Source organism: Sulfuricaulis sp. (assembly GCF_041499725.1).
Lineage (GTDB): Bacteria > Pseudomonadota > Gammaproteobacteria > Acidiferrobacterales > Sulfurifustaceae > Sulfuricaulis.
Map to the genome: position 1 here is coordinate 1 of NZ_JBGQKW010000003.1, position 56,039 is coordinate 56,039.

57 protein-coding genes and 3 pseudogenes (1 of these 60 running past the window's edge) are annotated in these 56,039 nt (G+C 57.7%); 31 read left to right on the plus strand and 29 right to left on the minus strand.

The features are described from left to right. The 3 genes from ACC569_RS01015 to ACC569_RS01025 form a co-directional block, all read left to right on the plus strand. Positions 1 to 252 (plus strand): nucleotidyltransferase family protein (locus tag ACC569_RS01015; RefSeq protein ID WP_372521625.1); only part of this gene is annotated, 252 nt, incomplete at its 5' end. Continuing rightward, complete coding sequence (locus ACC569_RS01020; protein WP_372521626.1) at positions 249 to 596, plus strand: DUF86 domain-containing protein; 348 nt, start codon at positions 249 to 251, stop codon at positions 594 to 596. The genes ACC569_RS01015 and ACC569_RS01020, both read left to right, overlap by 4 nt. A gap of 400 nt (positions 597 to 996) precedes the next feature. Next, a complete protein-coding gene (locus tag ACC569_RS01025; protein ID WP_372521627.1) occupies positions 997 to 1,998 on the plus strand; it encodes a Fic family protein in 1,002 nt (333 codons plus the stop codon). 442 nt (positions 1,999 to 2,440) lie between these two features. Here the strand turns inward: ACC569_RS01025 and ACC569_RS01030 are convergent, their stop codons facing one another. Further along, positions 2,441 to 2,800: a hypothetical protein gene (locus ACC569_RS01030; protein WP_372521628.1), complete on the minus strand. Its 360-nt coding sequence runs from the start codon at positions 2,798 to 2,800 to the stop codon at positions 2,441 to 2,443. A 367-nt stretch (positions 2,801 to 3,167) separates the two neighbouring features. Between ACC569_RS01030 and ACC569_RS01035 the strand changes: the two genes are divergently transcribed. The 3 genes from ACC569_RS01035 to ACC569_RS01045 all read left to right on the plus strand — a co-directional run bounded on the left by ACC569_RS01035 (position 3,168) and on the right by ACC569_RS01045 (position 4,677). Continuing rightward, entirely contained in the window at positions 3,168 to 3,761 is a 594-nt protein-coding gene (locus tag ACC569_RS01035; RefSeq protein ID WP_372521630.1) for a plasmid pRiA4b ORF-3 family protein, read from the plus strand. 141 nt (positions 3,762 to 3,902) lie between these two features. Further along, entirely contained in the window at positions 3,903 to 4,187 is a 285-nt protein-coding gene (locus ACC569_RS01040; RefSeq protein ID WP_372521631.1) for a DUF1778 domain-containing protein, read from the plus strand. After that, complete coding sequence (locus tag ACC569_RS01045; protein WP_372521632.1) at positions 4,174 to 4,677, plus strand: GNAT family N-acetyltransferase; 504 nt, start codon at positions 4,174 to 4,176, stop codon at positions 4,675 to 4,677. Before ACC569_RS01040 ends, ACC569_RS01045 begins: the two co-directional genes overlap by 14 nt. A gap of 113 nt (positions 4,678 to 4,790) precedes the next feature. Here the strand turns inward: ACC569_RS01045 and ACC569_RS01050 are convergent, their stop codons facing one another. Beyond that, positions 4,791 to 5,060, minus strand: a complete 270-nt coding sequence (locus tag ACC569_RS01050; RefSeq protein ID WP_372521633.1) for a BrnA antitoxin family protein — start codon at positions 5,058 to 5,060, stop codon at positions 4,791 to 4,793. A gap of 293 nt (positions 5,061 to 5,353) precedes the next feature. Here ACC569_RS01050 and ACC569_RS01055 point away from each other — a divergent pair, with 293 nt between their 5' ends. Together ACC569_RS01055 and ACC569_RS01060 are read left to right on the plus strand one after the other, a co-directional pair. Next, positions 5,354 to 6,769, plus strand: coding sequence for an AsmA family protein (locus ACC569_RS01055; RefSeq protein ID WP_372521634.1), 1,416 nt, complete (start codon positions 5,354 to 5,356; stop codon positions 6,767 to 6,769). A 210-nt stretch (positions 6,770 to 6,979) separates the two neighbouring features. Continuing rightward, positions 6,980 to 7,576 (plus strand): alternative oxidase, encoded by a 597-nt coding sequence (locus ACC569_RS01060; protein ID WP_372521635.1) that lies wholly within the window; start codon positions 6,980 to 6,982, stop codon positions 7,574 to 7,576. A gap of 148 nt (positions 7,577 to 7,724) precedes the next feature. On the opposite strand, the gene ACC569_RS01065 is transcribed toward ACC569_RS01060, so the two are convergent. The 4 genes from ACC569_RS01065 to ACC569_RS01080 all read right to left on the minus strand — a co-directional run bounded on the left by ACC569_RS01065 (position 7,725) and on the right by ACC569_RS01080 (position 8,980). Beyond that, complete coding sequence (locus ACC569_RS01065; protein WP_372521636.1) at positions 7,725 to 8,129, minus strand: PA2779 family protein; 405 nt, start codon at positions 8,127 to 8,129, stop codon at positions 7,725 to 7,727. 54 nt (positions 8,130 to 8,183) lie between these two features. Continuing rightward, on the minus strand, positions 8,184 to 8,357 hold the full coding sequence (locus ACC569_RS01070; protein ID WP_372521637.1) for a DUF1328 domain-containing protein: 174 nt from the start codon (positions 8,355 to 8,357) through the stop codon (positions 8,184 to 8,186). 86 nt (positions 8,358 to 8,443) lie between these two features. After that, positions 8,444 to 8,662 carry a CsbD family protein gene (locus ACC569_RS01075; RefSeq protein WP_372521638.1) on the minus strand — a complete coding sequence of 73 codons (219 nt, stop codon included), beginning with the start codon at positions 8,660 to 8,662 and terminating at the stop codon, positions 8,444 to 8,446. 18 nt (positions 8,663 to 8,680) lie between these two features. Further along, positions 8,681 to 8,980, minus strand: coding sequence for a BON domain-containing protein (locus ACC569_RS01080; protein ID WP_372521639.1), 300 nt, complete (start codon positions 8,978 to 8,980; stop codon positions 8,681 to 8,683). A 141-nt stretch (positions 8,981 to 9,121) separates the two neighbouring features. On the opposite strand from ACC569_RS01080, the gene ACC569_RS01085 reads away from it, so the two are divergent. Next, entirely contained in the window at positions 9,122 to 9,418 is a 297-nt protein-coding gene (locus ACC569_RS01085; protein WP_372521640.1) for a hypothetical protein, read from the plus strand. Between the two features lie 9 nt (positions 9,419 to 9,427). On the opposite strand, the gene ACC569_RS01090 is transcribed toward ACC569_RS01085, so the two are convergent. The 7 genes and pseudogenes from ACC569_RS01090 to ACC569_RS01120 all read right to left on the minus strand — a co-directional run bounded on the left by ACC569_RS01090 (position 9,428) and on the right by ACC569_RS01120 (position 25,039). Further along, positions 9,428 to 10,231: a Crp/Fnr family transcriptional regulator gene (locus tag ACC569_RS01090; RefSeq protein WP_372521641.1), complete on the minus strand. Its 804-nt coding sequence runs from the start codon at positions 10,229 to 10,231 to the stop codon at positions 9,428 to 9,430. A gap of 24 nt (positions 10,232 to 10,255) precedes the next feature. Then, positions 10,256 to 11,077 (minus strand): response regulator, encoded by an 822-nt coding sequence (locus ACC569_RS01095; RefSeq protein WP_372521642.1) that lies wholly within the window; start codon positions 11,075 to 11,077, stop codon positions 10,256 to 10,258. Next, on the minus strand, positions 11,077 to 12,789 hold the full coding sequence (locus tag ACC569_RS01100; protein WP_372521643.1) for an ATP-binding protein: 1,713 nt from the start codon (positions 12,787 to 12,789) through the stop codon (positions 11,077 to 11,079). Before ACC569_RS01100 ends, ACC569_RS01095 begins: the two co-directional genes overlap by 1 nt. A gap of 251 nt (positions 12,790 to 13,040) precedes the next feature. Beyond that, a pseudogene (locus ACC569_RS01105) lies at positions 13,041 to 13,357 on the minus strand (Crp/Fnr family transcriptional regulator); the annotation flags it as partial. Between the two features lie 202 nt (positions 13,358 to 13,559). After that, the gene (locus tag ACC569_RS01110; protein WP_372521644.1) at positions 13,560 to 14,876 is read right to left on the minus strand and encodes a cation:proton antiporter; all 1,317 of its coding nucleotides are present in this window, start codon (positions 14,874 to 14,876) and stop codon (positions 13,560 to 13,562) included. 245 nt (positions 14,877 to 15,121) lie between these two features. Then, positions 15,122 to 23,860 carry a GH36-type glycosyl hydrolase domain-containing protein gene (locus ACC569_RS01115; RefSeq protein ID WP_372521645.1) on the minus strand — a complete coding sequence of 2,913 codons (8,739 nt, stop codon included), beginning with the start codon at positions 23,858 to 23,860 and terminating at the stop codon, positions 15,122 to 15,124. A 264-nt stretch (positions 23,861 to 24,124) separates the two neighbouring features. Further along, on the minus strand, positions 24,125 to 25,039 hold the full coding sequence (locus ACC569_RS01120; protein WP_372521646.1) for a diguanylate cyclase domain-containing protein: 915 nt from the start codon (positions 25,037 to 25,039) through the stop codon (positions 24,125 to 24,127). Positions 25,040 to 25,400: 361 nt separating this feature from the next. On the opposite strand from ACC569_RS01120, the gene ACC569_RS01125 reads away from it, so the two are divergent. Further along, a complete protein-coding gene (locus ACC569_RS01125) occupies positions 25,401 to 26,135 on the plus strand; it encodes a Crp/Fnr family transcriptional regulator (RefSeq protein WP_372521647.1) in 735 nt (244 codons plus the stop codon). Between the two features lie 62 nt (positions 26,136 to 26,197). On the opposite strand, the gene cls is transcribed toward ACC569_RS01125, so the two are convergent. Beyond that, the gene (gene cls / locus ACC569_RS01130; protein ID WP_372521648.1) at positions 26,198 to 27,568 is read right to left on the minus strand and encodes a cardiolipin synthase; all 1,371 of its coding nucleotides are present in this window, start codon (positions 27,566 to 27,568) and stop codon (positions 26,198 to 26,200) included. A gap of 338 nt (positions 27,569 to 27,906) precedes the next feature. On the opposite strand from cls, the gene ACC569_RS01135 reads away from it, so the two are divergent. From ACC569_RS01135 to ACC569_RS01160, 6 genes are all read left to right on the plus strand, one after another. Continuing rightward, positions 27,907 to 28,170 carry a CsbD family protein gene (locus tag ACC569_RS01135; RefSeq protein ID WP_372521650.1) on the plus strand — a complete coding sequence of 88 codons (264 nt, stop codon included), beginning with the start codon at positions 27,907 to 27,909 and terminating at the stop codon, positions 28,168 to 28,170. A 287-nt stretch (positions 28,171 to 28,457) separates the two neighbouring features. After that, complete coding sequence (locus tag ACC569_RS01140) at positions 28,458 to 28,613, plus strand: DUF3096 domain-containing protein (RefSeq protein WP_372521651.1); 156 nt, start codon at positions 28,458 to 28,460, stop codon at positions 28,611 to 28,613. A 13-nt stretch (positions 28,614 to 28,626) separates the two neighbouring features. Continuing rightward, positions 28,627 to 28,860 (plus strand): hypothetical protein, encoded by a 234-nt coding sequence (locus ACC569_RS01145; protein ID WP_372521652.1) that lies wholly within the window; start codon positions 28,627 to 28,629, stop codon positions 28,858 to 28,860. A 300-nt stretch (positions 28,861 to 29,160) separates the two neighbouring features. Then, the gene (locus ACC569_RS01150; protein WP_372521653.1) at positions 29,161 to 29,484 is read left to right on the plus strand and encodes a YqjD family protein; all 324 of its coding nucleotides are present in this window, start codon (positions 29,161 to 29,163) and stop codon (positions 29,482 to 29,484) included. Between the two features lie 21 nt (positions 29,485 to 29,505). Continuing rightward, positions 29,506 to 29,907, plus strand: coding sequence for a phage holin family protein (locus ACC569_RS01155; protein WP_372521654.1), 402 nt, complete (start codon positions 29,506 to 29,508; stop codon positions 29,905 to 29,907). Next, positions 29,904 to 30,194: a YqjK family protein gene (locus ACC569_RS01160; protein ID WP_372521656.1), complete on the plus strand. Its 291-nt coding sequence runs from the start codon at positions 29,904 to 29,906 to the stop codon at positions 30,192 to 30,194. The genes ACC569_RS01155 and ACC569_RS01160 overlap by 4 nt, the downstream gene beginning before the upstream one ends. A 69-nt stretch (positions 30,195 to 30,263) precedes the next feature. Here ACC569_RS01160 and ACC569_RS01165 read toward each other — a convergent pair whose 3' ends face one another. Further along, entirely contained in the window at positions 30,264 to 30,449 is a 186-nt protein-coding gene (locus ACC569_RS01165; protein ID WP_372521657.1) for a DUF3185 family protein, read from the minus strand. A 72-nt stretch (positions 30,450 to 30,521) separates the two neighbouring features. Here ACC569_RS01165 and ACC569_RS01170 point away from each other — a divergent pair, with 72 nt between their 5' ends. After that, the gene (locus ACC569_RS01170; RefSeq protein WP_372521658.1) at positions 30,522 to 30,893 is read left to right on the plus strand and encodes a DUF5329 domain-containing protein; all 372 of its coding nucleotides are present in this window, start codon (positions 30,522 to 30,524) and stop codon (positions 30,891 to 30,893) included. Between the two features lie 117 nt (positions 30,894 to 31,010). Here ACC569_RS01170 and ACC569_RS01175 read toward each other — a convergent pair whose 3' ends face one another. Then, the gene (locus tag ACC569_RS01175; protein WP_372521659.1) at positions 31,011 to 31,340 is read right to left on the minus strand and encodes a BON domain-containing protein; all 330 of its coding nucleotides are present in this window, start codon (positions 31,338 to 31,340) and stop codon (positions 31,011 to 31,013) included. A 425-nt stretch (positions 31,341 to 31,765) separates the two neighbouring features. On the opposite strand from ACC569_RS01175, the gene ACC569_RS01180 reads away from it, so the two are divergent. Both ACC569_RS01180 and ACC569_RS01185 read left to right on the plus strand, forming a co-directional pair. Continuing rightward, positions 31,766 to 31,921, plus strand: coding sequence for an entericidin A/B family lipoprotein (locus ACC569_RS01180; protein WP_372521660.1), 156 nt, complete (start codon positions 31,766 to 31,768; stop codon positions 31,919 to 31,921). Between the two features lie 100 nt (positions 31,922 to 32,021). Continuing rightward, entirely contained in the window at positions 32,022 to 32,828 is an 807-nt protein-coding gene (locus ACC569_RS01185; protein WP_372521661.1) for a MipA/OmpV family protein, read from the plus strand. Positions 32,829 to 33,033: 205 nt separating this feature from the next. On the opposite strand, the gene ACC569_RS01190 is transcribed toward ACC569_RS01185, so the two are convergent. The 12 genes and pseudogenes from ACC569_RS01190 to ACC569_RS01245 all read right to left on the minus strand — a co-directional run bounded on the left by ACC569_RS01190 (position 33,034) and on the right by ACC569_RS01245 (position 40,408). Beyond that, positions 33,034 to 34,677: a DUF3943 domain-containing protein gene (locus tag ACC569_RS01190; RefSeq protein WP_372521662.1), complete on the minus strand. Its 1,644-nt coding sequence runs from the start codon at positions 34,675 to 34,677 to the stop codon at positions 33,034 to 33,036. Positions 34,678 to 34,749: 72 nt separating this feature from the next. Next, positions 34,750 to 34,953, minus strand: coding sequence for a DUF3185 family protein (locus ACC569_RS01195; RefSeq protein ID WP_372521663.1), 204 nt, complete (start codon positions 34,951 to 34,953; stop codon positions 34,750 to 34,752). A gap of 27 nt (positions 34,954 to 34,980) precedes the next feature. Continuing rightward, a complete protein-coding gene (locus tag ACC569_RS01200) occupies positions 34,981 to 35,142 on the minus strand; it encodes a hypothetical protein (protein WP_372521664.1) in 162 nt (53 codons plus the stop codon). Between the two features lie 93 nt (positions 35,143 to 35,235). Continuing rightward, positions 35,236 to 35,385, minus strand: coding sequence for a lmo0937 family membrane protein (locus ACC569_RS01205; RefSeq protein ID WP_372521665.1), 150 nt, complete (start codon positions 35,383 to 35,385; stop codon positions 35,236 to 35,238). Positions 35,386 to 35,643: 258 nt separating this feature from the next. Beyond that, positions 35,644 to 35,802: pseudogene (locus ACC569_RS01210) on the minus strand (Fe-Mn family superoxide dismutase); the annotation flags it as partial. 94 nt (positions 35,803 to 35,896) lie between these two features. Next, positions 35,897 to 36,112, minus strand: coding sequence for a hypothetical protein (locus ACC569_RS01215; protein WP_372521693.1), 216 nt, complete (start codon positions 36,110 to 36,112; stop codon positions 35,897 to 35,899). An 88-nt stretch (positions 36,113 to 36,200) separates the two neighbouring features. After that, entirely contained in the window at positions 36,201 to 36,785 is a 585-nt protein-coding gene (locus ACC569_RS01220) for a hypothetical protein (protein ID WP_372521666.1), read from the minus strand. 369 nt (positions 36,786 to 37,154) lie between these two features. Further along, a complete protein-coding gene (locus tag ACC569_RS01225) occupies positions 37,155 to 37,370 on the minus strand; it encodes a glycine zipper 2TM domain-containing protein (RefSeq protein WP_372521667.1) in 216 nt (71 codons plus the stop codon). Between the two features lie 157 nt (positions 37,371 to 37,527). Next, positions 37,528 to 38,142, minus strand: coding sequence for a hypothetical protein (locus ACC569_RS01230; protein WP_372521668.1), 615 nt, complete (start codon positions 38,140 to 38,142; stop codon positions 37,528 to 37,530). Positions 38,143 to 38,303: 161 nt separating this feature from the next. Then, on the minus strand, positions 38,304 to 38,606 hold the full coding sequence (locus tag ACC569_RS01235; RefSeq protein WP_372521669.1) for a hypothetical protein: 303 nt from the start codon (positions 38,604 to 38,606) through the stop codon (positions 38,304 to 38,306). A gap of 61 nt (positions 38,607 to 38,667) precedes the next feature. Then, entirely contained in the window at positions 38,668 to 38,946 is a 279-nt protein-coding gene (locus tag ACC569_RS01240; protein ID WP_372521670.1) for a hypothetical protein, read from the minus strand. 268 nt (positions 38,947 to 39,214) lie between these two features. Further along, positions 39,215 to 40,408, minus strand: a complete 1,194-nt coding sequence (locus tag ACC569_RS01245; protein WP_372521671.1) for an AI-2E family transporter — start codon at positions 40,406 to 40,408, stop codon at positions 39,215 to 39,217. A 294-nt stretch (positions 40,409 to 40,702) separates the two neighbouring features. Between ACC569_RS01245 and ACC569_RS01250 the strand changes: the two genes are divergently transcribed. Then, positions 40,703 to 41,536: an ice-binding family protein gene (locus tag ACC569_RS01250; RefSeq protein ID WP_372521672.1), complete on the plus strand. Its 834-nt coding sequence runs from the start codon at positions 40,703 to 40,705 to the stop codon at positions 41,534 to 41,536. A 420-nt stretch (positions 41,537 to 41,956) separates the two neighbouring features. On the opposite strand, the pseudogene ACC569_RS01255 reads toward ACC569_RS01250, so the two are convergent. Beyond that, positions 41,957 to 42,232: pseudogene (locus ACC569_RS01255) on the minus strand (transcriptional regulator); the annotation flags it as partial. A 139-nt stretch (positions 42,233 to 42,371) separates the two neighbouring features. Between ACC569_RS01255 and ACC569_RS01260 the strand changes: the two are divergent. The 11 genes from ACC569_RS01260 to leuS all read left to right on the plus strand — a co-directional run. Further along, positions 42,372 to 43,241: an ice-binding family protein gene (locus ACC569_RS01260; RefSeq protein WP_372521673.1), complete on the plus strand. Its 870-nt coding sequence runs from the start codon at positions 42,372 to 42,374 to the stop codon at positions 43,239 to 43,241. 85 nt (positions 43,242 to 43,326) lie between these two features. Then, complete coding sequence (locus tag ACC569_RS01265; RefSeq protein ID WP_372521674.1) at positions 43,327 to 43,971, plus strand: VPLPA-CTERM sorting domain-containing protein; 645 nt, start codon at positions 43,327 to 43,329, stop codon at positions 43,969 to 43,971. Positions 43,972 to 44,615: 644 nt separating this feature from the next. Then, positions 44,616 to 44,777, plus strand: a complete 162-nt coding sequence (locus ACC569_RS01270) for a hypothetical protein (protein WP_372521675.1) — start codon at positions 44,616 to 44,618, stop codon at positions 44,775 to 44,777. A gap of 217 nt (positions 44,778 to 44,994) precedes the next feature. Beyond that, positions 44,995 to 46,344 (plus strand): tRNA (N6-isopentenyl adenosine(37)-C2)-methylthiotransferase MiaB, encoded by a 1,350-nt coding sequence (miaB, locus tag ACC569_RS01275; protein ID WP_372521676.1) that lies wholly within the window; start codon positions 44,995 to 44,997, stop codon positions 46,342 to 46,344. A 191-nt stretch (positions 46,345 to 46,535) separates the two neighbouring features. Next, on the plus strand, positions 46,536 to 47,531 hold the full coding sequence (locus ACC569_RS01280; RefSeq protein WP_372521677.1) for a PhoH family protein: 996 nt from the start codon (positions 46,536 to 46,538) through the stop codon (positions 47,529 to 47,531). After that, entirely contained in the window at positions 47,528 to 47,983 is a 456-nt protein-coding gene (gene ybeY / locus ACC569_RS01285) for an rRNA maturation RNase YbeY (protein WP_372521678.1), read from the plus strand. Before ACC569_RS01280 ends, ybeY begins: the two co-directional genes overlap by 4 nt. Then, on the plus strand, positions 47,980 to 48,873 hold the full coding sequence (locus ACC569_RS01290) for an HlyC/CorC family transporter (RefSeq protein WP_372521679.1): 894 nt from the start codon (positions 47,980 to 47,982) through the stop codon (positions 48,871 to 48,873). Before ybeY ends, ACC569_RS01290 begins: the two co-directional genes overlap by 4 nt. Beyond that, entirely contained in the window at positions 48,842 to 50,389 is a 1,548-nt protein-coding gene (lnt, locus tag ACC569_RS01295) for an apolipoprotein N-acyltransferase (protein WP_372521680.1), read from the plus strand. The genes ACC569_RS01290 and lnt overlap by 32 nt, the downstream gene beginning before the upstream one ends. A gap of 93 nt (positions 50,390 to 50,482) precedes the next feature. Further along, the gene (locus tag ACC569_RS01300) at positions 50,483 to 53,128 is read left to right on the plus strand and encodes an EAL domain-containing protein (protein WP_372521681.1); all 2,646 of its coding nucleotides are present in this window, start codon (positions 50,483 to 50,485) and stop codon (positions 53,126 to 53,128) included. Positions 53,129 to 53,287: 159 nt separating this feature from the next. Further along, positions 53,288 to 53,803, plus strand: coding sequence for an OmpH family outer membrane protein (locus tag ACC569_RS01305; protein ID WP_372521682.1), 516 nt, complete (start codon positions 53,288 to 53,290; stop codon positions 53,801 to 53,803). A gap of 787 nt (positions 53,804 to 54,590) precedes the next feature. After that, on the plus strand, positions 54,591 to 56,039 hold the 5' portion of the coding sequence (gene leuS / locus ACC569_RS01310) for a leucine--tRNA ligase (protein ID WP_372521683.1). 1,212 nt of this gene lie beyond the right edge of the window; only the first 1,449 of its 2,661 coding nucleotides appear in the window; its start codon is at positions 54,591 to 54,593; its stop codon lies off the right edge, out of view.

Here is a 56,039-nt window from a genome sequence, read left to right on the forward strand (position 1 = left end):
GTATTGGCCTTGGCGGCCAGACATGGGGCGCGCAACGTGCGGTTGTTCGGTTCTGTCTCTCGAGACGAGGCGGGACCACAGAGCGATGTCGATATTCTGGTTGATCTGGAACCGGGTCGAAGCCTATTTGATCTCGGCGGCTTGTTGATGGACCTAGAGGATTTGCTGGGCCGCAAAGTGGACGTCGTCACGGAGAAAGGACTGCACTGGTACATCCGCGACAAGGTGTTAAAGGAGGCAGTGCGGTTATGAAGGACGACAGGCTGTACCTGATCCACATCGACGAATGCATAGCCCGCATCGAAAAGTACACGGCCGGTGGGAAAGACGACTATATGAACTCCACGCTGATTCAGGACGCCGTCGTTCGCAACCTGCAAACCCTCGCCGAATCCAGTCAGCGCGTTTCGGACTCACTCAAGGCGGCGCATGCCGATATGCCATGGCGCGATATCGCGGGTTTCCGCAATGTGCTGGTGCACAACTATCTGGGCGTCGATCTCGATTATGTCTGGCGGGTGGTTGAAGACAACTTGCCGCCGCTCAAGCAACGCGTTCAGGCCATGTTGCATGAGTTGGGGATAAAACGGCCGTGAGACGTGTCGATAATGAGCGTGACCAAAACGTGACCGACATCCGTCACCGTGAGGCAATTTCAGGCATTTCCTGACACAACTGCGCGGGCCGGATGCGCCTAAGTTGTTGAAAGGTAAATGGCCAAAATTCTTTTGGCCGGCTTATCCTGTTCATGGCGAATTCTAAAACTCACGCTAGTGGCTCCTGAAAACGCCTTGTGCTTTAGAATCTCCGCAGTTGCGGGTTATTTCATGCGCCGGCGGTGGTGATTGGGAATTCGCCATGAACAGGTCAATATTCGACGCCATTCAACAGGCGAGGATCAATTCGTCGGGGGCAGGCGGCGAATTCCTGCCCGGTCATCCCCAGCACTTGACTAAAAACTGGACTTACACTTGACTTGTCGTCATCCTATTCAACATGAGTTATCAGCCACGATTTACCATAACTCCGGCATTGCTGGCGCGGGTGGAGCAGGTCGCCGCCCTGCGTGAGCGCATTCTGCTCGCGACGGTGCAGGTGCCTTGGATTCTCGCCTTGCAGAAGGACACGCGCACGCGCAACACGCATTCTTCGACGGCTATTGAAGGCAATCCCCTGACGCTGGAGCAGGTGCGAGCCGTGGAGGAGGGACGGGAAATCCCGGCGATCACTCAGCGAGCAACGCGTGAAGTGACAAATTATTTTGCGGGGCTGCGTTTCATTGAAACGAAAGCCAGCAAGAAATCCATTACCCATGAGGATGTTTTTAAACTTCACCGTATCCTTGCCGCCGAGGTGATGGATCAGGGAACGGCCGGGCGCTATCGCACCATTCGTGTGAGAGTGGGGCGCTATGTTCCTCCTCCGCCGGAAGAGGTATCGGGGCTGATGTTTGAATTGCTGACGTGGTGGAATAAGGAATCAGTGAGCCTGTCGCCGGTGCTGAGTTCCGCGATGGTTCACTACCGCTTTGAAGCCATTCACCCGTTCGCGGACGGCAACGGGCGCGCAGGTCGTGCGCTCGCTTTATGGGAATTATACCGCCGTGGTTTCGATACGCATCATATCTTCTCCGTGGACGAATTTTATTGGGAAGATCGCCCGCGGTATTATCAGGCACTTGACGCTGTGCGGCAGGAGGGGGAGAACCTGACCGGCTGGCTGGAATACTCTGCCGAGGGGCTTCTTTCAACCTTGGAGCGTGTCTGGACCAGGGTGCAAAAATTATCGTCGCAATCTACGAAGAAGCTCGTCTTGCGTCCCAAACAGGAGCAATTGCTGAAAATGCTCCGCGACAATAAAAGCATGAGTCCCAGCGAGATTTGGAGCGCGTTAGGCATCTCCAAACAGGGTGCGCTCGATCTGCTCAATCCCCTTATTGATGCCGGACTGGTGAAGCGGGTTGGTTCCAAGAAAAGCGGACGCTACATTTTGGCGTAATTTTATTAAGGCCCAGCCTGCGCCAGGCGAATTACAAATTACGCCGTCACCGGCGTTCGGAATAACACGTCGCAACGTTGTTTCCATGAAAACCGCTCGAGTCGCGCCGGTGCTGAATTGATCCGCGTATGGCCTCCGGGTTCGCTGTGGACGCGGTGATCGTTGTCATAGTCCTTAAAGGTATGCAGCTTCCTTTTCAAAGACGCTAGGCGTTTTGGAAGTCATGGCGGTGATGACGCGGTAATCACGCACAACCGTCAGCTGTGGTCATTCCGAAACGAGGGGCATGCGCGCGAAAAAAACGTGGGCCCACTACTGGGCCCACGGGGCCGTGCTTTGCGCCGCTTTTTGCTGAAACTATGTGCAACGGGCGTTCCAGTTGTAGGTGCGGCGGGAACGAACCCATAAATCTTGGCCTCGTTGATTTGCCGGCGCTTGTGTCTCAGTCGGCGCTCCGCTTTTTTCTGATCAAGCGTTCCGCTAGAGCCGCGAAGGCGCCTGTTGCGGTACCGCTTTTTGAAATAGACAGCTTCGTGATACGACCCGTCCGGCCTTTGGCGCCATGTTGCGCCTTCGGGGAGTCTGGGACGTTCCCTATGCGTTCTTCCGGTTGCTCGGAACGCCCGTTGCCGCCAAAGTATCGATCAGCCCAGGCGTCCAATTCAAGTCGGTCGAAGGCGACCCCTTGTTTTCCCATGCGTTGCTCGTGTAGGCACGGGCGCACTTCCGCGTTGAAGCGGTTCTTGTCCATCCCGAGATAAGCCGGCGCATCCCGCAGGCGGATGATTCGGGGAAGAATCATGTCAGCACCAAAGTCGGTTCCATAAGCTGGGCGATGTCGTCAGCGAAATGACGTGGCCGACGCTTTTTGTACCAGGTGGTTTGAGAGAATAACCAACCTGAGACGAGGAGCCAACCATCCCGAAAAAGATGTTTGTCCCGGAACAGATTGTAACCAAGCCGTGTGAGATTGAGATCGCGAAGAGGCAAGGTGCCAGCATTTCCGCCGCCTGCGAACAAGCCGCGCCCGGTGTGTCGGAAAGTGTGTGGAATTTTCTCACGTCATCGTAAAATCGCTGCTCATTATCGTTTACGATGCCCCGTGGCAGAGGCGGTAAGGGGTGTGATACAAAATTAACTGTGCAATGTAAGGTGAACAACCGGAGACCATGGCATCCAAGAAAAAACCGCAACCCCGGACAACGGCGGCACCCGCCTTGAAGGAAATCGCCACCCTGCGGGTCGAGCTCGCGCACATCGACCCGCTCATCTGGCGTCGGGTCCAGGTCCCCTGGAATATATTGTTGCCTGAACTGCACCGGGTACTGCAGTGCGTGATGGGCTGGCAGGATTCGCATCTGCATTCCTTCCAAATGGGGACAGTCGAATACGGCATCCCGGACGAGGCCGAGGAGCACGGGATGAAGGACGAGCGGCGGGTACGGCTCGATCAGGCACTCGGAAAATCCGTGCGCGAGTTTTCCTATCTCTACGATTTCGGGGACCACTGGGAGCATCGGCTGGTGGTGGAGGAGATCGCTGGGGCCAAACCGGACTGGCGCTACCCGCTCTGCCTCGCGGGCGAGCGCGCCTGCCCGCCCGAGGACGTGGGCGGGCCGCCCGGGTACGGGAATTTTCTTGAGGCCATCCGCCAACCGGATCATCCGGAACACGAGGAGTTTCTGCGCTGGGTCGGCGGCGTCTTCGATCCCGAAGGGTTTGATCTCAACAGCATCAATCGGGCCTTGCGTGACCGGCGCTAGCGGCCGCGAGCTTGTGGTCTCGGATGATGCACCTCGACTGGCGCCCGGTTTCTTGTGTTATTCCAACCGTTCACCTATCTGGTGCCAAAATGGCGCCATTGTGCTATACTGTTTTTTATTGATTCGCCTAAAGGTGCCGTCATGTTGGACACAACCAAGGAACGCATCAGCTCGCGCGTGCCGAAACCGGTGCGCAAAACGCTCGAGGAGGCCGCCGCCCTCTCGGGCGCAACATTGAACCAGTTCGTGGTGCAGGCGGCGCTCAAGGAAGCGCACGCGGTGCTGGCGCGGGAGCGGTTGATCCGCCTGAGTCGCCGCGATGCCGAAGTGTTCTTCAAGGCCCTGGAAAACCCGCCCGCATCCCATGCGCGGTTGAAGAAAGCGGTCGCGGCCTACCGGCGCTCGGCCCTGAATGCTCAGGATTGAGCCCTTAAGCCGCCGGCATCACCGGGAAGGCTTCGACTGCGGCAATCCTGAGCTCAACGACTATCTTCGGCACACCGCCCGGCAGCACACCGACAAAGGCCTGTCGCGAACGGAAGTCTTGGTCGACGACGAGGCGCCCGAGGAAATCCTGGGATACGTGACCCTTGCTCTGGCGGAAGTCATCATTGACACCCTGCCGCCGCGTTACGCCAAGAAATACCCTGCCAAAGCGTACGGTGTCAAGCTCGCGCGGCTGGCTGTGGCCCAGTCCCGGCAGCGCGAAGGTTTGGGTACGCTGATGATGATCCATGCCATGCGCCGGGCGTTGCAGGTGGCGGCGAGCGCCGGGATCATCGGTTTTTTCGTGGATGCCAAGGACGCGGCGGCGAGTCGCTACTACCGCCGCTTCGGATTTCTCCCGCTGCCCGATGATCCGCACAAGCTTTTCCTGCCGCTGGCCACGCTGCGACAGGCGCTGGGTGCACCATAACCCGGTGTTTCTCCGGTAGCCCCGAGGAGTTGAGGCGCGTGATCGAGCGGATATTTGAATCGAAGCGAGTCGTGATTGGTTGGACGCTCAGGAGTTCTTGTAGTATGACGATCTCACGCCATCTTGTGTTTCACGTACGGGTGGCGAGTCTCATCGATGTGCGTCTGCCAGCCTCGGCCCTGTGCCTGGAAATAATCAACCCCCCGCGGCGAGAGGCGCAGCGTCAACTGCTTCTTGGGAACCGCCTTCGGCGACCAGCCGCGCGACCGGCAACACTTCTTCATCACCATTGGTTGCATGCTGGCGATTTCGGCCCGGCTCAGTCCCTGGACTTCGCCGTCAGATCCGACGTTGGGAAGAGTTGAGCAATTTTTTATGATCACATTACGTGTTAACGAGCGTGACCAAAACGTGACCGACGTCCGTCACCGTGAGGCAATTTCAGGCATTTCCTGACACAACTGCGCGGGCCGGATGCGCCTAAGTTGTTGAAAGGTAAATGACCAAAAAAGTTTTGGTCGGCTCATAATGCTGAGGTCGGCGGTTCGATTCCGCCCCTAGCCACCATCTTTTCAAATACTTATCTTGTCCATGTACTTCTTCTTTGTCGTGCGCCTGCCTTAGAATGTGATCCAGTTCCTCCCGATCAATCTGGGTCCGGTTAATGCCAAGATCAGTGAAAATCATCCTCTTCGCTGTCGGCGGGTTTGTTGGGCTCCTCATCCTCGTCGCGGTAGTCCTGCTGTTTTTCGTGGACATCAATGTCTACAAACCCCAGTTAGAGGCGGCCGCTTCCAGAGCCTTGGAGATGGAAGTCCGCGTCGGTGGCCGGCTGGGGATCGGCTTCTTCCCAGGCTTGCACGTCACATTGCAGGACGTGAACATCCGCAACCGGGGGACGGACCTCGCCTCCGCGAAGCAGGCCAGCCTTGGCATCGATCTCCTCCCGCTGCTCCAAAAGGAAGTCCGTATCGGAAAGGTCGCGCTGAAACGCCCGAGGATATCCATCGAGCGGGACTCCGACGGTAAGTTCAACTTCGAAAAACCGGAAGGGGCCGGAGGAAGCTTGACGCCCCTGGACTTGGCGAAGGTATCCCTCTCGGACGGGACTCTCCTCTATACGGACAAACAGTCCGGGGAAGGATTCGAGGCTGTAAACTGCGACCTGAATGCGCGCCGCCTGCGGATCGCGGAAGGGAAAAGTTCGGACCTCTTGAAGCACCTTTCCTTGACCGCGAAACTCGCCTGCGGGGAGATCAGGACCAAGAACCTCTCGGTATCCGACTTGAAGCTCTCGCTTGCCGGGAAGGACGGAGTCTACGATCTCAAGCCGGTCACGATGCGTATCGTCGGCGCGCAGGGATCGGGGAGTATCCAGGCGGACTTTTCGAGCGCTTTCCCTCGTTACCACGTCCACTACTCCCTGCCGCAGTTCCGTATCGAGGAGCTTTTCAAAACCCTGTCACCGCAGAAGGTCGCAGAAGGGTCGATGGATTTCTCCGCAAACCTGTCGATGCAGGGAAAGACCGTGAACGAGATGCTACAGACCGCGGAGGGAGAGATCTCCCTTCGGGGCGAGAACCTCACGCTCAAAGGCACCGACCTCGATCGGGAGTTCGCCCGGTATGAGACCAGCCAGAACTTCAACCTCGTGGACCTGGGCGCCTTCTTCTTTGCCGGGCCTTTCGGCATGGTGGTCACGAAGGGGTACAATTTTGCGAGCATTTTTCAAGGATCGGGGGGCGGCAGCGAGATCCGGATACTAGTCTCCGACTGGAAGGTCGAGCGTGGCGTGGCGCACTCGCAGGACGTGGCCATGGTGACGAAATTGAACCGGGTCGCCCTGACCGGAAGACTTGATTTAGTCAACCAGCGGTTCGATGACGTGACCATGGCGCTGATCGACACCCAGGGTTGCGCCAAGGTGCGGCAAAAAATACGCGGCACCTTCCAGAAACCGGTGGTGGAGAAGCCGGGCGTCCTCAAGTCCCTCGCTGGGCCGGCGATCAAGTTGCTCAAGAAGGGGAGGGACCTCTTCCCGGGCGGGGAGTGCGAAGTGTTCTACGCTGGTTCGGTGGCGCCGCCGAAATGAAAGAGCTCCTTCAGGGATGTCCGGGAATGGAGGGCGTTCATGATTACCCGTGACTTCACGGCATTTATCCTCGTCCGCTCGAAGACGTCTGTGCGATCTCGTACATACGGCGATAAATTTTCACGGTAGGCTTTCTCTTCTTTTCAAGACCGGTCAGGCCATCCGCGGGATATTGTTCTTAAGCCGCCTCATGTAGACCTGTATTGATTTATGACCGTCCACCATGTGCCGAAAACGGTTTCCGACTACATCGCGTTGGCTGTTGTTAAGGCGATGCGTGTTCCCGCGGATCTTTTCTTTGCCAGGCGCTATGGTCACCGGGCGGTGGTGCTGGAGACGGTGGCCGCCGTGCCCGGCATGGTGGGAGGCGTGCTGCAACACTTGAAATCCCTGCGCACCATGCAACCTGATCAAGGTAAAATCAGAGCGCTGCTCGATGAAGCGGAGAATGAGCGCATGCATCTGATGACGTTCATCTTGATAGCCAAACCCACGTGGCTTGAGCGCGCACTTGTGCTGCTTGTACAGGGTTTGATGTTCAACTTGTATTTCCTTTTGTATTTGATAACTCCGAAGACATGCCACCGTATCGCCGGTTATCTGGAAGAAGAAGCCATTACCTCGTATACAGAATATTTGGCGGAAATCGACAATGGTTCCATCCAGAATGTTCCGGCGCCTCCCTGTGCAATCGATTATTGGCATTTGCCGGCAGGCGCAGGGCTACATGATCTCGTTGTGGCTATTCGGGAAGACGAAGTCCGTCACCGCGATATCAATCATGCTTTTGCCGATAGTATGACGTGAGTTCAGACGCTAATATCGCTCTGGCCTGTAACCCGCTAGTTTCCCGGACAAAGAAAAGCTTGCGGTCATTATCCACGCCGCAAAAATTGAAAAGCCGCCCGGAATAATCCGGGCGGCTTGAACCTCAATTATTTACAAAGTCCTGCGTTTAACGGGGATGTCTGACGAAGGGAAAGATGTTAGTCAAGCCCATGAGGTCGGTGATCAGCAATATGATGAAAATAAGCACGAGCGCTTCAACGACACCATCGCCGCCGGCCGGCAGCTGATCCATATTGGTTGCCAGGGTTTGCACTTCTTCATCCGTCAGGCTATCGACGCGTGCCTGGACTTGCGCCGGTTCCACGCCACGGGCCAGGAGCTGGGCCTGCACGTCGTCACGGTTGAGCGTGGTGAGCAGACGCTCGCGGTATTGCTGCGCCTGTGCGGCGTTGACCACCGCCTCGGTGCCGATCATGCCGGCGTGCGCCGCGGGTAAATACAGGTTGAGCGCGAGCAGACTGAGGACGACCAGGTGGCTGACGGGTTTGGTGAGACGACGAAGTAGTTCCATTTTAGATCTCCTGCATATGAGTGTGTTTATTACATATTTTTGTCGCCCTTTTAATCAAGAGCGCCATCTGCCTTTACCGATACCCATGATGAGACTGACGAGAAATATCACGAGAAAGATGAAAAACAGGATTCTGGCAATTTCAGCGGCGCCCACGGCGATACCGCCAAACCCGAAGATCCCGGCGATGATGGCGATCACGAAAAACACAGCAGCGTAGTAAAGCATGACTATCTCCTTTTTTTATGCAAGTTGTGGTTAAGGAAGAAGTTGTGCGTCACAGACAGCCACGCACAACCAGTCCTCTCTAAGTATCAAATACGATGACCATGGTCCTTGTGGGTCCCGGAAAATTTATTGACTTCCTCTTCAGTTGCCTGTTTTGTGGTGGCATACATCATCTGCATTTTGCCGATGAACTGGTCGTGTCTGCCCGCAATCTTGCTCAGGTGGTCATCGGTCAGATTGCCCCACTGTAGCTTTACGTTTCCTTTGAATAGAGTCCAATTACCTTTGGCGGTTTCCCAATTCATATAAGTCTCCTGCAATAGTTACTTGACGTGAATATTGTTGTCGACCGATTTTACTCCGGCGACATTACGCGCAATCATCGCGGCCTTATCGGATTCGTGCCGGGTGTCGGCGGATCCGGTCAGGTGCACTACGCCCTTAATGGTTTCGATGCTGATATGGAGCGCGCTCACTTCGGTGTCGGCGACCATCACAGACTTTACTTTGGTGGTGATCGATGCATCATCGATGTACTCACCGGTACTGTCTCGTGTCTGCGTACCCGCGCAACCCGCCACGCTAATCAGCAACACAGCCATCCATACCCAGCTTTTATTCATTAAGCTTTTCATTTGTCGGCTCCTCTTTCATTTAGATAGATCGTTTAGCTTCGCGGTCATTAATACACGCTCAACCACGCGTATTCTGTGCGTTATCGAACATAAGGAGGGACACGTCCTGTTGAAAAGATATATGTCGCGGTGCTGGGCGCCAAACGTGTCGCCGGCGTGTTCGTCAGAAAACATCAGCGCCGGCGCCCGGGCATGCTGGAGCGGTTACTCGGTGTTCAGCCGTGGGTGGTTCGGTATTTTCACCTCGACCGGATGTTCTTGACGGTCGTCAATCAGAGAAATGGCCTGGTCGTGGCGTTCAACATCGGCGGCGCGCGTCTGCTGGGTGCGGGGATGGCGAGTATCTTTGTCTATGCTGCTGAATCAAGCGACGTATCGTCGCGCTGTTCCTCGCTAACCGTGTGCTATCGCCGATCGCGATTGTGATCATCCTGCTCAGTGGGCGAAATCCTGTCTGATGATTTCGCCGGGCTGGCCTGATGGCCGGAGGTGGCTATCGGGCACGACAGTAGCAATGCCTTGGCGGTATCGCACATCGGACAGCAGGCGGTTTAATTCCTTCTTGACCACGGCGTAACACTCGCATACGCGGGCCTCCAGTCCAGACCGCTCAAGCACGGTGATGTGGCCACGGCGGTAGCGAATGAAACCGGCTTGTTGCAATTTCCCGGCGGCCTCCGAAATGCCTTCCCGGCGCACGCCGAGCATGCTGGCGACCAATTCATGCGTCATGACCAACTCATTCGAAGGCAATCGATCGAGGGTCAACAACAGCCAGCGGCACAGTTGCTGCTCTATTGAATGGTGCCGATTGCAGGCCGCGGTCTGGGTCATCTGGGTAATCAGCGCCTGGGTGTAGCGCAGCAACAAACGCTGCAGCAAGCCGGCGCGGTTGAATTCCTGCATCAGCAAACGGCTCTCCAGCCGGTAAGCGTGGCCCGCGGTCTGCACCACGGCCGAGCTGGGCGTGGTGTTTCCGCCCATGAACAGCGAAATGCCGACCACGCCTTCATTGCCTACTCCCGCGGTTTCGGCCGAGGCACCAGACTCCATGACATAGTGCAGCGACACGATGGCGGTGGTGGGGAAATAGGCGTGCTGCAACTGTCCGCCGGGTTCGTAGAGCACTTCGCCGAGCGGCATCGGGACCAGTTCCAGATGCGCCGCCAAGCGCTCGAATTCCGCCGTGGGCAGGGCGGCGAGAAGATGGTTTTGATTCGGACTATGAGGCGATGACATGGCGAACTATTGAAATCCCGTGTTTTAATTCTTTGCCGTGAGTTCCACGCCGATTCCGCGGTAACCGATGAAGCGGGAGGAATGGTTGAACATCGGTTCCCCGCTCACCCGAAACTTTTGTTGCGAGCCATCGGTATTAACGCGGCTGAATGCGAAATCCAGGAATGGCTGCCGGGCGGCAATCTTTGCCTGTAGTACTTCCCGCTCCGCCTCATTCCAGCCGGCCACCTGAACACCGCTTGGTTCTCCCGCCAAGGCAGCGACCCGGATTCCGAGCATCTCCAGGACCGGGCCGGAAACTTTGGTGAAGTTCCCGCTCTCGTCCTGCTCCCAGTACCAGTCGGAGGCCAGTTCGGTCAGGCTGCGATAGCGCGCTTCGCTTTCGCGCAGTTCGGCGGTCCGTTCCTGCACCGTCTGTTCCAGCACCTTGTTGTAATTCTCGAGTTTTTTGTACAACAGTCGCACTTCCAGCATGTTGTGGATGCGCGTCTTGACTTCGACCAGATCGAACGGCTTGCTGATGAAATCCTTTGCGCCGGCCTGCAACGCGCGCAGCTTGTGTCCCGGTTGAGCGGTGAGCACGATGACCGGAAGGTAGCCGTCGGCAGCGTTTGTCTTGAGGCCTTCCATCACCTGGAAGCCATCCATGCCGGGCATCTGCAGGTCGAGCAGGATCAGGTCGTAGCGGTTTTTGCGATGCAGTGCGCAGACCTCCTGCGGATTCATGGACGAGGCAACGCAGGTGTATCCGGCCCCACGCAGCGTTTGCTCCAGCAACTGCACATTGGCTTCCTGATCGTCCACGATCAGAATACTGGCGTTAAGAATATCGGCGGTACTGATCATCACAGGCCCCCCGGGTTAATTGCGCCGTCTAATTCTGTTTCCGCAAGTTCCAGCGCCGTGTCCAGCGCCTCCATGAACTCGTTGACTCTGATCGGTTTGGTGAGATAGCGGAAGAATCCCGCCTCCAGGCCCTTCTTGATATCGTGTGGCATGGCGTTAGCACTGATGGCAAGCACCGGAATGTGCGCCGTTGCCGGATCCGCACGCAGGATTTTCAGCGCTTGGATACCGCTGATGCCAGGAAGGTTGATGTCCATCAGGATCACCTCCGGTTTATGGAGGCGCGCCAGCGCGATGCCGCGCGCGCCGTCCCCCGCGCTCAACAAGCGCATATCGGGACGACGCGCGATGAGTTGCTCGACCAGCTGCATGTTTGCCCGGTTGTCTTCTACATACAGCAGGGTGCGCAGCGCTGTGTCATGCGCAACACGCGCTTGCATTGGCGCAAGCGATTCGGCTGCGCCGGCGGCAGGTTTTGGTTCAGCCGCCAAGTTCAGTTCGATCCAGAACACACTGCCCACTCCGACAGTGCTTTCAACGCCGATTTCGCCCTCCATCAACTCGACCAGCCGCTTGCTCACCACCAGGCCGATGCCGGTGCCTTCCTCGACGCTGGCATCTTGTCCAAGACGATTGAACGGCTGAAACAGTTGTGCGAGTTTTTCCGGGGACAATCCTTCGCCGGTATCCTGCACACTGATACGTATGCGCTCCGCGGTGTTCGCGCTGCACGTCACTTCGACCGTTCCCCCCGCGCGGTTGTATTTGATCGCGTTGGAAAGCAGATTGATGAGAACCTGCTTCACCCGGGTCCGATCGGCTTTAACGAAGTAAGGGATTTCGAACCGAGGAAAGCTCATGCGGATGCCGCTTTTTTGTGCCTGCGGTTCGATCATGGCTTGGCAATCGAGCAGCACTTCGGGCAGCGACATGGGTTCCAGCGACAGCGACAGCTTGCCGGACTCGATCAACGCGAGATCGAGGATTTCGTTAATCAACTCCAGCAAATACCATCCCCCCTGGAGAATCTGGTCGATGCTGGCCTTTTGGGCGGGCGTTGGCAGCGGCGAACCCGACTCCATTAATTGGGCGAAACCGAGGATCGCATTGAGCGGGGAGCGCAACTCATGGCTCATGCTGGAAAGGAAATCCGATTTGGCGAGGTTGGCTTTTTCTGCCGCGGCCTTGGCGTTGGTCAGCTCCGCCTCCACCTGCTTGCGCACGGAATTATCGGCGCCGATCAACAGATAGCCGATAATGTCACCATAATCATCGCGCAGCGCCGTGATCGACACGATTGCCGGAAAGCGGCTGCCATCCTTGCAGATATAGGTCAAATCATAGCTGTCTTCGATCCCGCGCGAAGCCTTGTAGGCCAGCGCCTCGAAGCCCGGCGTAATCGGGGTGGCCAGCTCCTTGCTCAAAGCTTGCGCGCGCGCCATGACCTCCTGCGGATCATGAATGTCGCTGGGGTTGATCTTGTTCACGACTTCGGCGGCCAGATAGCCCAGCATGCGCTCGGCGCCGATATTGAATAGTTGAATGATGCCTTTCTCGTCGGTGGCAATAATCGAGAAATTGGCGCTATTGAGAATCGCGTTCTGCAAGGCCCCGGTTTTAAGCAAGGCCTCCTGGCGCCGGAACTCGGTCATGCCTTCCGCCGCGCCAGCGGCGGGGTTGAGAATGGCGGAATCGCGGATTTTTTCGGGCATGGTCGACCTCTGTTAAAGCGCGAATTAGTCTGACGGATCGCGTGGCCGAAGGTGCGAGCAGCACCTCACCTACTTATACGCTCATCCTGCAAAAAAGAATGCATGCTTTTGCCTGCAGGCGCCGGGGGTAAATTGCGTCTGTGGACGAATCTTGAGCAGGTTTTGTACTATAGGGATCAAGCCCGCCGCTCTCTGTGCGTTATCGCACATAAGGCGGAGATTCTATGTAAAGCGTGAAGCAGGGAGAAGGATTAACCGTGACTGGCTAAGGGAGGATCCTGGCGATTACGCATATCGCACAGCAAACGATCGTGTTCGTTTTTGACCTCCGCATAGCACTCGCACACGCGGGCCTCCAGTCCGGACCGTTCAAGCACGGTAATGTGGCCACGGCGGTAGCGAATGAAACCGGCGTGTTGCAATTTCCCGGCGGCCTCCGAAATGCCTTCCCGGCGCACGCCGAGCATGCTGCGACCAATTCATGCGTCATGACCAACTCATTCGAAGGCAATCGATCGAGGGTCAACAATAGCCAACGGCACAGTGACTGCTCCACCGAATTCTGGCGCAGCTCAATCCCCGCCGCTTAGCAACGTTAGGGCGAAGGATGAGTTACCCTGTGCATGCTTTCACGGCGGTAACAGGGGCTCGAACCCCCTTGGGGGCAGAACTAATAAAAGGGGTTGCGATAACAATTGCAGCCCTTTTGTCTTTCTTGTCCCAGATTTGTCTCGGAGGCATTGCACACCGAGTGGCGATTGAGAGAACACTTATGGCGTTGGCAGATGTTTGCGGTGATGCCAAAAGCGGCTCATCAGCGGCTTGACGCTGGTTCCGTGGACGAGAATGGAAAGCGACACCACAATTAGCGTCAATTGAATAAGGTCCAAGGCCAGATCTTCGGGGAGACCGTGCTGTATGGCATACATCAGGTAGTACAGCGAGCCTATGCCGCGTACCCCGAACCAGCCCACCATGCCGCGCGTCGGCCACGAAGTGCGGGTACCTAGCAGGCTGGCGAGGACGCTGACCGGGCGCGCCACCATAAACAAAAACAGCGCAAGTCCCACCGCCCGCCAGCTCCAGGAATCGAGAAACAGCGTGCCACCGATCAGCAGGATGAGCATTAATTCCGAGAGCCTTTCCAGATGTTCCTTAAATATCAGCGATCCTCCGCTGACGGTCGGCGGTGGTTCGCTATCAGGGCTTGCGTTTGCAGCTTCCGGTATTATTCTGTCGATTTGCGGCCGATCCGGGAAATCCCGACTGGCGCCGGTGAGTTTACGTTCGGTCTGGCGCAGCGCGACGGCAGCGAAAAATACCGCCAGAAATCCCCACGCATCGACCAGCACACTCAAGCCGTAAACCACACCGATCAAGCCGAGTCCGAGGAAGTCGTCCATGAGCTTGTGCTCGGGTGACTCGCCGCGCAGTTTCCATCCCAAACGGCCCAGTGCGGCGCCCGAGATTACCCCGATGGCGATTCCCGCCACCGTTGCCCACAGCACATCGACCAACGCCCAGCGCAGGCCGAATTCACCGAGCTCGTGCAGTCCGAGCAATCCCATCCCCAGCATCACAAACGGAAAAGCGCTACCGTCATTCATGCCCGCCTCGCAGGTTAAGGTGAAGCGGAGCTGGTCCCGGTCACCGGGATGACGGATCTGGACATCGGTCGCCAACACCGGATCGGTGGGCGCTAAGATCGCGCCCAGCAAGACGCCAGCGCCCAGTGGCAGACCGAGTAGATAATAAGCGAAGGCAGCGACCATCCCGACGCTGACCGCCATGGATACAGATGCCAGTAGAATCGGTGTGCGCCAGCGGGCGAAGCTTACCGGCACGGGCATTTTGATGCCGGCAGAAAACAGCGAAATCAGCACAGCCACTTCGGTCAGTACTTCCAACAGCGCCGATTCCTTGAGCGGATTGAAGTGAAATACATTGAGCACCGTAGGTCCGACCAGCAGCCCCACTGCCAGATAGATAATGGCTGGCGTGACCGGCAGGCGCTTGAGCATCGAAAAAGTTATACCCCTGGCGAGCAACAGGCCGCCCACGAGCAGAAACCATAGTGCGCTAGTCATTGTTGGTTACGCTCATTGTATTTCCGGTTTAACGTAACTGCTTTGGCGGTGTTCCACGGTAGTGGATTCGTCAAGAATGGTGCGACGGGTATAAGGAAATATAAAGGCCCTTTTCTCAAAAACCGCCGACCATTTTCTGGGTTCAGATGCCCGTGATCACACTCATCGCGAACTGTACCTGCCCGGGTTTCAGTGAAAATTCGTTGACTGAATTCCTTTGGCCATGATCTGCCGCAGTCACTCTGTTAACCGCGTGCGGCGTCTATCCTCACCTCGACCGCGTGTTCCTGGTGGTCGTCAACCAGAGGAATGGCCTGGTCGTGGCGTTCAACGCCGTCGACCGTTATGCTCGTCTCGCCGATCTTCGCATCATCATCGGCGCGCGTTTGCGAGACGACGATGTGGTAAACCGTCTCCCGATACCGGTAGTGCATCGTGAAGGCCTTCCAATCCGCCGGGAGGCACGGCGTGAAATGCAGTTTGTCCACTTCCAGCCTCAAGCCCAGGAGCGATTCCACGATCAGCCGATACATCCAGCCGGCCGAGCCCGTGTACCAGGTCCATCCCCCGCGGCCGGTGTGCGGCGTGAGCGCATAGACATCGGCGGCGGCGACGTAGGGTTCGACTTTGTAGGTCGCCACCCCTTCCGGAGTCCTCCCGTGGTTGACCGGGTTGATCATGGCCAACAGTTCCCAAGCGCGCCGGCGGTCGCCCAGTCGGGCAAACGCCATGGCTGCCCAGATTGCCGCATGCGTGTACTGCCCGCCATTCTCGCGCACGCCCGGGACATATCCTTTTATATAACCGGGATTCAACGACGACTTGTCGAACGGCGGATCCAATAGTTGGATCAGCGCTGAATCGCGGCGCACGAGGCGCTGATCCACCGCTTCCATGGCCAGGCGTGCGCGCTGGACATCGCCCGCCCCGGATAGAACCGCCCAGCTTTGCGCAATCGAATCAATCTGGCACTCGGGGTTGGCGGCCGACCCCAGCGGTGTGCCGTCGTCGAAGTAGGCGCGGCGGTACCACGCGCCATCCCAGCCATGCTGCTCGATATTCTGGCGCAGCTGAACCCCCGCCGCTTCACAACGTTCGGCGAAGGAGGAGTCACCCTGCCGGCGTGCCACCGTTGTGAACTGCGTGAGCACGGTGTGCAGGAAGAACCCCAGCCAGACGCTTTCGCCTTTACCGTGATTGCCCACCAGATTCATGCCGTCGTTCCAGTCACCGGTGCCCATGAGCGGCAGGCCGTGCTCTCCAAATCGGAGTCCTCTCAGGATGGCTCGCACACAGTGCTGGTACAAGCTGGCCACCTCGCCAGAACGGCCGGGTAGATCATAATAAGAGTCGTCCTCGGCTTTGACCGGGCGGCCTTCGAGGAAGTGAACGGATTCATCCAGCACCCCGGTGTCGCCGGTGGTCAGAACATAACGGCACATCGCCAAGGGCAGCCACAGGTAATCATCCGAACAATGCGTACGCACGCCACGGCCCGATGGCGGATGCCACCAATGCTGGACATCGCCTTCCTGAAACTGCCGGCTCGCGCACAGCAGCAGTTGCGCGCGCAGCCGCTGCGGTTCCGTGTGCACGAGCGCCATTGCATCCTGCAATTGATCGCGAAAGCCGAAGGCGCCCCCCGATTGGTAGTATCCGCTGCGCGCCCAAAGACGGCATGCCAGCGTCTGGTACAAAAGCCAGCCGTTGGTCAGCACGTTGAGCGACGGGTCGGGTGTTTCCACCTGCACGGCGCCGAGCGTGTGATTCCAGTACTGGTACACCGCTTCGAGCGCGCCGCGCGCGGCGGCCGATCCCCGGAAGCGATGCACCAGCTTGCTGGCGTCATCAGTTCCTCGCCTTCCCGCCAGGCCGAGCCTGAAGATGATCTCGCGCTCTTGTCCGTCGGCCAGCTCGAAGCTGACCTGGATTGCGGCGCAGGGATCGAGGGCCGTTCCCACCTTGCCGGAAAGCCGCGCGCGATTCATCGCCGCCGGATTCTTGAGCGTGCCGTTACGCCCGATGAATTCAGTGCGGTCGCCGCTTACGGTCCGGGTCGCATCGTCCACATCGAAGAACGCAATCAGACCGGTGAACTCCGTGTTGTACGGGTTACGCGCGAACAGCGCGCCGCTGTGGGGGTCAATTTCGGTGGTCACGTGCATGGCCGATTTCGGCCGCAAGTCTCCCAGCACCCATTCCACGTAACCCGTCGCGGAAAGCTTGCGCGCTTGACCCGATTCGTTGTGCACTTTCAGCACCGAGAACTTGATCGCGGCATCCACGTCCACGTAAACCGTGAGCTCCGAGCGAATGCCGCCCTCCACGTGCTCGAAGACGCTGTAGCCGAACCCATGGCGGCTCACGTAATAACCGGCTCCGCGGCTGGGCTGTGGCGTGGGCGACCAGAAATGGCCGCTGTCTTCGTCGCGCAGATAAAAGACTTCTCCGCTGGCATCGCTCACCGGGTCGTTGTGCCAGGGTGTGAGGCGGAACTCATGGGCGTTCTCGCTCCAGGTATAGGCCAGGCCGTTCTCCGAGATGACGCTTCCAAAGTGCGGATTCGCCAGCACGTTCACCCACGGTGCCGGCGTCACTTGCCCGGGCGCGGTCATGATGACGTATTCGCGTCCATCACGGGTAAATCCTCCCAATCCATTGAAGAGGATAAGATCGCGGCGCGGCAACCCGGTGGCGGCCGGGAGTTCGGCGCGGTGGCGGCGAGTCGGTTTGAGGCGCGGAACTCGCACTTCCACCGGGCCACGACGGTTGATCTGTTCCGCCAGCGTCCCCCGGCCGTCGGTGAAAATGGCGCGCGCGACCGTTTGCAGCAGGATGCGGTCTTCGTCCGATATCTGCTCCGCCGGCCGCACGAAGATGCCGCCTTGCCGGTCGATCACGTGCGCTTCGACGCCCGCGGCGATCAGCCCCATGATTTGTTCCTGGAGCAGCTGCCGGTAACCGGCATGCTCTTCGTTCCAGATCACCAGGTCCACGGCCAGCCCCTTCAAGCGCCAGTACGCGTGGGCCTGTACCAGTTGGCGTACCAGATCGATATTGGCCCGGTCGCCGATCTGCAGCAGCACGATCGGCAAATCGCCGGAGATGGCATGACCCCATAGGCCGGATTGTCCGCGGCGGTTTTTGATGAGGACGGCGGCCTCGGCGCGCAACGAGGAATTAGCGTAGATGACGGAGCTGGCAAGGCCTCCATAGAGTTGCGCGTCGGCCTCGGTGGCGTTGATCTGCCGCAGCACCACTTGGGCGTGGGTCCATGCCAGTTCCAAGACACGATCCGCGATCCGCCGGTCCTGGTATTTATCGACCAGGCTCAAGGCGGCGTCGCGGGTTTCACCGATGCCGGAAACGATATCGATCGTTGCCGATTCGTCCGGATCGAGTGTTATGCGATAGCGGATGGCGGCAATCGGATCGAGCACGGAACCCTGACTGCCCGTGAGCGTGGAGCCGTTCAGGGCTTGGGGCGCGGCGACAGTGTTGCCGCGGCCGATGAACTGCGTGCGGTCCGTCTCGTAGGAGATCTCTCCGATGTCCGCCCCGTGCACGGCCATCAGGTGAAACATCCACGGTGCCGATTCATCGAGGGAGCGGGGCCGGCGCGTGCACAGGATCGCCCGCCGTGGGTCGATGATCTCGGTCTGAACAAAGAGATTACTGAACGCCGGATGCAGTGCTTCCGCGGCCGCGGGTGCGAGAACCACCTCCGCGTAACTCGTCACGTCAATCGTTCTGCGGGTTCGGGAGCGGTTGGTGATATGGACGCGGCGCAGTTCGATGTCATCTTCCGGCGAAACCACGATCTCGGTATGGGTATCGAAATCGTGGTCGCGGCGGCGAAACTCCGCTCGCCCTTCCGAGAAAATCGCGGCGTAGCCCTCCGCTCGTTTGAGCGTCGGTTGGTGTGCGGTTGACCAGAACTCCCCGCTCGCCACGTCGCGCAGGTAACAGAAGCTACCCCAGTTGTCGCGGGTAGCGTCTTCGCGCCAGCGGGTCACGGCGAGGTTCTTCCACTGACTGTAGCCGCCTCCCGCGTTCGTGATCATCACGTGGTATCGACCGTTCGACAACAACTGCACCTGCGGTATCGGCGTGTCGGGGCTGCTGAAAACGCGAATCGGCGTCTCCGGAGCACCGCTTGTGGGTTGAATGTCGGAGAGCTGGGCAATGTGCGGAAACAGCGCCGTGGCCCTGGGAATTCGCTCCTGAAGCAACAACAGGGTCGCCTGGAACAACGGGTCCGACTCGAATCGCTTCTGCATCGGACGGTCCAGCAGCAGATAGGCCAGGGAGAGCAGGCTCATCCCCTGGTGATGGGTCATGAAGGAGCGAACCACCGTGCTCGATTCACCGCGTCGTTGACGTGACGGGGTGTAGTCGATGGATTCATACAAGCCGAATTTTCCTTCGAGCCCCGCGGCGGCGAGTCGCTGCAAGTTCAGACAAGCCGCTTCAGGCGCCACCATCAATGCCAGCGCTGAAGCATAGGGAGCAACGACCAAATCCTCCGCCAGACCGCGTTTGAGCCCCAGGCCGGGCACGCCGAACGCGCGGTACTGGTAGGTGAGATGAACGTCGACCGTGTTGTAACCGGATTCCGACATGCCCCACGGCACGCCGCGCTGTTCCCCGTACTCGATCTGTCGCTCCACTGCCGCCTTATAGGTTTGATCGAGTATCGTGTTCTCGTAGGTGGGCATCACCAGGAGCGGCATGAGGTACTCGAACATCGAACCGCTCCACGACAAAAGAATCGGCTCGCCACCGGCGGACGTGAGCAGGCGCCCGAGGGCAAACCAGCTCTCCTGCGGCACTTGTCCCTGCGCAATCGCGACAAATTTTATCAATCTCGCTTCCGAGGCCAGCAGGTCGTAGTAACTCGAGTCCCGCCGCCGCTCATCCACGTTGTACCCGATCGTCAACAGACGCGATGCCTTGTCGTACAGGAAGTCGTACTCCATGTGCGCGAGCTCGCCGGCTTGCCGTGCCTGGCTCTCGACCGCCGCTATCCGCTCCGCGGCGCGACGGCTGGCTTCCGTGATCAGCCGTCGAAACTCATCCAGCCACTCGCGCTCCGCGGGCGTCGCGTCCGCGTCGAGTCGATGCTCGATGATCGGCAACCACTCCAGCTCAAGTTTGGCCAGTTCGCGCAGCGTGGGGATTGCGCCGATGCCGGCGAAGTCGCTGAGCCGGCCCGGAGCCGCCGGCAGCAAACTCCACGGGGCGAGAAACGTCAGCTCATCGAGGGCGCCCTGGCATTGCCGGGCCAGCGTCCGTGCCCACCCGCTCGCGTCGGTCGCGGGCTCAGCGTCGAAGCTGCCGGCATGTTCCGCCGCGCGTGTCGTCAGCCGGTCAAGGGTGAGCCGCGCCGCCGTGAGCGTGGTTGGCCGGGGATCGCAGGCGGACTCCAAATCTCTCTGAAATTGAGCGAGCGCAGCCGGCGTGACACCTCCCACGGCATCCACCAGGATCCCCAGCGTGTCGCGAAGCCCGTCAAACCAGCGCGCCTCCAGGATCGGTCGATCGGGTAGCGAGAGCAGACCCGGGCGCAATGTCAGCAGATGACCCGCGAGGTTCCCGCTGTCCACCGTCGAAACGTAGGCGGGGTGCAGCGGTTTCAGCGACAGCGTGTCGTACCAGTTGTAGAAGTGGCCGCGGTGCCGTTCCATGGATTGCATCGTGCGCAGTGCGCTCGCCGTGCGCTCGATGAGCTGTCCGGCCGGAATGTAACCGAAGTCGTACGCGGACAGATTCGCGAGCAGCGCCAGTCCCATGTTGGTCGGCGACGTGCGGTGCGCCACCACGGGAGCGCGATACTCCTGATAGTTATCCGGCGGCAGCCAATGATCTTCCGGGCCGACGAAGGCCTCAAAGAACGCCCAGGTCTTGCGCGCCAGCTTGCGCAGGAAGAAGGTCTGGTCGGTCGTGAGCTTGGCTTCACGGTGGGCGCGCGGCCGGCTGATCCACCAGGCGATGGCGGGCGAGACCAGCCATAAGATCAGTATCGGTCCCGCCACGACCAGCGCGGCCGGATTCGACAGCACCAGAACCAGCGCCGCGGCAATGGCGATAACCGGGGCGGTCCACATCGACCGGAAAGAGGCGGCGAGGTCCGCGCCGCTGTGGCGATCCGATTCGCTCGATGGATTCCATTCGAGAAGTCGCTTGCGCGTGATCAGCATCCGTCCCGCCGTGCGCACAATCGCATCCAGACTGAAGATAGCTTCATAAGGAAGGCACGCGAGCGCAAAGACCGCCTGGGCGAGGCGCCGGCCGACGGCGCGTACGACGGCGGCGAGATGCTGACTCAGCAGCACGTCGATCGGCTTCTGAAACATCTCCAGAGCAGAGGCAATCAAGGACGGGATCAGGATGATTCCGATCACCGCCAAGGTCCAGAACCAGGCCGATGACAAGTCCGTCCAGCCCAGCAGCAACAGGAGCGTCAACGCCGCCGGCACGAGACTGCGCCGCAGGTTGTCGAAGATTTTCCACTGTGACAACCACGAGAGCGGGTTTTTCTGACGGCTGTGTTCCTTAAGTCCGGGAACGCGCAGCAGCAGCCAACCGGCAAGCTGCCAATCTCCGCGAATCCAGCGGTGCCGGCGGCTTACGTCCGCGCTGTAGCGAGATGGGTATTCCTCGTACAACAACACATCGCTCACCAGTCCGGCGCGCGCGTAACAACCTTCCAGAAGATCGTGGCTGAGGATGCGGTTCTCGGGAAAGCGATCCTTGAGCGATCGCTCGAACGCATCGATATCGTAGATCCCCTTGCCAATGAACGAGCCTTCACCGAACAGGTCCTGGTAGACGTCGGAGACGGCGCGCGTATAGGGGTCGATGCCCGGCTCATCCCCGTGCAAGCGCGCATACCGCGAGCGGTTCGTGCTGGGCAGGCTCACGCCCATGCGTGGTTGCAGGATGCCGTAGCCCTCACAGACACGTTGCTTGTCTTTGTCGTAGCGCGCGCGATTCAGTGGGTGCGCCAGGGCTCCCACGAGCTCCCGCGCCGAGTCGCGCGGGAGCTGCGTATCCGTGTCAAGGGTAATGACATATTTCACGTTCGATAAAACGTCGGTGTTACCGACGACCAGCGAGAAGCGATCGGTTGCCTCCCCGCGCAACAGCAAATTCAAATCCGCCAGCTTCCCGCGCTTGCGCTCGTAGCCCATCCAGATCCGGTCGCGTGGATTCCAGCGGCGCGGGCGATGAAACAGAAAAAACGCGTCGCCGTTGTCACCCCGGTACTTTTCATTCAGTTCCTCGATTCGCGCCTCAGCCAGCCGCAACAGCGCTTCGTCCTCCGGCAGCGTTTCCGCGCGCGCGTCCTGAAAATCGGTCGACAGGCCGAAGCGCAGATTGTCGTCGCGATTGGCCAGGAACCGGACTTCCAGCGCCTCGACCAGATCCTCGATGTTGTGAGCGCCGCTGAGCATCGTCGGAACCACCGCCAGCGTGCGCGATTCCGGTGGGATCCCCCGGGAGAAATCCATGCGTGGCAGCGGATGCGGCGATGCCAGCAACGTCGCCAGCCAGTTCACCAGCGCCACCGCCAGTTGACCGGTGGACAGCAGCGCGAGGACACCCAGCAACACGAGCGCCCAATCCGGCCCGCCGCTGGCCTGCGCCCGCATCAACAAACCCCCGGTGAGGATCAGCGTGATTAGCGTGATCGCACCCAGATACAGGAGCAATGGAAACTGGCCCGCCGCTCTTGTGAATGCCTCGGAGGCGGAAAGGCGCGCCTCCGCCGCCTGCTCGAGTTCACGCAATCCCTTGTCGATCAGGTAGAAACCCACATGCGCGGTTCGATCATCGCCGCCCTTACGGGCAGCGCCTTCGTGCGCAAGCCGGACCGCTCTCTCCGCCACCTCGCCTTCGGACAGGCGGCTTTGCTTCGCGATCTTCTCCACGACGTGGCGATAGTGATCACGGGTGGAAAAATCCATCATGCCGTAGATGGCGCCGGGATCTTCCCGCAGTTTTTGCTCGGCAATGCTCAGCGTCTCGACGAAGTCGCGCCAGTCCATCGCCCCCAGGAACCGGAGGCTGCCGATGCTGTTGCTGATGGAGACCTGGTCGGCGGCCTGTAGCTGGTTTCCCGACTGCACCAACTGCTCGATCGTCAGGCCAGACTCGGACAGCAGCTGCTCAATCCAGGTCAGCGACAACGCCAAAGCCGGGCTCTGCCCCTGCAGCCGGCGCGTAAATTCCGAAACGAACGGGGTCGTCATCGGTGGGTTCGACCGCGCCATGTCCGCGATCACCAGAATCAGACTCTTCGGATCCTTCTCGGCGATCTCTATCATCTGGTCGGCCCAGGAATCGGCCAGGTTCCGGTCGATCCTGCCGGCGGCGCTGCGAGCGGCAACGCGCCGGAGATTTTCGATCAAGGCCAGGCGCAGCATGATGGGGATGGCCCACAATTCGCCCAGCTTGAGGGCGGTGACCGACTGGTAGGACGCGACGAAACGGCGGAGGTTTTCCGGATCCACCCGTCCATCGCCGTGCGCGATCGTCTCCAGCGCGATGTCATACACCCGCGGAAGTCCAGCCGAAGGGCCGTGAGCCAGGCGTGGCAGTTCCCGGCTGTAACCCTTCGGCAGGTGTCGCTTGGCCGTACGAATCTGTTCTTCGATCAGGTAGAAGTTATCGAGCAGCCATTCGCCCGCCGGCGTAATCCGGCGGTTTTCCGTGACCGCCGCTGTCAGCAGCTTGCAGGCGCCAATCAGGACGCTTTCATTCTCAGCCAACCGCGTCAGGAGCCGGTCGGGTGCGCGTCCCAGACCCAGCCTGTGCGAACCCGCCAGGGTCTTGCCATGCTGGTCCATCTGGTCGCTGCTGAACAGCTCCGATCGCAGCGGCGGCTCGTCGTTGAAGTACTTTGATGGCGCGCCACTTCCGTGAAGGTGTGTCCTCGACTGGAGCCAATGCCCAAAGCTGGTAGTGCTGCTCGCCTTCAATTCAGAGGTCCCCTTCCTTGCAGCGAAATCTCAACGAACCAGGTCGCCACATCAGGTGGTGTCGTTGGCGGTCCGCTTTGGCGGTAAGTCGATTCCTGGCTGGACCATGGCATCGTGGACTGGAAAGTCCGCGGGCTGACACAAGCATGGCAAATAACGATTCGGAATACGTGGATAGTATCAGAACGGGGAGCAATGTCTCGTAGCGGCTGATTATTGCCTCAACGCATCAATAGTTTGAGGTTCCAGATTGACTAACTGACGTTACATTTGTTGATGCTTATTTTGTTGTTCCCGTGCGCGTACTGACTCATCCTGAATAAATAAATCACGCTCGAGCATGCGGTCAGCATTCTCAGGGGCGGGCGGATTGTACAATTCAGTCGCGCCAGCATCTTCCTTAGGCTGTTCGGTGATGGAGGTACTGTGCCCCGTGCCCTTGGCACGATACATGGCGATATCCGCCTGCTTCATTAAATCGTCGAAAGTTCGTCCGTCGCCCGGGTAGACAGCCACGCCTACGCTGGCGGCGATATGAATTTTGTGACCGTCAATAATATAGGGTTCGCTGAGGCGCCCGCCGATTTCCGCAGTGAGTGCGGTGACGATATTCGGGCTGTCAATTTCCGACAGCATGATGACGAACTCGTCTCCGCCGTAACGGCAGGCGGTGTCGGCGCCGCGGATGCCCTTGGTCAAGCGTAGCGCCACCGCCTGCAAGAGTTTGTCGCCGCTGGCATGCCCCAGTTTGTCGTTGACGCGCTTGAATTCGTCCAGGTCAAGCATCAGCAGCGCCAGCGGTTTGCGATGCCGTTCCGACTGGGACATGGCTTGGTGGAACCGGTCTTGCAACAAGCTACGATTGGGGAGACCGGTTAGCCCATCGTGGTACGCCAAGTGGCGGACCAGCGCTTCTTTTTGCACGAGCTCGGTAAGTTCTTTCTGCAAACCAATATTCCGCTCGACAAGAATTTCAATTTGATGTTGCGCGCTTTTGACCATCTGTCTGCATTCGCCTATTACTTTAATGAATGTTTTCAGGTCCGGCGTCGGTACCGCGCGCGCGGCGGCGGGTCCGGAAGCGGTTTTTTTGGCGTCACTAACACTGCTCCGTTCACCATGAAGCTTTGTACTCCTGACTGCTTTAAGGTACACAGTCTCACTTGAGTTACGCGCCATGGCTGGTCTCTCCCTGAATTGGTTAGCAATACCTGGGCCGCAGTGCAATCTGTGACGCGGTTTCCCATTACAGGTTCCTTAAATACACAGAAAAACATGTGGATTCCGTACGTTAGCGCACATAAGTACGGATGACCGGCCCTGTACCCGCAGAATTACTTGGTTTTTTCCGAGCCTGACGAGATGAGGCTCTGCATTTGTGTGGAACGTCAGTAACCTCTCATCTCATGGCGATTTACGGCAAAATAATGCGGTAATACACTATGTGTGTTAGCGAACATAGTGCACGCTGAATCCAGGGCAAAAGATACTTGCCCCCTTTGCGCAAGAAAGACCATGGGTTACAGTAAGGACTACAGCTATGCTGACCGGTGTTGAACCAAAAATAAAACCAAGAGATAACTTCCTACTGGCCGCCTTGCCGGCGGAAGTGTTCGATCGCCTGCTTCCCGATCTGAAGCCGGTCACGATGCCTCTGGGCAAGGTGATCTACGAATCCGGCGCTCAGTTGGAGCATGTTTATTTCCCCGCCCCAAGCTGTATCGTTTCCATGCTCTACGTCATGGAGGATGGTTCCTCGGCGGAAATTGCCGTGGTCGGCGATGAAGGCATGGTAGGCATCGCCTTGTTCATGGGCGGCGGCACCACCCCCAGCCGGGCGCTGGTGCAAAGCGCCGGTCAGGCGTTTAAGCTTCCGGGGAATGCGCTGAAAAGTGAATTCGAACGCCACAGCGGACTGCAAATTTTGCTGTTGCGTTACACTCAGGCGCTGATCACGCAGATGTCGCAGACGGCCGTGTGCAATCGGCATCATTCGGTGGATCAGCAACTCTGCCGCTGGTTGCTGCTGAGCCTGGACCGCCTGACGACCAACGAACTCACCATGACCCAGGAATTGATCGCCAACATGCTGGGGGTGCGCCGCGAGGGGGTCACCGAGGCGGCGGGAAAACTGCAAGCCCTGGGTTTGATTAGCTATAACCGCGGCCACATTACAGTCCTCGATCGGCCGGGATTGGAGGCACAGGTATGCGAATGCTATGCGGTGGTCAAGAAAGAATATGATCGCTTGCTCCCTCCTAAAACGGCAGTCTAAGCACCCGCGTGGGATCGTCTTCGACGATATCGATGTATTGTTGACACGCTCGGCGGACCTGGCTAGAGCCAGTATTCCGCGAGTCGCGCCAGCCACTCTTTCAATCGGAGTATCAGTGACCGGTCCTTCCAGCGATCGAGGTCGATAGCGTCGGACTCCGTCAGATCCTTGGCAAACATGGCGTCCATTTGCCGGGAAAAATCGCGCCCCAGAATCGTCGCGTTAATTTCATCGTTGTGCAGAAAACTGCGCCAATCCAGATTGGTTGAACCGATGGTTGACCAGACGTTGTCAATGGAGGCGGTCTTGGAATGCATGACCGCGCCGCGCCGCTCGTAGATCTTGACGCCGGCGCGGAGCAGCTTGGTGTAATGCGAGCGCCCGGCATGGAACACCGTCCAGGAGTCGGAGTAGCTCGGCAGAACCAGCCTCACGTCGACGCCGCGCCGTGCCGCGTCGGTCAAGGATTTGAGCAATTGCGGATCGGGAACGAAATAGGCATTCGTCAGATACACGCGCTGTTCCGCATTGGCGATCGCCGATAGCAGCGTGAGATAGATCAAGCTGTGGGGGTCGGCGGAGGCGCTGCCGATGGCGCGCACGATGTCGTCGCCCTGTTTATTGAGTTTGGGGAAGTAGTTTTTCTGAGTCAGCGGCTGACCCTTTTGTTTGCTCCAGGTGTTCATGAACAGCTTCTGGAACTCCGCCACCACCGGCCCTTCGATCTGAAGGTGGGTGTCACGCCAACCCACGGTATTCACCCCCTTTTTCCTGGCTGACTTGGAGGAGGGGTCGCTGGAATAGGATTCGCTGATATTGATGCCGCCGATGAAAGCGATGCGGCCGTCGACCACCAGTAACTTGCGGTGGTCGCGGTTATTGAGCAGCCATTCCTTTTTATTTCCGGCCAATGGGTTGATCGGATTGAACTCGATCACCTGGATGCCGACGGCGCTCAAGCGCTCGAAAAAAACCTTCGGCGTATTCAGGCAGCCGACGCTGTCGTAAATCAGGTTGACCTGAACGCCGGCGGCCTGTCTTTCCAACAGCAGATCCGCGAACTGTTTGCCGATGTCATCGTCCTCGAAGATGTAGGTTTCCAGGTTGATGTGATCTTTGGCCTTGCGCATGGCCGCGAACATGGCCTGGTAGGTCGCCGGCCCGTCTTGCAGCAGGACCAACTTGTTGCCCAGCACCAGCGGACTGTCGGCGTTAATCGCCTGCTCCAAGGCCAGATGTTTCTGCAGTATGTCGATGTCGCCGGATTTGCTCTTGAGTTCTTCGAGGATGGCGGCACTCTTGCTTGCCGAGACAGGGCCGCGCGCGTTACCGAATTCCACCGCCTGTGCATGAGGCACTTCCATCTCGCGCGCGGCGTCGGGGAGGCTCGCGCATCCGGCGAGAATGTGGAGACAGCAAGCGGCCACCGCCATGCACCTTACTGCCGCGATAGAGCGAAGCAAGGCGAAGGCGCACGATGGCGGCGATTGGGCCAAACCTTGGTAGGGCATTCGCCCAGTATAAATCAGGTTCAGAGCTCATTAATCATTTCCCCCATTTTACATCACAGATTTATTGTCGTTTGAATCCTGCAAGGCAGCACCCGCTGCGCGGACCTCTTTTCAGCGTGGCGGGCGGACAATTCTCAACCATGTGAGCTACCGCACTGAACAAACGCGTTTCTGCGCACAGACTGTGATTGGTCAGCGAAGGCGAATCACCGGGTATGACGGTGTGGGAAATTCTCGAAATTCGTTGTTAGGAGGCAATCATGAACAAGGATCAATTCAAGGCTCGAAGCAAACAGGAAAAAGGCAGGATCAGGGAAATCAGCGGCAAGCTTTTCCGCGACAAGCTATTGGAAAAGAAAGAGCGGGCTCAAAAAATCGGAGGCAGGGTCCAGGCTGGCTATGGCGATTTCAGGGAGGACCTCCAGGGTTATGGCGATCTCAAGGACCTCCAAGGCTATGGCGATTTCAGGGAGGACCTCCAGGGTTATGGCGATTTCAGGGATGACCTCCAGAAAAGTGGCTGACCTTATTCTCGAAGTCTTCCGCTGGCTGAACAATGGTTATAAACGATGGGTAGTTTCAGACACCACGGGGGCGTTACCAGCCGAACTTGCAAAAAAACCGCACTACGTGCGATAACGCACAGAGCCGGCAGGGTACTCGGCGTATTTGTCTCTTCAGCGGCATTGGCAGGTTTCCGTGAGAGTTGAATTGCACCCACGCAATTTTAATGCGAACGAGATCGGATGAAAAACCTGATCCGACCAAGCCGCGATCGTCACTTCATAAACACGCTTGATTGGAGCCCAGCATGAACATGACTATAAGTATTGCCCCGTTGATTTCACTTATCGCCGGCATACTCATTCTGGCCGTGCCGCGGCTGCTGAACTATATCGTCGCGATTTATTTGATTATTATCGGACTGCTCGGGCTGTTCGGGGCCGGGAGTTTTAACTTGCACTAAAAGGAGTATGCCTATGTCTACGTTGAAAAAACTGTCTATTTTGTCCGTCAGCCTGCTGATCGCGGCCGGACTTTTCGCTTGCGAAAAAAAAGGCGCCGCTGAGAAAGTCGGCGAAAAGATCGATGAGTCCGTCGAACAGACCAAAGACAAAGTTCAGGACGTGGTTAATCCCAAGGGACCCATGGAAAAGGCCGGCGAAAAGATCGATGAGACCGTGGATAAAACCAAGGAAGCGATGAAGAAATAAACTAGCGGTGTTATGAGGGTGGGTTCACTCTGAACTTGTCTTTCTCTGCGAATCACCATAAAAGTCCACGCTCCGGTCGGAACTCCCTGGTGACACCCGGGACGGTTTTAATACGGAACTGCGTTTCGCCCCTAACGATCCGGTTTTCGACGATGCCTAAATGCATAGGTCGCCATGGTGCCTGTTGAGCATGGCGCGTCCCTTTTAACCTGCCTTATGTGCGATAGCGCACTGAACGTCTTGGGGGAAGGGGGATAATTGTCATTTCGTGCGTTTAACGAATGACAAAAGGAAACAGCAATGAGCGAAGAGACAGTGGCTGAATTCAATCGGACCAAGGGCAAAATGGTCGACGATTTCAGGGCGATCGTCACCGATGCCGATGATTTACTGCAGGCGACGGCGAAAGTATCCGGAGAAGGCTTCAACGCCGCGCGGGCGAAGTTTGCGGAGAAGTTAACGAGCGCCAAGACGAGTCTGGCGGAGGCTGAGCGACACGTCGTCGACAAGGCCAAACAGGCCGCGACGGCAACCGACGATTACGTGAAGGGCAATCCGTGGACCGCCGTGGGCATTGCCGCCGGTGTCGGCATATTGATCGGCTTTTTGGTTGGGAAGCGTTGATGCTTCACTGGATATCGGCTTGTGAATCGTGACATCCAGTCCACCGACGCGCCGCCAGTAGGGCTGTTCGGTTCCGTCAAGAACCTGGCCGCGAGCCTGGTTTCCCATCTGCATACCCGGTTGCAGCTTTTTGCGACCGAGTTTGCCGAAGAAAAACTCAGGCTGACTTCGCTTTTATTCGGCGCGATACTGGCGCTGTTTTTTACTTTTATGACGCTCGTCCTCGCGGTGCTGTTCGTCATCGCGGCCTATTGGGACACGCCCTATCGGTTGCACGCCGTGGCGCTCCTCGCCGTGTTGTTTCTGACTGGCGCCGGGATTTCCGGAAGCATGGTTCGCGCCAAGCTTAAATCGAGGCCGCGCTTATTCGAAGCGAGTCTGGCCGAGCTCTACAAAGACCGGCAGCAGTTGAATTCACCATGACCAGGGCGACCGCTTTTGCGTTGGTGAGGGAACGCGACGATCTCGTCGCGCAAATCGCTATTGAACGCGGCGCGATCGCGCAATATGGTCCTTCGTTGCGGCGGCTATCACGAATGATTGACAAAGTCCGCGACGGAATTCAATACCTCAAAAGCCACCCCGAGGCTTTGCTGCTACCCGTCGTCATCACTGTTGTGTCGCGTCCTTGGCGCCTGTTGACTTTGGCGATCAGTGGCTTCGGGTTATGGCGGATGGCGCAGGTTTGGCGACGTCGGATCCTTTCCTGACGCGGGCCACCGAAGGTACCTGTTGTTATTAGAGGCAACTGGTGCAGATGAAAAATCAGACCAGCCCTCTCAATTTCTTGAACCGCGCGGCAGTCCCACCAACCCGATAATCGTCATGACAACGCCGCCGACCAGCATCCCTATCGCTTTTTTGTCGGTGGGCGCGTCGGTGAAAATTCGGGAAATGTCGGAGCTGACTGAATTCGAAGCACTGACACGGAGTTCTGGTGTGTATCCGCTTGCCCCATTGTGCAAGCACCATGGCTGCTGTTAGGCCTCGATCGCAGGGTGGCCAACGGGCTCATCATTGCCACTGGATAAGGAGCTATGAACTTACGATTGATAACGGGCGCGGTACTGATGCTGGGACTCACGCTAGCGCTGGTGGCGCGTGCAGAGCCCCCGACAAATGTGCAAATCGAAGTCAATTTTCTGCTTGGCTATATCGATGGGTCCGCATGTGAGTTTTATCGCAATGGCACGTGGCGCGACTCGAAAGCGGCGCAAGAACATTTACGCGACAAGTACCAGTACCTGGTGGAAAGAAATCAGATCAAGACTACCGAAGACTTTATTGAAATGGCTGCCACGAAAAGCAGTTTTAGCGGTCAACCGTATATGGTGAGGTGCAATGGCGGCGCAACGGTGACTAGTAACCAATGGCTGCACGACGAACTTGTGCGTCTTCGAATGTTTTAAGAATTTTTTTAGAAAATGCTGGCCCTGATTCAGTTGGAACCAAGACCAGCCCGCGCAGGTATGAGCTATGCGCTCGACCTATCTGGATCAGCAGGGTATCTGCTTTAAACCGGAACCCTAATCTTCCTTCTTAATTTTAAGCTTGTTTGTGACCGAAGTTACGCCTTCGGTCCCGCGCGCAATTGAAACCGCTTTATCCGCTTCTTCCTGGGTTCTGACTGTTCCGCTCAAAACCACCGCGCCCTTGCTGTCGGTATCGACCATAATATGCGCCAGACTGCTCATCTTTTCGTCGGCCAACTTGGCCTTAACTTTGACTGTTATGGCCGAGTCCTTGACGTATGTCATGGGGTGCGTACGGTCCGTGTCTGGATCGGCGGAATAGGCCGCAACGGGGGCCAGCAAGGTACTGATGATGAAACAGCTTGTCGCGAGTTTGGCTTTCATGGTTTGTCCTTATCTTTGGGTAGAGGGAAACATTAATTATCCGGCAATCTTTACAGAGTGTCTGTTCGGTGGCGCACTTAGTGCAAGGCGGAAGGCTTGGTGTGTCTGACACGCGAACCTATTAGGTGTGTCGTAGAGCATCGTATGTGCTTGCAGAGCTGAGATGATCGGTTCCGGATTAGGCAACGCGTATCCGTGTCGAACTAGACTAACTTGAAAGTTTTCCTCAGATTCATCTCGTGGCGTCGGCTTGCAGTTCCCCACGCGGCGTTGTCGCGCAGACAATGCGGGCTGGTCGCATTCTGTGTGGTAGCGCACAGAATAACCCAGATTATCAGCACATCATGAAACTTCTAGGTGTTTAAGACAGCATCTGTTGCTTGCGCTCCGATTCTTAATTCATCATCTACAACAGGGGATTCATCATGATTAAAAGGATTATTGTGTTGCTACTCGCGACGTTTTTCCTGGCTGGCGCTGCTGCGACACTCACCGGCTGCAACACTATGGAAGGCGCGGGAAAAGATATTCAGAAAGGTGGTAAAGCAATCAAAGACGAAGCGAATGAGCACAGGTACTAAGCCAGCGAGGAACGAGAAACGCAATCAGTTGTTCATTCCTGCGCAAAAAAGTAGCTCTGCCTCGTTGACCTATAGAAAACCGAGTGGAATCTAAACGCAAATGAACACCGCCTTACCTGCATTTCGACCGTCCCCTGACGCGATCCGGTCCGTGATATTTGCGTTCGGTTTGATCGTACCGCTGACCGCTTTTGCAGAACTCTCCAATGATTCCCTGCTAGGCCCGGGCCTGCGCACGCGACCGGCGTACGATGGCTCGGCCTCGCAACGTTTAGAGTTGGTCCCGGTTGTCCGATACTTCGGGCAGCCCTGGTTCGCGCGCTCGACACAGGGTGTGCTTGAGGGAGGTGTCCGAATGGAGATTGCGCCGGGGTTCCATGCCGGCGCGCAACTTGCTTACGAACCAGGGCGCAAGACAAACGATTCCGATTTCCTCGAGAACCACAACGTTTCGGACATCAATCGTGGGGCCTCGGCCGGCCTGCACGTGGAATGGGACCATGATTTCGGTCCCATGCCGACCACGTTGCTCGCGCGCGCGCGGCGGCACACGGACTCCGATCTGGGTGCCCAAGCTGACCTCCGTCTTAGCGCGGGTGTCTACCGCAGCGGACGTGTCGCTGCGGGGGTGTTTACGCAAGCGACGTGGGCGAGTGCGAAGTCGGCCGGCTCTTTCTACGGTATTACGCCGCAGCAGTCCGCCACCACAGGATTGCCAGCGTTCGGCGCAGGAAGCGGATTGTTGTTTGCAAGTTTCGGATTCCTCTGGTCGCTCGACCTGAACCAGGATTGGGTTGTGGTGGGCAGCATGGAATCACGGCACCTGCACGGTGACGCCGCCCGCAGCCCGCTGGTAGAGCGCGGGTCGAATTACTACGCGAGCGTGGGCCTCGCCTATCATTTTTGAAACTCCCGCCGAAAGGCTGGCGCCAGCCGGTTGCGCCGATCGTCAATCCATCGAGATTTTCAGGACTGAATGCCCAGCACGTCACCGAGTACAGTCTTGTGGCGGCTGCGCAAATAGAGCACCAGCTTCCCGATAAGCATACCCAGCGTACCGACGATCAGCATGCCGCCGCCACGCGCTGCGTGTTATATAGTCTGAACCCTATTCAGGGTTTGCCAGCGGCGCGCCACTCGAGTGCGCCGAACCTGGTCTCGCCGAAGGAGTAAGTGTAGAGCAGGCTGAGGGTTGTCACGGTCTGGTGAGTGTCGGCAATGTCGGGATAGTGCGCGTTTCGTTGGGACGTGTTGTACTTGAGCGTGACAGCGTGAGGGCCGTGAACACGCACGGTGAACGCCGCATCCCCGCGGAATATACGCTCCGATCCCCGGTCCTCGGTGGAGGCTACACTGCTGACATAGTATGACCGCGCCGTTAAGTCGAGATTGGCGGCGTCGCCAAACATCAGGCGCAGTGCCAGGAGCGCCTGCGGCGTGGCGCCATAGTGGTAATCGCGTTCACCAGTGCCGTGGATGGTCCCGGCCGCGCCGTAGCCCAGACCGCCGAGGGCCGAGCCCTGAAGCGCCACCGTCTTCGAAATCCACCACTGGGCGGTCGTTCCGAGAGAAAGCGCCGTGCTCGAGACGCGAAATATTTGTGGCGATATATAATCGTAGCTTCCGTAAAGACCCCATATGCCGCGATAGGTATCGCCTCCCTCATACTCCTTTCCAACCAGAAGACCGCGGCTCATGATGTTTTCAAATACATTGGCGGTGGTGGCGGTGAATTCGAAATCGAAGTAGTCAAATGGACGCGTATACGTGTAGCCGGCCTTGCCGGGGAGCCCGTAGGCCATGTGAAAGTCCGCGGTCGCCGCATCGCGGTTTACATCTTGTGACATTGTCGCGTCGAACACGTTATCGACCTTGTTCCAGCCGAAACGCACGTATGTATAGACAGCCGGGTCGTGGCTGTCGAACACAGAGCGGAACCGGTCACCGAAGGCAAGCCGGGTGAAGCCTAGAGACGGGGCGATCGCCGCCGCGCCCACCTCTTGCCAGAACCCGGGTGTTTCGCCTCCGCCCTCGAGCAACAGGCTCGCCATCCGGAACAGTGGTTCGCCGAGGAAAGTTCCGCCGAAGCCGGTTGTGACCAAGTCGTTGATGGAGGGCAGGCCCGTCTCGCCCGCTATCTCCCAGAACAAGCTGCCGCCGAAGGTATACCCAAGGGATTCCCAGTAGTCGAGGCCGGTCGATCGCGCGAGGCCGAAGTAGACGGACCCCTGATACGGATGCATGAACTGGTTTACGGCAAACGGATCGGTGTCGACAACCCACCGGCTGCTCAAATTTTCCCGGACCGTGCGATAGCTGGTGCCGTACACCTGCTTGTCAATGGTGTAGTAGTTGAGCCGATTGATCAGGATGTTGAACCCGACGATTTCCCCGGCTGGGAGCAGATAACTCTTGCCGGCCTCCGTTTCCTCGAATCGAAGCGGCTTTTTTGGTATGGCGGGGAGCTCCTCGGAAGATGGCTTGGGCGGAGTGCTCGTCGTGGCGGCGGGATTTTGCGCAAGAATGTATCGGTCGTGCCTATCGAGCGGTAGTGGCAAGCCAAGGTCAAGCTCGTCTGGGACGAACTCGCTTTTTTTCGCTTCGGATTCCTCGGCAAGGCCGGCACCTGGTGTGACGAGCGCCAGCGCGAGGGCAGCGCAAAAAAACACCATTCTGAACTCGCTGCCGTGCAAGGATTTGTCTCCGACCAACGCCTTACCGGCTAAGGCTTTGAGAATTGCGTTCGGCGTCTTCATGACAGACTCGTTCCTCGACTCTTACTTGTTATTCGAGACTGTCAGTGCAAATGAAAAATCTGACCAATCTTTTCAGCTTTTTGAACCCCGCAGCAGTCCCATCGCGCCGATAATAGTTACGACAACACCGCCGACCAGCATCCATATCGCCTTGTCGGTAGGCGCGTCGGTGAAAATACGTGAAATGTCGGAACTGACTGAATTCGATGCATTAACACCGAAGATCACCAGCAGGATACCCCCGGCAAAAATGGCGAGCGAGATTGTTTTGTCCATAGGAAAATCTCCTTAATAAAATAATCGCTACAGCATGGACTTTTCGTTGATCTGCGACAGAATCGCCAGCAATAGCGCCGCCGCGGACAGTACGAAGATATATAAAATACTATCTATGTTCTGAGAACTGGTCGATGCCAGGTATGTGACTACCGATGGTGTACCGATCAGAATACTTAGCTTTAACATGGCACCTCTCCTTTACTCAGGAGGAATTCTACGGGAAGGGGCCGCTAGCCCATCGTTCCCTTCTAGATATTCACGCCCGATCCCTTGATAGGGTCAAAGGGCTTTTCTTCCACTGATGACATTAAGCAGGACCACCACGATGGCGATCACCAGCAGAATGTGAATAAAGCCACCCATGGTGTAGGAAGAGACGAGTCCCAGGATCCACAAGATGACCAAAACAACAGCGAGTGTGTATAGCATGTAAATTCTCCTTTCGTTTCACTTAGATGGAGAGCCCTACTTGCGTGAGAGGTTCATGGGGTTTTCCATCGTTACGCGAATTATGCTCCTTCCCCTAAGATATTCTGTGCGATAGCACACATATTTATCGGTTCTCAGGCTACCAACTGAAGCTGTTCTTTGGCGTTGCGCAGGCTTTCCATCTGTTGATTTACATGCCCCCAATTTTAATGACGTTTCAAAATGTATTGCGATAGTCAGCGTGGTCGTTCTGATATTTTAGGTAATAGCGTGTTCCCACAGATCGTTGATGAAGAGGGCGGTCTTTTTTTCCAGCAGAACGTTGTCATGGCCGGAACGGGAAAATACTTCCCGCTTTCCGTCCGCGTCGACTGCCACGAACACCCAGCCAGAGCTGAAATGCTTGACGCTGACTTCGACGAACTTTTTTTACACGAAGTGAAGGAGCCAAAGTCGCGAACGATCGCTTGCGCCAGTGCGCCGATGAGTTTAGCGCCTGCCGCACCGGGCTTTAGAATTTCCCAAAAAATACCTGAAGATGGAGGTGGCCTCCGCCCTGGTTTTGCACCGTCTGTCTGATCGTGACGGGTGGCTCATTGCATCGCCGCAGCAGTTCTTCAATGTTGAAATCATGCAGTTCGGGATAAGGCTTAAGTGCGGCATTCAGGCTGGTGATATATGCCTGGTGATGTTTTTCACGACGGATCTGCATAGTCGTCGTGTCTATCTATATATATGGCTCAAGCGCGCCGTAAGTGAAAGGTAGTGGACATTACGGGCATGCCCTTTGGTCAAGGGTTGCCGGATTACGGGGCTCAAGGCAGTGGAACGCGATTACGCAACGCTGACTCGCCTGAACCTTGGAATGGACCGAGGGGGTTATTGTTTTCATCGAGCTCGCGAATTGCCGGTTGGCCGCCGGCTAGCGTGTAGATGACGACGTTATCCTTAACCAAGACGACCCCGCTGAAACTCCAGCCGGTAACCTCTGTCTTACGTTTGAAATTTGTGATATCCGCCCAGAAATTCCCATAGCGCTTGCTGGTGTTGGACTTCTGAACTATCTCATAGCCGTGGCATGCTGCCTTTGCCATAATGCACTCCCTTACCCCAGGCGCCAAATCTTCTGCATTGACCGTGGGGTTCGGGATGAAACGACGTATCACATCGGAATAATTCAGGATGGTGATATTCGGATTCGATTCGGGATCCAGCTTGAGTGTCTTAAGATCTTCCGATGTGGTTTGGTAAGGGATGATCAGGTCGAAGGTTTGCTGAGCTTCATGGTAATTCTGCCATGGGCCCACGGTGTTAGTATGCGCATGCGGAAGCAAGGAACTACAGCCGGCCAGGAAGACCGGGGAAAAAATGATTGCCAACCTTGTTATGACCCGTGGCATGGACACAGCCTCCACCTTTCGACCGGCAGACACCCTGGCAGGTCTACACGGCCTGAACCTTGGCCGAGGCAGCCTGATGGCGCATCATGCGGATGAACCACCTAAGAAACCGCATTTGCTATCCAAGAAATGGGGTCCACTTCTGTGGTGCTAGAGCAAATAGGTACATAAGTGATTTCTTAGTTTGGAATATCACGATTCCTCACTTCTGGCCGCTTGTCAAGGCGCAAAAAATTACGGAAACGAAGCATAAAAACAATTCTGGATTCGCGACCTCAGAATGCCAGAGACTTCAGTCTTTCAATCCTTCGAGCAACGATACCACGTCGTCGGCATGTTCCTCCTCGCTGGCGTCTCACTCACGCGTTACTACTTGGACTTGCTGGTTTCGTGACCCACGATACCGCCGACCGCCGCGCCACCGATGGTTCCGGCGGCACTGCCGCCCGTGAGAACGCTACCCGCCACGCCCCCGACGGCGGCGCCGACCGCCGTGTCATTCTGTTGCGGCGTCATGCCACTGCAACCGCCGAGCATTAACGCGGCAACAATCACACTGACTGGAAATATATATTTCGCTTTCATTGGGAATACCTCTTTGTCGAACACCAGGTTTAAAAGTAAATTCACCTCTAGTTGGGCTCCTCACCGCCGTGGTGTATCCCCGTTAATCCGGTTCGGGGCCACATGTCACACGCTCCGTCGGCGCCCGGAAACTGCCGGACGCCTCCCGGATTGCGGTTTACATCTTGCCGTAGTGCACCTTCGCTTCGTTCATACAGCCGTCCTTGGCGCCGCCCGCGAGGGCGTCGCACTTTTCCTTCGCCACCGCGTAATCGGCCTCACGCTTGTCCGTGGCGGCGTTATGGCGCGCATCGGCAGACGTATCCTCCGCCTCCTTGCGCGCTTCAGTAGATTCCTTGCTGGCTTTCTTGTCCGCCTTCGAGGTCTTCATCTGCGATTTGGCGTCGGCCTTGGCGGCAATCTCCGCGGCCTTCGCTTCCTTCAGGCAGACTTCCTTGACGTTGCCGGCCTGGTCATCGCACTTTTCCTTGGCGACCGAGTAATCGGCTTCGGCTTTGGCGACGAGCGCTTCGTAGCGGGCCTCGTTGGTGTTCTTGTTACGGGCTTCGAGATCGGCTTTCGCGACCTTTTCTTTCCCCTTGGCCTCGGCCTCGCACACGTCGTTGGCATTACCGGACAACGATTCGCAGATGGCCTTGTCAGACTTGTACTCGGCCGCAATGCTGTTCATGCTGGTCTTGTAATCGTGCTTTGACATGGTTCGTGCCATCGCGCCGGCGCTGAACGTAAGACCGACCGCAACGGCAATTGCCGTGATAGTGGATTTCGTCATAAATTTGTTCCTTAAAAAGTCTATGGTGGATGAGTTATGAACCTTATATTTAAATTTTAATGTTGTATGTACGGTGGCGTACGAAATGCGCCTTTCAAAAGGGAGAGAAGGGGTGTGGCGAAGGCTGACAAGGGCGAAGATCGGATACGGACGCTCGCGTATTAACTTGACGTATTTATTTTATTTCCACGCCGTGCCAGGCCTATAAGTCCCACGAGACCGGAACTCAATAACCATACAGCCGCAGGCACCGGTACAGCGGCGAGGCTTGTACTCCCATTTTCAACAGAGCCGCCGAAAAAGGCGCTCGCAGGGCCAAATTTGTTGTCTAGGCCAGCAACTTTCACAGCCAAGAAGGGCTCGAAGTCATCAATGCCGACGCCATTGATCGTAAAGCTCAAGATATCGGTGCGCGCGTTTGCTTTGCCTAAAAGGCCGGTATCGAATTTCCCAAAACCATTCATGCGACGGTCACTTTTGACCCTCCAACCATCCGGTAAACCCGTGATATCACCCGTCGTTTCATCATCGAAACTGAAAGCGAATTTTTGAATTCCGAAATGCTTTGCGCCGAGGTTGCTGGGGGGGATTTAAAGTTTTGGCCAAGACATCCACGCCTCCGGTCACGTTTTCAGTAAGATTGACCGAAAGATAATCAACGCCGTCGGACAGACGATTCGACTCATTCAATAAAAAAGACACCGTTGCCGCATGACCCGGCGCCGCCGCCATTGTCATTAAGCATAAAAATAAACTGTACTGCATTAACATCGAAATTCTTGTTTTTTTGATTAGTGTGTCCATCGCATGCTCTCCCGCACGTTATGTTTCCGTTTTCATTACCCAGTGGGATTGCATTAGCTACCGCAGCCAAACACGGAAACAATACGTGATTGCAGCGTTAACACCTAAACCGAACGGGCGCTACGCTTCAGTGCGATAACGAACAAAAATGAATTATTTTATAGCCGGGAGTAGTTTGGAAAACCGAGAGCGTTAAGGTTTAACTTTACCGTCGCGCCGATCATTGAGGCGCATTGCATGCAGACCTTCGCTTGTTTCGTCGCCAGAATCAGCGACCCAGCAGTTCGCCGACCGGCTTGAGCGATTTGACGCGATCACAAACCACCTTGGCGATGGTGACCAGCGGCGCACTGAGCAGCAGGCCCCATACACCCCACAACCAGCCGAAGAACAGCAAGGCGATAAACAACACCGCGGCGTTCATGTGCGCGAAGTGGCTCTGCAGCCAGGTCATGAACATCACCCCGACCACGCCCGCCACCAGAAGTGATGCAAACGCGACGGCGAGCGCATGGAGCGGCGACCCAAATTGCATAAAAGCGGCTACGCCGCTGGCGAGTGCGATCAACGCCGGGCCCAGGTAAGGCATAAAGTGCAGCACGCCGGCGGCGACACCCCATGCGCCGGCCTGCTCCATTCCCAGCGCTTGGAACGCGAACCAGGTACAAACGCCAATCAAGGTGTTCGACACGAGCGTGACGAGCAAGTAGCGCTGAATCTGCACGTCGATCTCTTCGAGGATGTGCACGGTCTCTTTCTGGTGCGACGGCCCGACGAACTGCACCAGCTTGCGCCGGAAGTGTTGGCCCGAGGCGAGCAGGAAATAGGTGAGCAGCAACACGATCGGTGCTTGAGCGGCAACCTCGATCAGCAGCGCTGACTGCGCGAGCGCGTAATCGCGCAGCCAGGCGGTAGGCTCGGGCTCGCGAGCCGCGACCACGCGCGCCCCCGGTTTCAGGCCCGCGTCGGCGGCAGCTCCTTGAAGCTCGTTGGCGGCTTTTTGCATGTTTTGCAGCGCCGTCGGGTTACCATCGCGCGCGGCGCTCAAGTTCTGCCGCAGCTTGAGGGCGGCCTCGGGAAGCTTCTCGATCATCGTTGTGGCTTCGTCGCGCAACGAAAAGGCGATCCAGGACAAGCTGCCGACGAGCACGACGAGAACCAGCGCCGCCGCCACAGGCCGCGGTACGTGAACCGCCTTCAGCCAGTCCACCACCGGGCGCAGCATGTAGCTGGCGAGGATTCCGATCAGTAACGGCACAAAGAAGGCGCGCGCGAGATACAGCGCCGCAACGAGCGCGATAACCGCAAGTACAACGATCGCCGTGCCTGTGCGCGAGATGCGGCCCGCGTGCGCCGCGACCGATACAGGATCGGCGACTACGACGGACGATACATCCACGACTTCGGAGTCAGCTTCGCTAAGTGGCGAGATCACGGTATGTGCGACGTTCTTGAGAAACAAGGAAGGTTATAGTGAAGACTTATCGCTGTATGTGCGATAGCGCACACCGTCACATAGGGCATGTAGGACAATGGCTGTGAAGATAGTTAAAGCTGGAACCTGCCTAAAAGTTCGCGAGATAAAATCTATAATGTTTGCCAGCGCACAGTGCACCGAGGGCGAAAGGAGGATAAGAGGTTTAGCGATGGATTCACGGCCCGTTGACCCGATTTTTGTCAAAGCCAATTAAACTGAGAATCCACTTATCCGATTACATCGATGCCAATTCCGGTATCGAATAAGCAGGAGTAGAACATGAACAAATTCGAAACATATTCGAAACCACGGAGTTGGTTGCTGGTGTTGGCACTGGCGGGTTTGGTAGCCGGATGCGGTGGCGGTGGAAATGGCGGGTCTGGCTCAAGCGCAACCGAAGGACCAGCGGGGGCAGTCAGTACGGCAGCGGGCAGCGTGTCCCTTGGGACAGCCGGCCAATATACGATTCTGGCAAAAGCGGGCGCCTCAACCGTTCCAAACTCCGTAGTGACTGGGAATGTTGGATTGAGTCCAATCGCCAGGGTTGGCTTAACGGGATGGTCAGAAACAGCGGCGGCCGATAACTCAGATCTCTATTCGACATCCGCTCAAGTGGCCGCACCCGGAAAATTATATGCAGCCGACTATGCGGAACCTACTCCTACTAATCTCGGTACGGCCGTACTCAATATGGAAGCCGCGTACACCGACGCCGCTGGACGGACAGCTACATCTGCTGCGACGACCAACCTGGGTGCCGGAACGCTTACCAGTCAAACCCTCACCGCTGGCGTCTACGAATGGGGGAGCGCTGTTACCATACCAACGGATCTCACTTTCAGTGGCAACGCAACAGATGTCTGGATTCTCAAGGTGGCGGGAACGCTCGACATGGCTGCTGCAAAGAACGTTATTCTAAGCGGTGGCGCACTGCCACAGAATATCTTCTGGCAGGTCTCCGGTGCCGTGACCATGGGAGCGGGCACGCACTTTGAGGGAATTATACTGGGCAAGACAGGGATCACTTTTGGGAACCTCGCGTCGATTAATGGCAGGCTGCTGGCGCAGACTGCGGTTGTTCTTGATGCGACTACTGTTACTGTGCCCCAGTAATCCATGAAGCATTGGTTGTGAAAGCAGGACATGAAGGCCGTCGTGAGACGGCCTTTTTTTGTGAGTTGTATAGAGAGATAGGTATAGCAGTGATATGAGCGGATTTGAGGGAAAATTTATCGCGGCAGGTGACCAACGCGGCCGGTTTTTCTTGGACTCGGTCGCCAAGGCGATGGCCTGATCTCGCCGCCGCAGTGCGTGCAGGTCATCGGGAAGATCTCGAAGATGCGCGCGAGCAGCGCGGCCTGCAGGTAGCAGGCCGGATGCGGGAATGGGTCAAGCGCGGCAGGGGTGGGACTCGGGCACTACGGTCTCGGTCTCAAGCGGCCAGTCCCGCCCGGAATGTGACCGCTTCACGCCAGGGTGAGTTGGGCGCCAGCAGCAGCCGGTCACGGATGGACGTGCCGATGTTTCGAACGCTCATGCCAAAATTTCCAGATACGGGCGCATCACGTTGGCCACGCGGCAGACCTTGGCATAACGCCAGATGTCGTCACTGGTAATGCGCTTCACGCTCCAGACCTCGCGCAGCGCCTGCAGGGTCACATCGAGGCTGATCTTGTTGCGGTACTTGAAACAGTCGGCGACGGTCTTGGCGACGCCGGTCACACGGACGGTCACGCCATCCACAATGTGCTCCTCGACGTTCTCGGTGAGCGACGCGCAGGAGAAACGCGCGATGCACAGCGGCGGATAGGCTTCCCTAAAAAAATTTTCTTTGCATGCGCTAGCGCACGGAGCGTTGTGGACGGAAGTGGGATAGTGCAACCGGTGTGACAAATTGCTTCGGTCGATTGCACCGATGTTTTTCTGGATCAGATAGAGGAGAAGCAACATGAAGCGTAACGAAAGTATAACAACAGGAGTACATGCGATGAATACAAAGATGAATACAAAAAGGTTGTCGATGCTGACATTAGCAGTGCTCGGCACATTGTACGGTCCCTCCCAAGTATGGGCCGCATCGATACTAGGTACGGCGGATAACTTTGCGGTCCTGGCTGGCTCGACGGTGACCAGCTCCGGCGCTTCCATCGTTTCTGGAAGTCTCGGCGTCAGCCCAGGTAGCTCGGTGACCGGCTTTCCTCCAGGGATCGTGAACGGAGGAACGATACACACCGCTGATGCGATCGCGGCTCAGGCAGAGAGCGATGTCACCACGGCGTACAATTTCTTAACAACCCGGCCGTTTACACAGGACTTGACTGGTCAGGATCTGGGCGGAAAAACGCTTAAACCAGGCGTATATCATTTTGATTCATCGGCAGGGCTGACCGGAAACCTCAAGCTCAACGCCCAGGGCAAATCCGATGCACTCTTCGTGTTTCAGATCGGGAGCACGCTCACGACGGCGAGCAGCTCGACCGTTACTCTGCTGAATCCTGGTTCCAATGAAGGCGTGTTTTGGCAGGTCGGCAGCTCCGCGACGCTCGGTGATAGCTCAGCGTTCCAGGGAAATATTCTCGCACTCACGAGCATCAGCATGGACCCCTTCGCCAACATTAGTTGCGGTAGAGCCTTAGCGCGAAATGGTGCAGTGACGATGGCGAATGCCAACAAGGTCTCCTCAACGGGTGTGGCCAACTGTGGCAGCGGCTTAAACGGCAGCACTTCACCCTCAGCCGTTCCCGTGCCCGCGGCGGTGTGGCTGTTCGGCTCCGGATTACTCGGCCTGGTCGGCGTCTCGCGGCGCAGGAAAGCGTAAAGCAGTTTTCGTAAGGCGGGTTAGCCGCGAAGCGGCGTAACTCGCCGAGCGATGAGGCGGCGTATTTTTTTGTCGGAGGAGATTTATGAATCACTATATAAGGACTGCTGGGCGTTTCCTGCAATATGGTATTTTTGTCAGCGTGCTGATCCTTGCCGCGGCGCCCGCGCGCGCCGCGAGCGTTTCATTTTTCCTGGATCAGTCCAATAAATTGCCCGACGGCGTCAACTACCTGTCGGTATCCTTGATGGATAACGATACCGGTGGCGTGAATATTCTCGTCAAGACGCTCGATCCGCTCAACCGCATCGCGGGCGATCGCTTCGGCATTCAGAAATTCGGCTTCGGTCTGAGCAATGGCGACTTCGAAGAGATCACCGATCTGCCCGACGGTTGGAAGGTCAAACACGACAAGCGCATGGATGGCTTCGGCCGCTTCGACTTCCAGTTGCAAGGCAAGGGCTGGGCGCGTACGGATGAACTGAGCTTCAAGGTCTCGGGTGTGAGCCTCGGTAACTTCGACCCGCTTTTCTTCGCGGCGCACGTGGCGAGCTTCGAATGGCGCAACATCGGTGACGAGAGGCACAGCCTGTGTAGCGGCAAGGACTGCCTGACCAGCGCCTATTTCACCAGCTCCATGTCTACCACGCCCGTGCCCATTCCCGCCGCCGTGTGGCTGTTCGGTTCCGGCTTGATTGGTTTGGTGGCTGTCGCAAGGAGAAAGGCGTAACGCCTGGCTGGCGTCTGTTGGGATATGCCGTGCTGTTGGTCGAGAATCTCATTAGCACCCCGGTTCTTGCCTCGTCTTTTACGTGGTATGGCAAAGAATATGAGAGCCTAATAAAAAGGCCGTCGCGAGACGGTCTTTTTTTGTGTGTCCGTCCACACACGGGTTCCATACGCTAGTTCACAGACTTTCTCTGGCACAATTACTAATCTGCTGGGTTGGCGGAAACCTACCAAAAGGAAGACGCCATGTTGGTGCATTGCGTTGAAGGGAGCACAATAACCAATTGACCCGATGGCACTTTATTCGGTTCGTGTATCGACGGGCTCAGTACGAACCGAATAAATCAGGGTTCCCCTATTTTGCAGGGCGCCCGAGGACATATATTAGGGAAGTCTAATGGAGTTTATTTTCGCGCCTTCTGTCGGCTCAGATGACGCGCCTGCTCCTCAACCGCCGTTTAAGACACTGACTCCTAAGGCATTCACCAATCATCTCCACTCATCTCCATCGAACCGCCACGCGTCGGTCGCGGCTTGTGGTTTAGGCACCCCTGGCTAAGACTCTATCCAAGGGACGATCTGTGGGCAGAAAGGAATGACGGGCTAGCGCCCCTCCCGCAGACTTAATCCTGAGGAGGAAGTGTTATGTTAAAACTTGGTTTCTGGATTGGTACCCCGTCGATAATCACTTACCTGGCGTCGACGAATTCACAACTCCTGGAAAATATCTTCTATATCTTTGCTTTGTCGATTGCGGCGTTGGTGGTGGCGATCCTGTCGCAGATCAGCGAAAAGTCCAGGCCCTAAGTAGGGTTATCGGTAATCCTCTGAACGCGGGTGGCTTGCGCCCCCGCGTTTTTTATTGCCGGCTGGAGCCGATCTCAAAAAAAACTGATTACGTGGTTCTGGTGCCCCAATGCAAGTGCCGTAACCGGTATTCCGTCCGACATTTTCGAGATCGGTTCTGGTAATTTTGCCCCCCGGACGGTAGATTAAGTGCCGTTCCCGTAGCCCTTCCCGGTACATGTCCCGCAAGCTGCATATCAAAACCTTCGGCTGTCAGATGAATGAGTACGACTCCGCGCGCATGGCGGACGCACTCGCGGCCAGCCACGGACTGGAAACCACGGACGACCCGGCCCAGGCCGACGTATTGCTCCTTAATACCTGCTCCATCCGCGAGAAAGCGCAGGAGAAGGTGTTCTCGCAACTGGGCCTGTGGCGCGAGCTGAAGGCCGCGCGTCCCGGCCTGGTCATTGGCGTCGGCGGCTGTGTCGCCAGCCAGGAAGGCGCGGCGATCATACGGCGCGCGCCTTACGTGGACATGGTATTCGGCCCGCAGACCCTGCACCGCCTGCCGCAGATGCTGGACAGCGTCTTGGCCAACCACAAACCGGCGGTGGATATTACGTTCCCCGAGATCGAGAAATTCGACCGCCTGCCGGAACCTCGGGTGGACGGCGTGCGGGCGCTGGTCTCGATCATGGAAGGCTGCAGCAAGTATTGCAGCTTCTGTGTCGTGCCCTACACGCGCGGCGAGGAATTCAGCCGGCCGTTCGATGACGTGATCGCGGAAGTGGCGCATGTGGCCGGGCACGGCGTGCGCGAGGTCATCCTGCTAGGGCAGAACGTCAATGCCTATCGCGGGGCCATGCATACCGGCGAATTCGCCGATCTGGCGCTGTTCATCCGCTATATCGCCGAGATTGACGGCATCGGACGTATACGCTTCACTACCTCGCACCCGCAGGTGTTCAACGAACGGTTGATTGGCGCTTATGCCGAGGTGCCGAAACTCGCCGGTCATCTGCATCTCCCGGTGCAGAGCGGCAGCGACCGCATTCTCGCGCTGATGAAGCGCGGTCATACCGTGCTCGAGTACAAGTCAAAGATCCGCAAGCTGCGCGAGGTGCGTCCGGACATCAGCGTGACGACGGATTTCATCGTCGGTTTCCCGGGCGAGACCGAAACGGATTTTGCCGCGAGCATGAGTCTCATGGAGGAGGTAGGTTTCGACACCTCGTTCAGTTTTCTCTACAGCCCGCGTCCCGGCACGCCGGCGGCGGAACTGACCGACGACACGCCGCGTGAAGTCAGGGAAGCGCGGCTGGCCCGGCTGCAGAGCCGCAATATCGAAATGGCCGCGGCCATCAGCCGGCGCATGGTGGGCACGACGCAGCGAATTCTCGTCGAGGGCCCGGCGCGCAAGTCACCGCGGCAACTGTGCGGGCGTACGGAGAACAACCGGGTGGTCAACTTCGATGCCAGTGACACCGGGCTGATCGGCCGGTTCGTGGATGTGGAAATCACCGAAGCGATGACCAATTCCCTGCGCGGACAGCTGCTTAACGAGCTTTTCTCGCGCCGCGCTTGATTTGTTCATCGGTTTTGCGTCTTAATTAAGGAATCTCTAAGTAATGTTCTTAACCGCCAAGGACGCCAAGTTTTTCTCTTTGATGTTCAATACTCTTTTCTCTTTGCGTTCTTGGCGTCCTTGGCGGTTCAAATTAAATAATTCAGAACTTCCTTAATAACATTAACTTCTTCCAGGATGGCAACACGCGTTTGAAACCGAAACCCAGCCACATCGAATTCAGCCTTACTCCCGCGGACAATCGCCGGCTCGCCAGCCTGTGCGGTAGCCACGACGAGCACATCAAGCAGATCGAAGAATACATGGGCGTCGAGATCGCCAATCGCGGCAATGTCTTTCGCGTGACCGGTGCGCCGGAGGAAAGCAGCGCCGCGTCGCAACTGCTGAAAGATCTCTATGACGTCACCAAGAGTGACGAGGTCCTGACGCTGGCCGGCGTGCATGTCATGCTGCAGAAATTCGCGCTGCGTGGCCCGGAGGAAGAAGAGGATCGCGAAACCACGCTGCGCACGCCCAAGCGCATCGTCCGCGGACGCGGTCCGCGCCAGCGTCAGTACATCCGTCACATCCTGACCCACGACATCAATTTCGGCATCGGCCCGGCCGGCACCGGCAAGACCTACCTGGCCGTGGCCTGCGCTGTCGAGGCGCTCGAGACCAGCCGCGTGCAACGGATTCTGCTGGTGCGGCCGGTGGTGGAGGCCGGCGAACGCCTGGGATTCCTGCCCGGCGACCTCGAGCAGAAGATCGATCCTTATCTGCGCCCGTTGTATGACGCGTTGCACGAAATGCTGGGCTTCGAGAAGGTGGCGCGCCTGCTGGAGAAAAATATTATTGAACTCGCGCCGCTCGCTTACATGCGCGGCCGCACGCTCAACGAATCCTTCATCATTCTGGACGAGGCGCAGAATACCACCGCGGAGCAGATGAAAATGTTCCTCACGCGCATCGGCTTCGGCACCACCGCGGTGATTACCGGCGATATCACCCAGATCGATTTGCGCCGCACCCAGCTGTCCGGCCTCAAAGAGGCGATGGAAATCCTGCGTAATGTCGAAGGCATTACCTTCACGCATTTCACTCCGCAGGACGTCGTGCGCCACGCGCTGGTGCAGAAGATTGTCGAGGCCTACGAAACGCACGAGAACGCGGCCGAGAAATTACGCAGCAAGAAAAACGAAGCATGAAACTGCGATTGAGCGTGCAGTACGGTGTGGCGCGCGCCGGACTGCCCGCGGATTCCGCCCTGCGCCGCTGGGCGCATGTCGCCCTGAAGGGTCTGCGACGCCGGCGCGTGGCGCTCGGGTTGCGCATCGTGGGAGACGCGGAATCGGCGTCGCTCAATGGTCGATTCCGGCGCAAGTCTAATCCGACCAATGTCCTGTCGTTTCCTTTCGAGGCGCCGCCCGGCACACGCAGCGACATCCTCGGCGATCTGGTTATCTGCGCGCCGGTGGTGCGGCGCGAGGCGCACGCACAACGTAAACCCGTGAATGCCCATTGGGCGCACATGGTGGTTCACGGTATACTGCACCTGCGCGGTTACGATCACCGGAAGCGGCAGGACGCCGCGGTGATGGAAAAAATGGAAATCCGCCTGCTCAAGGAACTGGGTTACGCCAACCCCTATATTCAATGAACGATAAAAACGAAGACAAGACGGGCGCCACCGGCGATACGGCGGCCGCGCCGCGCTCGCTGCTGGACCGATTGAGTCATGCGCTGCTCGGCGAGCCGGCCACGCGCGACGACCTGATCGATGTCCTGCGCGATTCCGCCAAGCGCGATCTGCTCGATCGCGATTCGCTCGACATGATCGAAGGCGTGCTCCAGGTCGCCGAGATGAAGGTCCGGGACATCATGGTGCCGCGTTCGCAGATGGACGTCGTGGACAAGAACAGCCCGCCCGAGGGCTACCTGCCGATGTTGATCGAGTCCGGCCACTCGCGCTTCCCCATGGTGGACGGGGACAAGGACAAGGTGGTCGGCATTCTGCTCGCCAAGGACCTTTTACGTTATCTGTTTCTTGACAAGAAAAAACGCGCCCAATTCAATGTCCACGACATGCTGCGGCCGGCGGTGTTCGTGCCGGAAAGCAAGCGCCTGAACGTGCTATTGCGCGAGTTTCGCACCAGCCGTAACCACATGGCGATAGTCGTGGACGAATACGGCGGGGTGGCGGGACTGGTGACCATCGAGGATGTGCTGGAGCAGATCGTGGGTGAGATCGCGGACGAGTACGACATCGAAGACGACGTCATGATCATGCCGCGCGACGGCGGCGAATACGTGGTCAAGGCGCTGGTGACGCTGGCCGATTTCAATACGCGTCTCAGCAGTCAGCTCGCGCACGAGGAAATCGATACCGTAGGCGGTCTGGTCATGAGCCGTCTCGGACATGTCCCGCGGCGCGGCGAGAAAATTGACATCGATACCTGGCGTTTCGAGGTGCTGCGCGCCGACAGCCGCCGCGTTTATCTCCTGAAAGTGACTCCGGTTGAACAAGCAGACCGGCAAAAAGCCAAGTAGCAGGCCTTTCCGTTTTCCACCGGCCGCGGCCGACGCGGCGGCGTTGGCCGCCGGTCTGTTGCTCCCGCTCGCGTTCGCGCCGTTCGATCTGTTCCCGCTCGCCGTGCTGTCACCCGCTTTGCTGTTTGTGTTGTGGTCGGACGCTTCTCCGGGACGCGCGGCCTTCCGCGGTTTCCTGTACGGAGCGGGCATGTTCGGCCTCGGCGTGTCGTGGGTCTATGTCAGCATGCACCATTATGGCAACATGCCCGCGCCGCTCGCCGGTCTGGCGGTGCTGTTGTTCGTCACCGGACTCGCGCTTTATCCGGCCTTGTGCGGCTGGTTACAGGCGCGTTTTTTTTTGGCGCGTGGCGCCTGGCATGCGATGGTGTTGTTACCCGCGCTCTGGGTGCTGTTCGAATGGATTCGCGGCTGGTTTCTTACCGGCTTTCCCTGGCTCAATCTGGGTTACAGTCAGGTGATCAGTCCGCTCGCCGGTTATGCGCCGTGGCTGGGTGTGTATGGCGTGAGTTTTTTCTGTGCGCTGAGCGCCGGCTTGCTCGCTTGGGGCACACACACGTCGGAAAAATTTCTCAAATTCGTCCTGCCGTTGTTCGCCGCCGTCTGGATCGGCGGTTGGCTTGCCGGGAAAGTCGAATGGGTGCAACCGGCCGGCAAGCCTTTGCAAGTCACGCTCATTCAGGGGAACGTGCCGCTCGACAGCAAGTGGCGCCCGGATAGCCGGGCCGCCATCATGAGCCGCTACGCGGCGCTGAGCGCCGCGGCCCCGAAATCGGATCTGATCATCTGGCCGGAGTCGGCGGTCCCGGCGTATCTGGATGAAATCGATTCGGGCTATCTCGAAGGCCTGCGCCGGGTCAGTCACGCGGCGCGCGTGGATTTTCTGCTCGGTGTGGTGGAACGCGACAAGGACAAACATCATTACTACAACAGCGTGGTGAGTATCAGCCCGCAACCGGGCATTTATCGTAAGCAGCATCTCGTGCCCTTCGGCGAATACCCGCCTCTGGAGCCGCTGTTTTCCTGGCTGATGCGGAACCTCCAGATACCCATGTCGGATTTCAGCTCCGGTGCGCCGAATCAGCCGCCATTGTTCGCCGCCGGCCAGAAGATCGGCGTGTCGGTCTGTTACGAAGATGCCTTTGGCGAAGAAGTGATCCGCACTTTGCCGTCCGCGACCCTGCTGGTGAACGTGAGTGAAGACGCCTGGTTCGGCGATTCGCTGGCGCCGCACCAGCGCATTCAGATGGCGCGCATGCGCGCGCTCGAAACCGGCCGTCCCTTGCTGCGCGCCGCCAATACCGGGCCGTCCGTGGCGATCGATCATCATGGCGATGTCATGGCGCGCTCGCCGCAGTTTCAGATCCATGCGCTGACGGCATCGGTGCAGCCCATGCAGGGGGCAACCCCCTATGTGCGGCTCGGGAACTGGCCCATTGTGTTGTGGGTGTTTCTCATGGCGGCCGCCGCCGCGATGGCAACCCGTGCCCAGAAAAGACCGGCCAAAATGCCCTGATCTTAATGGCCTATTGACCAGCACCCGCGAGCGGGCACGGTTCTTGCTGACCTTCTTGACTGACCTATTATAAGGTAACAAGGCAGCACCAGCATGAAAACGGTTGCCGGAGCGGACATGGCCATCACAGGACAGGAACTGTATTCAGCCAAGCCGAATATTTGGCGGAATCTCACTGGGCCGTTACTGGCCGCGAGCGTCGTGGCGTTCATCGAGATTCTGTTGCGGGTCGGATTCAAGATTCCCAACCCGCCGGCCATTCTCCTGCTCGTCGTGGCGTTCTCCGCGTTCTACGGCGGAATGGCATCCGGCATGGCGAGCGCCGCGATGGCATGGTTGTATTTCGCGTATTTCTTTTCCATCCCCGGTCAGCCTTTCCATTATGCCGGCGAGAATTTTTCGCGCGTCGCGATGTGGGCGGTGACGACACCGGCGATGGCGCTGATGATCGGCTTTCTGAAGAGCCGCGCCATGCATGTATCCAACCTGACGGCCGTCAACGCGACCCTGAAAGCGCAGATGATCGAGCGCCAGCGCGCCGAAGACGAGGTGCGCCTGTTTCAGAGCATGACGGTGGCGGTCGGCGAGGCGGACGATCTGTACTCCGCGCTCGAAGTGGTGTTGCGCAAGGTATGCGAATCCACCGGCTGGCTCGTGGGACAGGCGTGGATGCTGGGCGAGACCGGCCGCATCGAATGCGTGCCGGCATGGCATACGAGCGCCTCGGGACTGGAGCCTTTCAGAAAGGCGAGCCTCGACATGACGTTTGCGCCTGGCAGCGGACTTCCCGGACGGGTTTGGACATCAAAAAAACCGGTGTGGGTGCGTGATGTGAAGCAGGAAGGAAATTTCCCGCGCGCCCAGGCGGCGTCTCAGGCCTGCTTGCTGGCGGCGTTGGGTATTCCGGTGATGGCGGGTAACGACGTGATCGCGGTGCTGGAGTTTTTCGTGCGCGAGGCGCGCAATGAAGACAAGCATCTCACCGGCATCGTCTCCAGTATTGCGGCCCAGCTGGGTTCAATGATCGAACATAAGCGCGCGCAAGAAGCATTGCGACGCAGCGAGAACCAGCTGCGTGCCATCGTCGATGCGGAGCCGGAATGCGTCAAGATCGTCGCCGCGGACGGCACGCTGTTGCAAATGAACGCGGCGGGACTGGCCATGATCGAGGCCAGCCGGCCCGAGCAGGTGATCGGCAAGTCTATATTCGGTCTGCTGCTGCCGGAGTACCGTGAACCTTTCCGCGCCTTTATCGAAAATGTCCTGCGTGGCAACAAGGGTAAAATGGAATTCGAGATGATCGGATTCAAGGGCAAGCATCGGTGGATGGAAACACACTCCGTCGCCATGCCCAATGACCGGGGCGGGCCTCCGGTCATGCTGAGCATCACGCGCGATATCACCGAACTTAAACACAGCGAAGGGCGTCTGAAACAGCTCGCCCATTTCGACAGCCTCACGAACCTTCCCAACCGCGTGCAGTTCATCGAGCGCCTGGAGCAGACCATGGCCGACGCTGACCGCAATGAGCGGCTGGTGGGTGTTGCCTTCCTCGATCTGGACCGCTTCAAGTACATCAATGACAGTCTTGGCCATGGAAAAGGGGATCTTCTCCTCCGGGAAGTCGCCATACGCCTGAGTGGCGCGATACGCCGTGGCGACACCGTCGCGCGTCTGAGCGGCGATGAATTTGCGCTGGTGCTGGCCGACATGGGGCACGTGGATGACGCCGTCCGTGTCGCCCAGAAAATCCTCGATGTGTTCCGGCAGCCGTTTCTCGTCGCCGGACATGAACTTTTCGTGACGGCGAGCATGGGGATTACCCTGTATCCCTTCGACGATAGGGGCGCTCAGGATCTGCTGCGCAACGCCGATGTGGCCATGTACCGCGCCAAGGAATCCGGCAAGAACAACTTCCAGTTTTACGTCGCGGAAATGACCGCCAGGGCCACCGAGCGGTTGTCGCTCGAAACCGACCTGCGGTCCGCGCTCGACCGGGGCGAGTTATCCCTGCACTATCAGCCGATCGCCGAAGGTAAATCAGGGCGCATCGTCGGCATGGAGGCATTGCTGCGCTGGAAGCATCCCGTGCGCGGGATGATTTCACCGGCACAGTTCATCCCGCTCGCCGAGGAAACTGGCTTCATCATCCCCATCGGCGAATGGGTGTTGCGTACCGCCTGTTTGCAGTGCCGCGCCTGGCAAAAACTGGGTTTCCCATCGCTCCACGTGGCGGTCAATCTTTCGTCCCGGCAATTTCACCAGCGTGACCTGCCGGCATCCATCTATCATATTCTGCAGGAGACTGGCCTCAACCCCCTTTATCTGGATCTGGAAATTACCGAAGGCCTCGTCATGCAGCAGGCGGAGTCTTCCATCAATACCCTGCGCGAGCTCAAGGCCATGGATATGCGGATATCGATTGACGATTTCGGCACCGGTTATTCCAGTCTGAGCTATCTCAAGCGGTTCCCGATCGACGTGCTGAAAATCGACCAGTCGTTCGTGCGCGACATCCCCGGCGATGCCGACGATGCTGCGATCGCGAGCACCATCATTACCATGGCCCACAGTCTCGGGCTCAAGGTGGTCGCCGAAGGCGTGGAGACCAAGGAGCAGCTGAACTTCATGTGTGAGCACGGTTGCGACGCGATGCAAGGCTACTTCCTCAGCAAACCGCTGCCGGCGGATCAGTTTGAAAGCTTTCTCAAAAGCGGAGCACGCCTGACCATAGGCTGAATCCCGTTCTCCGTTCCCCACCTGACAGTACTTGTCGTTAGCTCCCGGCCAAAAGGATTTTTCATTCTCATGCGGCTGGCTGCACGCATCGTCATGGAATGATATGATGCGGCCCGCCCCGTGAACCGTGGGTCAGACAATCATCCCAAGGAAAGAGCAATGAAAAAGTTCGCTTATTTTACCCTGCTAATCATGTTTTTTGCCGGTGTTGTCTCCGCCGCGGAAAAACCGGCCGTCGGTTATGTAAACCTCCATAAGGTGCTTCTTGAAAGCAAGGTTGGCAAGCGCAACAAGGCCGACCTCGACAAGCTGATTAAGGAAAAGGAAAGCGCGCTTGCCGGCGAGGAAAGCAAGCTTCAGGCGATGCAGCAGGTGTTCCAGAAGGAACAGCTGCTGTTGACCGACGCGCAGAAACTGGAAAAGCAGAAAGCGTTCCAGGAAAAGGCCGATGCCTACCAGAAGATGGTCGGCGAGGCCAAGCAGGCCGTCAGCAAGAAGGACAACGAGTACGCCAGTAAATCGGTCGCGGATATCAAGGCTGTCGTTGCCGATGTCGCCAAGGAAATGAAGCTCCATCTCGTGCTCGATGCCTCCGAGGGAAGTGTGCTCTATGCCGAGGAGGGGATGGATTTGACGCAGAAGGTGATTGAGAAATACGACGCGAAGGCCAAGTAAATTTTATTTCTTCTCCCCTTGAGGGGGAGTTGCCGTCATCCCCGCGAAGGCGGGGATCCAGGTTTTGAATGATCAAAAGCCGCCGAAAGGCGGCTTTTGTTTTTAAAGGCTACTTGTGGGTGGCTGACCCACGGCAGGTGACTTTCTCTTGCTTGTCCAAGAGAAAGTCACCAAAGAGAAGGACACCCCGGATGGCGCAAAGACTCCCTCGCCTCCGCGGCTTTGGGTCCCGGCGCTGTCCCAACGAGGCATCCTGCCTCGTGGGCCCGTCGCGCACATCCCTGTGCGCGACCCCTTCGGGGCGCTCGCCCAAAGCCTTGCGGTGCTCGGGTGCACCATACGGGGTTAAAAAAATACGGTGCCACCTGCTGGTGTTTTCAAATCCCCGTAGCGCGCGCCGAGTACCGCAGCCCCACCGGGAGTATTCAAGCGAGCCCGTGTTTGAGCCCGAGGCGCGTATTTTGCGCCCGGCGAGTTGGCGAGCGCCCGGTGGGGCGAGGGTGAGGCGGAGTAGTCATGGAAGTCCGGTGGACTTCCATGCCGCCGAACGGGTGCGCCGTGATTCGGCGCACTCCGGGTACGAAGGAGAAGTCGCGCGCTCCGGGGCGTGCTATCTTTTGGTTCCTTTTCTTTGCACGAGCAAAGAAAAGGAACCTGCCGTGGGTCAGCCACCCACAAGTAGTTTTTGAGATCGCGCGCAAGGCGCGCGAGACCATCGAAAAGACGAAACCCCCGAATTACGGTATCCTTCAGCCTTCCCAGCATTCAGCCGAAGCGTGAAGATTCAATGGACGAGCAATACCTTCCCGAAAAAGTAGAAAAAGACGCCCAGGAATACTGGGACAAGCACCAGACGTTCAAGGCCGTGGAAGACCCGCAGCGGGAGAAATTCTACTGCCTGTCGATGTTCCCGTACCCCTCCGGCAAGCTGCACATGGGTCACGTGCGCAACTATACCATCGGTGACGTACTCACGCGCTTCATGCGCATGCAGGGGCGCAATGTCCTGCAGCCGATGGGCTGGGATGCCTTTGGACTCCCGGCCGAGAACGCCGCGATCGCGAACAACGTGCCGCCGGCGAAATGGACCTACGACAACATTGCGTACATGAAGCAGCAGCTGAAGTCGCTTGGCTTCGCGATCGACTGGAGCCGGGAACTGGCCACCTGTCGCCCGGATTACTATCGATGGAACCAGTGGCTGTTCCTGCGCATGCTGGAGAAGGGCATCGCCTACAAGAAAACCGGCGTCGTCAACTGGGACCCGGTGGATCAGACCGTGCTTGCCAACGAGCAGGTGATCGACGGCCGCGGCTGGCGCACCGGCGCCGTGGTCGAGAAGCGCGAGATCCCGATGTACTACCTCGCGATCACGAAATACGCCGACGAATTGCTGGCCGATCTGGAAAAACTCCCCGAGTGGCCGGAGCGCGTACGCACCATGCAGGCCAACTGGATTGGCAAGAGCGTGGGCGTGCGCTTCGCCTTTACGTACCGGATCGATGGCAAGGAAGAAAGGCTCTGGGTGTTCACCACGCGCGCCGACACGATCATGGGCGTGACTTTCTGTGCCGTCGCGGCCGAGCATCCGCTCGCGACATACGCTGCAAAAAATAATCCTACGCTTGCCGCCTTCATCGACGAATGCAAGCGCGGGACGGTGATGGAGGCCGATCTCGCCACCATCGAAAAGAAGGGTATGCCCACCGGCGTCAATGTGACCCATCCGCTCACCGGCGAGCCGGTATCGGTATGGGTCGGCAACTACGTGCTCATGGGCTACGGCGATGGCGCGGTGATGGCGGTGCCGGCGCACGACGAGCGCGATTTCGAATTTGCCAATAAGTATGGTTTGCCAATTAAACAGGTGCTTGAAAATACGGTCGTTTATAGTCCCGAGCTAAAGAATAAATTTCCACGATCCGAGTACCCGGACCGATACTTTGACGATAAGAAGTGGAAAGAGTGGTACGCATCAAAATCTCCCGACGAAGTGCTCTTATGTAACTCCGGTAAGTACGATGGCCTAAATCACGCCGAAGCTGTGAATGCCATCGCCGCGGACCTCAAGGCCAAGGGCCTCGGCGACAAGCAGGTGATGTGGCGCCTGCGCGACTGGGGCATTTCGCGCCAGCGTTACTGGGGTTGCCCGATACCTATTATTCATTGCGACCGCTGCGGCGACGTCCCGGTGCCCGACAAGGACCTGCCGGTAGTGTTGCCGGAGGACTGTGTG

What these genes read in the sequence shown, in the direction of transcription:
- ACC569_RS01250 (WP_372521672.1), top strand. Translation starts at nt 40,703, where the DNA reads ATGAACAAATTCGAAACATATTCGAAACCACGGAGTTGGTTGCTGGTG.
- ACC569_RS01235 (WP_372521669.1), bottom strand. Translation starts at nt 38,606, where the DNA reads ATGAATGGTTTTGGGAAATTCGATACCGGCCTTTTAGGCAAAGCAAAC.
- ACC569_RS01220 (WP_372521666.1), bottom strand. Translation starts at nt 36,785, where the DNA reads ATGCCACGGGTCATAACAAGGTTGGCAATCATTTTTTCCCCGGTCTTC.
- ACC569_RS01100 (WP_372521643.1), bottom strand. Translation starts at nt 12,789, where the DNA reads ATGCCCGAAAAAATCCGCGATTCCGCCATTCTCAACCCCGCCGCTGGC.
- ACC569_RS01025 (WP_372521627.1), top strand. Translation starts at nt 997, where the DNA reads ATGAGTTATCAGCCACGATTTACCATAACTCCGGCATTGCTGGCGCGG.
- cls (WP_372521648.1), bottom strand. Translation starts at nt 27,568, where the DNA reads ATGGCGGTGGCCGCTTGCTGTCTCCACATTCTCGCCGGATGCGCGAGC.
- ACC569_RS01300 (WP_372521681.1), top strand. Translation starts at nt 50,483, where the DNA reads ATGAAAACGGTTGCCGGAGCGGACATGGCCATCACAGGACAGGAACTG.
- ACC569_RS01305 (WP_372521682.1), top strand. Translation starts at nt 53,288, where the DNA reads ATGAAAAAGTTCGCTTATTTTACCCTGCTAATCATGTTTTTTGCCGGT.
- ACC569_RS01230 (WP_372521668.1), bottom strand. Translation starts at nt 38,142, where the DNA reads ATGACGAAATCCACTATCACGGCAATTGCCGTTGCGGTCGGTCTTACG.
- ACC569_RS01290 (WP_372521679.1), top strand. Translation starts at nt 47,980, where the DNA reads ATGAACGATAAAAACGAAGACAAGACGGGCGCCACCGGCGATACGGCG.
- ACC569_RS01240 (WP_372521670.1), bottom strand. Translation starts at nt 38,946, where the DNA reads ATGGACACACTAATCAAAAAAACAAGAATTTCGATGTTAATGCAGTAC.
- ACC569_RS01185 (WP_372521661.1), top strand. Translation starts at nt 32,022, where the DNA reads ATGAACACCGCCTTACCTGCATTTCGACCGTCCCCTGACGCGATCCGG.
- ACC569_RS01140 (WP_372521651.1), top strand. Translation starts at nt 28,458, where the DNA reads ATGAACATGACTATAAGTATTGCCCCGTTGATTTCACTTATCGCCGGC.
- ACC569_RS01045 (WP_372521632.1), top strand. Translation starts at nt 4,174, where the DNA reads ATGCTCAGGATTGAGCCCTTAAGCCGCCGGCATCACCGGGAAGGCTTC.
- ACC569_RS01125 (WP_372521647.1), top strand. Translation starts at nt 25,401, where the DNA reads ATGCTGACCGGTGTTGAACCAAAAATAAAACCAAGAGATAACTTCCTA.
- ACC569_RS01030 (WP_372521628.1), bottom strand. Translation starts at nt 2,800, where the DNA reads ATGATTCTTCCCCGAATCATCCGCCTGCGGGATGCGCCGGCTTATCTC.
- ACC569_RS01065 (WP_372521636.1), bottom strand. Translation starts at nt 8,129, where the DNA reads ATGGAACTACTTCGTCGTCTCACCAAACCCGTCAGCCACCTGGTCGTC.
- ACC569_RS01145 (WP_372521652.1), top strand. Translation starts at nt 28,627, where the DNA reads ATGTCTACGTTGAAAAAACTGTCTATTTTGTCCGTCAGCCTGCTGATC.
- ACC569_RS01265 (WP_372521674.1), top strand. Translation starts at nt 43,327, where the DNA reads ATGAATCACTATATAAGGACTGCTGGGCGTTTCCTGCAATATGGTATT.
- ACC569_RS01180 (WP_372521660.1), top strand. Translation starts at nt 31,766, where the DNA reads ATGATTAAAAGGATTATTGTGTTGCTACTCGCGACGTTTTTCCTGGCT.
- miaB (WP_372521676.1), top strand. Translation starts at nt 44,995, where the DNA reads ATGTCCCGCAAGCTGCATATCAAAACCTTCGGCTGTCAGATGAATGAG.
- ACC569_RS01040 (WP_372521631.1), top strand. Translation starts at nt 3,903, where the DNA reads ATGTTGGACACAACCAAGGAACGCATCAGCTCGCGCGTGCCGAAACCG.
- ACC569_RS01135 (WP_372521650.1), top strand. Translation starts at nt 27,907, where the DNA reads ATGAACAAGGATCAATTCAAGGCTCGAAGCAAACAGGAAAAAGGCAGG.
- ACC569_RS01080 (WP_372521639.1), bottom strand. Translation starts at nt 8,980, where the DNA reads ATGAATAAAAGCTGGGTATGGATGGCTGTGTTGCTGATTAGCGTGGCG.
- ACC569_RS01195 (WP_372521663.1), bottom strand. Translation starts at nt 34,953, where the DNA reads ATGGACAAAACAATCTCGCTCGCCATTTTTGCCGGGGGTATCCTGCTG.
- ACC569_RS01095 (WP_372521642.1), bottom strand. Translation starts at nt 11,077, where the DNA reads ATGATCAGTACCGCCGATATTCTTAACGCCAGTATTCTGATCGTGGAC.
- ACC569_RS01075 (WP_372521638.1), bottom strand. Translation starts at nt 8,662, where the DNA reads ATGAATTGGGAAACCGCCAAAGGTAATTGGACTCTATTCAAAGGAAAC.
- ACC569_RS01170 (WP_372521658.1), top strand. Translation starts at nt 30,522, where the DNA reads ATGAACTTACGATTGATAACGGGCGCGGTACTGATGCTGGGACTCACG.
- ACC569_RS01020 (WP_372521626.1), top strand. Translation starts at nt 249, where the DNA reads ATGAAGGACGACAGGCTGTACCTGATCCACATCGACGAATGCATAGCC.
- ybeY (WP_372521678.1), top strand. Translation starts at nt 47,528, where the DNA reads ATGAAACTGCGATTGAGCGTGCAGTACGGTGTGGCGCGCGCCGGACTG.
- ACC569_RS01110 (WP_372521644.1), bottom strand. Translation starts at nt 14,876, where the DNA reads ATGACTAGCGCACTATGGTTTCTGCTCGTGGGCGGCCTGTTGCTCGCC.
- ACC569_RS01205 (WP_372521665.1), bottom strand. Translation starts at nt 35,385, where the DNA reads ATGCTATACACACTCGCTGTTGTTTTGGTCATCTTGTGGATCCTGGGA.
- ACC569_RS01190 (WP_372521662.1), bottom strand. Translation starts at nt 34,677, where the DNA reads ATGAAGACGCCGAACGCAATTCTCAAAGCCTTAGCCGGTAAGGCGTTG.
- ACC569_RS01120 (WP_372521646.1), bottom strand. Translation starts at nt 25,039, where the DNA reads ATGGCGCGTAACTCAAGTGAGACTGTGTACCTTAAAGCAGTCAGGAGT.
- ACC569_RS01270 (WP_372521675.1), top strand. Translation starts at nt 44,616, where the DNA reads ATGTTAAAACTTGGTTTCTGGATTGGTACCCCGTCGATAATCACTTAC.
- ACC569_RS01225 (WP_372521667.1), bottom strand. Translation starts at nt 37,370, where the DNA reads ATGAAAGCGAAATATATATTTCCAGTCAGTGTGATTGTTGCCGCGTTA.
- ACC569_RS01260 (WP_372521673.1), top strand. Translation starts at nt 42,372, where the DNA reads ATGAAGCGTAACGAAAGTATAACAACAGGAGTACATGCGATGAATACA.
- ACC569_RS01175 (WP_372521659.1), bottom strand. Translation starts at nt 31,340, where the DNA reads ATGAAAGCCAAACTCGCGACAAGCTGTTTCATCATCAGTACCTTGCTG.
- ACC569_RS01035 (WP_372521630.1), top strand. Translation starts at nt 3,168, where the DNA reads ATGGCATCCAAGAAAAAACCGCAACCCCGGACAACGGCGGCACCCGCC.
- ACC569_RS01160 (WP_372521656.1), top strand. Translation starts at nt 29,904, where the DNA reads ATGACCAGGGCGACCGCTTTTGCGTTGGTGAGGGAACGCGACGATCTC.
- ACC569_RS01070 (WP_372521637.1), bottom strand. Translation starts at nt 8,357, where the DNA reads ATGCTTTACTACGCTGCTGTGTTTTTCGTGATCGCCATCATCGCCGGG.
- ACC569_RS01150 (WP_372521653.1), top strand. Translation starts at nt 29,161, where the DNA reads ATGAGCGAAGAGACAGTGGCTGAATTCAATCGGACCAAGGGCAAAATG.
- ACC569_RS01060 (WP_372521635.1), top strand. Translation starts at nt 6,980, where the DNA reads ATGACCGTCCACCATGTGCCGAAAACGGTTTCCGACTACATCGCGTTG.
- ACC569_RS01200 (WP_372521664.1), bottom strand. Translation starts at nt 35,142, where the DNA reads ATGTTAAAGCTAAGTATTCTGATCGGTACACCATCGGTAGTCACATAC.
- ACC569_RS01090 (WP_372521641.1), bottom strand. Translation starts at nt 10,231, where the DNA reads ATGTCATCGCCTCATAGTCCGAATCAAAACCATCTTCTCGCCGCCCTG.